At 33.0% G+C, this 57,671-nt stretch carries 60 protein-coding genes, 1 other RNA gene, 1 pseudogene and 1 riboswitch (1 of these 63 running past the window's edge); of the genes and pseudogenes, 8 read left to right on the top strand and 54 right to left on the bottom strand.

From position 1 onward, the window contains the following. From T335_RS0115725 to T335_RS0115680, 10 genes are all read right to left on the bottom strand, one after another. Positions 1 to 174 carry the start of a hypothetical protein gene (locus T335_RS0115725; protein WP_026478384.1) on the bottom strand. 369 nt of this gene lie to the left of the window's left edge, so 174 of the gene's 543 nt are visible here — the first part of the coding sequence; the start codon lies at positions 172 to 174; its stop codon lies off the left edge, out of view. After that, the gene (locus T335_RS0115720) at positions 174 to 608 is read right to left on the bottom strand and encodes a hypothetical protein (RefSeq protein WP_026478383.1); all 435 of its coding nucleotides are present in this window, start codon (positions 606 to 608) and stop codon (positions 174 to 176) included. The genes T335_RS0115725 and T335_RS0115720 overlap by 1 nt, the downstream gene beginning before the upstream one ends. 71 nt (positions 609 to 679) lie before the next feature. Further along, positions 680 to 1,099, bottom strand: coding sequence for a DUF4320 family protein (locus T335_RS0115715; RefSeq protein WP_026478382.1), 420 nt, complete (start codon positions 1,097 to 1,099; stop codon positions 680 to 682). A 54-nt stretch (positions 1,100 to 1,153) separates the two neighbouring features. Continuing rightward, on the bottom strand, positions 1,154 to 1,282 hold the full coding sequence (locus tag T335_RS22865) for a hypothetical protein (RefSeq protein ID WP_278246905.1): 129 nt from the start codon (positions 1,280 to 1,282) through the stop codon (positions 1,154 to 1,156). A gap of 36 nt (positions 1,283 to 1,318) precedes the next feature. Beyond that, a complete protein-coding gene (locus T335_RS0115705; protein WP_026478381.1) occupies positions 1,319 to 2,209 on the bottom strand; it encodes a hypothetical protein in 891 nt (296 codons plus the stop codon). Between the two features lie 13 nt (positions 2,210 to 2,222). Beyond that, positions 2,223 to 3,182: a type II secretion system F family protein gene (locus T335_RS0115700; RefSeq protein ID WP_026478380.1), complete on the bottom strand. Its 960-nt coding sequence runs from the start codon at positions 3,180 to 3,182 to the stop codon at positions 2,223 to 2,225. Continuing rightward, entirely contained in the window at positions 3,183 to 4,613 is a 1,431-nt protein-coding gene (locus T335_RS0115695) for a CpaF family protein (RefSeq protein WP_026478379.1), read from the bottom strand. Further along, complete coding sequence (locus T335_RS0115690) at positions 4,606 to 5,448, bottom strand: AAA family ATPase (RefSeq protein WP_026478378.1); 843 nt, start codon at positions 5,446 to 5,448, stop codon at positions 4,606 to 4,608. Before T335_RS0115690 ends, T335_RS0115695 begins: the two co-directional genes overlap by 8 nt. Next, positions 5,448 to 6,359 (bottom strand): Flp pilus assembly protein CpaB, encoded by a 912-nt coding sequence (gene cpaB / locus T335_RS0115685; RefSeq protein ID WP_026478377.1) that lies wholly within the window; start codon positions 6,357 to 6,359, stop codon positions 5,448 to 5,450. Before cpaB ends, T335_RS0115690 begins: the two co-directional genes overlap by 1 nt. A gap of 246 nt (positions 6,360 to 6,605) precedes the next feature. Next, the gene (locus T335_RS0115680; RefSeq protein WP_026478376.1) at positions 6,606 to 6,896 is read right to left on the bottom strand and encodes a hypothetical protein; all 291 of its coding nucleotides are present in this window, start codon (positions 6,894 to 6,896) and stop codon (positions 6,606 to 6,608) included. A 578-nt stretch (positions 6,897 to 7,474) separates the two neighbouring features. Here T335_RS0115680 and T335_RS0115675 point away from each other — a divergent pair. After that, a complete protein-coding gene (locus T335_RS0115675) occupies positions 7,475 to 8,440 on the top strand; it encodes a calcium/sodium antiporter (protein ID WP_026478375.1) in 966 nt (321 codons plus the stop codon). Between the two features lie 165 nt (positions 8,441 to 8,605). Here the strand turns inward: T335_RS0115675 and T335_RS0115670 are convergent, their stop codons facing one another. From T335_RS0115670 to T335_RS0115620, 9 genes are all read right to left on the bottom strand, one after another. Continuing rightward, positions 8,606 to 9,181, bottom strand: a complete 576-nt coding sequence (locus tag T335_RS0115670) for a GNAT family N-acetyltransferase (RefSeq protein ID WP_026478374.1) — start codon at positions 9,179 to 9,181, stop codon at positions 8,606 to 8,608. 114 nt (positions 9,182 to 9,295) lie between these two features. Continuing rightward, positions 9,296 to 9,835 carry an AAA family ATPase gene (locus T335_RS0115665; RefSeq protein WP_026478373.1) on the bottom strand — a complete coding sequence of 180 codons (540 nt, stop codon included), beginning with the start codon at positions 9,833 to 9,835 and terminating at the stop codon, positions 9,296 to 9,298. A gap of 301 nt (positions 9,836 to 10,136) precedes the next feature. Next, positions 10,137 to 10,385 (bottom strand): hypothetical protein, encoded by a 249-nt coding sequence (locus T335_RS0115655; protein ID WP_026478372.1) that lies wholly within the window; start codon positions 10,383 to 10,385, stop codon positions 10,137 to 10,139. A gap of 154 nt (positions 10,386 to 10,539) precedes the next feature. Beyond that, a complete protein-coding gene (locus T335_RS0115650; protein ID WP_026478371.1) occupies positions 10,540 to 11,814 on the bottom strand; it encodes a DUF401 family protein in 1,275 nt (424 codons plus the stop codon). Positions 11,815 to 11,891: 77 nt separating this feature from the next. After that, entirely contained in the window at positions 11,892 to 12,437 is a 546-nt protein-coding gene (gene lepB, locus T335_RS21010; protein WP_026478370.1) for a signal peptidase I, read from the bottom strand. Positions 12,438 to 12,872: 435 nt separating this feature from the next. Further along, positions 12,873 to 13,622 carry a DUF6904 family protein gene (locus T335_RS0115635; protein ID WP_026478369.1) on the bottom strand — a complete coding sequence of 250 codons (750 nt, stop codon included), beginning with the start codon at positions 13,620 to 13,622 and terminating at the stop codon, positions 12,873 to 12,875. A gap of 148 nt (positions 13,623 to 13,770) precedes the next feature. Then, positions 13,771 to 14,265 (bottom strand): GNAT family N-acetyltransferase, encoded by a 495-nt coding sequence (locus tag T335_RS0115630; RefSeq protein WP_026478368.1) that lies wholly within the window; start codon positions 14,263 to 14,265, stop codon positions 13,771 to 13,773. A 193-nt stretch (positions 14,266 to 14,458) separates the two neighbouring features. Then, a complete protein-coding gene (locus T335_RS0115625; protein ID WP_026478367.1) occupies positions 14,459 to 15,028 on the bottom strand; it encodes a bifunctional transcriptional activator/DNA repair enzyme AdaA in 570 nt (189 codons plus the stop codon). A gap of 14 nt (positions 15,029 to 15,042) precedes the next feature. Continuing rightward, positions 15,043 to 15,696, bottom strand: a complete 654-nt coding sequence (locus T335_RS0115620) for a (Fe-S)-binding protein (protein WP_026478366.1) — start codon at positions 15,694 to 15,696, stop codon at positions 15,043 to 15,045. A 181-nt stretch (positions 15,697 to 15,877) separates the two neighbouring features. Between T335_RS0115620 and T335_RS0115615 the strand changes: the two genes are divergently transcribed. Next, complete coding sequence (locus tag T335_RS0115615) at positions 15,878 to 16,399, top strand: DUF6512 family protein (protein ID WP_026478365.1); 522 nt, start codon at positions 15,878 to 15,880, stop codon at positions 16,397 to 16,399. A 10-nt stretch (positions 16,400 to 16,409) separates the two neighbouring features. Here the strand turns inward: T335_RS0115615 and T335_RS0115610 are convergent, their stop codons facing one another. The 4 genes from T335_RS0115610 to T335_RS0115595 form a co-directional block, all read right to left on the bottom strand. After that, positions 16,410 to 17,570, bottom strand: a complete 1,161-nt coding sequence (locus T335_RS0115610; protein ID WP_026478364.1) for an ArsA family ATPase — start codon at positions 17,568 to 17,570, stop codon at positions 16,410 to 16,412. 15 nt (positions 17,571 to 17,585) lie between these two features. Further along, positions 17,586 to 17,828: a hypothetical protein gene (locus T335_RS0115605; RefSeq protein ID WP_026478363.1), complete on the bottom strand. Its 243-nt coding sequence runs from the start codon at positions 17,826 to 17,828 to the stop codon at positions 17,586 to 17,588. A gap of 14 nt (positions 17,829 to 17,842) precedes the next feature. Next, entirely contained in the window at positions 17,843 to 19,009 is a 1,167-nt protein-coding gene (locus tag T335_RS0115600; protein ID WP_026478362.1) for an ArsA family ATPase, read from the bottom strand. Positions 19,010 to 19,093: 84 nt separating this feature from the next. Then, on the bottom strand, positions 19,094 to 19,594 hold the full coding sequence (locus tag T335_RS0115595) for a MarR family transcriptional regulator (protein ID WP_026478361.1): 501 nt from the start codon (positions 19,592 to 19,594) through the stop codon (positions 19,094 to 19,096). Between the two features lie 313 nt (positions 19,595 to 19,907). On the opposite strand from T335_RS0115595, the gene T335_RS0115590 reads away from it, so the two are divergent. Beyond that, complete coding sequence (locus tag T335_RS0115590) at positions 19,908 to 20,189, top strand: hypothetical protein (protein ID WP_026478360.1); 282 nt, start codon at positions 19,908 to 19,910, stop codon at positions 20,187 to 20,189. Between the two features lie 34 nt (positions 20,190 to 20,223). Here T335_RS0115590 and T335_RS21005 read toward each other — a convergent pair whose 3' ends face one another. The 16 genes from T335_RS21005 to rnr form a co-directional block, all read right to left on the bottom strand. Continuing rightward, positions 20,224 to 21,060, bottom strand: coding sequence for a M55 family metallopeptidase (locus tag T335_RS21005; RefSeq protein ID WP_051569351.1), 837 nt, complete (start codon positions 21,058 to 21,060; stop codon positions 20,224 to 20,226). 13 nt (positions 21,061 to 21,073) lie between these two features. Further along, on the bottom strand, positions 21,074 to 21,424 hold the full coding sequence (locus T335_RS0115580; protein WP_026478359.1) for a nuclear transport factor 2 family protein: 351 nt from the start codon (positions 21,422 to 21,424) through the stop codon (positions 21,074 to 21,076). A 206-nt stretch (positions 21,425 to 21,630) separates the two neighbouring features. Beyond that, positions 21,631 to 22,152 carry a hypothetical protein gene (locus T335_RS0115575; protein WP_026478358.1) on the bottom strand — a complete coding sequence of 174 codons (522 nt, stop codon included), beginning with the start codon at positions 22,150 to 22,152 and terminating at the stop codon, positions 21,631 to 21,633. Between the two features lie 221 nt (positions 22,153 to 22,373). Beyond that, positions 22,374 to 23,087, bottom strand: a complete 714-nt coding sequence (gene deoD / locus T335_RS0115570; protein WP_207640684.1) for a purine-nucleoside phosphorylase — start codon at positions 23,085 to 23,087, stop codon at positions 22,374 to 22,376. 317 nt (positions 23,088 to 23,404) lie between these two features. Then, the gene (locus T335_RS0115565; RefSeq protein WP_026478356.1) at positions 23,405 to 23,842 is read right to left on the bottom strand and encodes a hypothetical protein; all 438 of its coding nucleotides are present in this window, start codon (positions 23,840 to 23,842) and stop codon (positions 23,405 to 23,407) included. Further along, positions 23,829 to 24,044, bottom strand: a complete 216-nt coding sequence (locus T335_RS0115560; protein ID WP_026478355.1) for a helix-turn-helix transcriptional regulator — start codon at positions 24,042 to 24,044, stop codon at positions 23,829 to 23,831. The genes T335_RS0115565 and T335_RS0115560 overlap by 14 nt, the downstream gene beginning before the upstream one ends. Positions 24,045 to 24,317: 273 nt before the next feature. Continuing rightward, entirely contained in the window at positions 24,318 to 25,640 is a 1,323-nt protein-coding gene (locus tag T335_RS0115555) for a helix-turn-helix domain-containing protein (protein WP_026478354.1), read from the bottom strand. A gap of 751 nt (positions 25,641 to 26,391) precedes the next feature. After that, a complete protein-coding gene (locus T335_RS0115550; RefSeq protein ID WP_026478353.1) occupies positions 26,392 to 27,408 on the bottom strand; it encodes a phosphotransferase in 1,017 nt (338 codons plus the stop codon). A 50-nt stretch (positions 27,409 to 27,458) separates the two neighbouring features. After that, positions 27,459 to 27,710 (bottom strand): zinc ribbon domain-containing protein, encoded by a 252-nt coding sequence (locus T335_RS0115545; protein WP_242837314.1) that lies wholly within the window; start codon positions 27,708 to 27,710, stop codon positions 27,459 to 27,461. 72 nt (positions 27,711 to 27,782) lie between these two features. Continuing rightward, a complete protein-coding gene (locus T335_RS0115540; protein WP_026478351.1) occupies positions 27,783 to 28,697 on the bottom strand; it encodes a helix-turn-helix transcriptional regulator in 915 nt (304 codons plus the stop codon). Between the two features lie 244 nt (positions 28,698 to 28,941). Then, a complete protein-coding gene (locus tag T335_RS0115535) occupies positions 28,942 to 29,244 on the bottom strand; it encodes a transcriptional regulator (RefSeq protein WP_026478350.1) in 303 nt (100 codons plus the stop codon). Positions 29,245 to 29,251: 7 nt separating this feature from the next. Next, positions 29,252 to 29,896, bottom strand: a complete 645-nt coding sequence (locus T335_RS0115530; RefSeq protein ID WP_026478349.1) for a hypothetical protein — start codon at positions 29,894 to 29,896, stop codon at positions 29,252 to 29,254. A 222-nt stretch (positions 29,897 to 30,118) separates the two neighbouring features. Continuing rightward, positions 30,119 to 30,469, bottom strand: a transfer-messenger RNA (tmRNA) gene (ssrA, locus tag T335_RS22065). A gap of 64 nt (positions 30,470 to 30,533) precedes the next feature. Beyond that, positions 30,534 to 31,001, bottom strand: coding sequence for an SsrA-binding protein SmpB (gene smpB, locus T335_RS0115525; RefSeq protein ID WP_026478348.1), 468 nt, complete (start codon positions 30,999 to 31,001; stop codon positions 30,534 to 30,536). A gap of 77 nt (positions 31,002 to 31,078) precedes the next feature. Continuing rightward, entirely contained in the window at positions 31,079 to 31,756 is a 678-nt protein-coding gene (locus T335_RS0115520) for a TrkA C-terminal domain-containing protein (RefSeq protein WP_026478347.1), read from the bottom strand. 117 nt (positions 31,757 to 31,873) lie between these two features. Continuing rightward, entirely contained in the window at positions 31,874 to 34,006 is a 2,133-nt protein-coding gene (gene rnr, locus T335_RS0115515) for a ribonuclease R (protein WP_026478346.1), read from the bottom strand. A gap of 376 nt (positions 34,007 to 34,382) precedes the next feature. Then, positions 34,383 to 34,565: riboswitch (cobalamin riboswitch) on the top strand. Positions 34,566 to 34,730: 165 nt separating this feature from the next. On the opposite strand from rnr, the gene T335_RS0115510 reads away from it, so the two are divergent. The 4 genes from T335_RS0115510 to T335_RS0115495 are packed head-to-tail and all read left to right on the top strand — an operon-like array spanning position 34,731 to position 37,415. Beyond that, positions 34,731 to 35,375, top strand: a complete 645-nt coding sequence (locus T335_RS0115510) for a CbiM family transporter (RefSeq protein ID WP_084281415.1) — start codon at positions 34,731 to 34,733, stop codon at positions 35,373 to 35,375. Between the two features lie 44 nt (positions 35,376 to 35,419). Further along, entirely contained in the window at positions 35,420 to 36,169 is a 750-nt protein-coding gene (gene cbiQ / locus T335_RS0115505) for a cobalt ECF transporter T component CbiQ (RefSeq protein ID WP_026478344.1), read from the top strand. Between the two features lies 1 nt (position 36,170). Beyond that, positions 36,171 to 36,980: an energy-coupling factor ABC transporter ATP-binding protein gene (locus T335_RS0115500; RefSeq protein WP_026478343.1), complete on the top strand. Its 810-nt coding sequence runs from the start codon at positions 36,171 to 36,173 to the stop codon at positions 36,978 to 36,980. A gap of 12 nt (positions 36,981 to 36,992) precedes the next feature. Beyond that, entirely contained in the window at positions 36,993 to 37,415 is a 423-nt protein-coding gene (locus T335_RS0115495) for a hypothetical protein (RefSeq protein WP_026478342.1), read from the top strand. Here T335_RS0115495 and T335_RS0115490 read toward each other — a convergent pair. The 11 genes from T335_RS0115490 to T335_RS0115440 form a co-directional block, all read right to left on the bottom strand. Beyond that, positions 37,405 to 37,719, bottom strand: coding sequence for a DUF1294 domain-containing protein (locus tag T335_RS0115490; protein WP_026478341.1), 315 nt, complete (start codon positions 37,717 to 37,719; stop codon positions 37,405 to 37,407). The genes T335_RS0115495 and T335_RS0115490 overlap by 11 nt on opposite strands. Before the next feature lie 66 nt (positions 37,720 to 37,785). Beyond that, positions 37,786 to 39,819 carry a sodium-translocating pyrophosphatase gene (locus tag T335_RS0115485; protein ID WP_026478340.1) on the bottom strand — a complete coding sequence of 678 codons (2,034 nt, stop codon included), beginning with the start codon at positions 39,817 to 39,819 and terminating at the stop codon, positions 37,786 to 37,788. A gap of 38 nt (positions 39,820 to 39,857) precedes the next feature. Further along, complete coding sequence (gene secG, locus T335_RS0115480) at positions 39,858 to 40,085, bottom strand: preprotein translocase subunit SecG (protein ID WP_026478339.1); 228 nt, start codon at positions 40,083 to 40,085, stop codon at positions 39,858 to 39,860. Between the two features lie 214 nt (positions 40,086 to 40,299). Further along, the gene (eno, locus tag T335_RS0115475) at positions 40,300 to 41,589 is read right to left on the bottom strand and encodes a phosphopyruvate hydratase (RefSeq protein ID WP_026478338.1); all 1,290 of its coding nucleotides are present in this window, start codon (positions 41,587 to 41,589) and stop codon (positions 40,300 to 40,302) included. Positions 41,590 to 41,642: 53 nt separating this feature from the next. Then, positions 41,643 to 43,178, bottom strand: a complete 1,536-nt coding sequence (gpmI, locus tag T335_RS0115470) for a 2,3-bisphosphoglycerate-independent phosphoglycerate mutase (protein ID WP_026478337.1) — start codon at positions 43,176 to 43,178, stop codon at positions 41,643 to 41,645. 20 nt (positions 43,179 to 43,198) lie between these two features. Further along, entirely contained in the window at positions 43,199 to 43,945 is a 747-nt protein-coding gene (tpiA, locus tag T335_RS0115465; protein ID WP_026478336.1) for a triose-phosphate isomerase, read from the bottom strand. Between the two features lie 12 nt (positions 43,946 to 43,957). Next, complete coding sequence (locus tag T335_RS0115460) at positions 43,958 to 45,145, bottom strand: phosphoglycerate kinase (protein ID WP_026478335.1); 1,188 nt, start codon at positions 45,143 to 45,145, stop codon at positions 43,958 to 43,960. 163 nt (positions 45,146 to 45,308) lie between these two features. Further along, the gene (gene gap / locus T335_RS0115455) at positions 45,309 to 46,319 is read right to left on the bottom strand and encodes a type I glyceraldehyde-3-phosphate dehydrogenase (protein ID WP_026478334.1); all 1,011 of its coding nucleotides are present in this window, start codon (positions 46,317 to 46,319) and stop codon (positions 45,309 to 45,311) included. 105 nt (positions 46,320 to 46,424) lie between these two features. Then, positions 46,425 to 47,447, bottom strand: a complete 1,023-nt coding sequence (locus T335_RS0115450; RefSeq protein ID WP_026478333.1) for a sugar-binding transcriptional regulator — start codon at positions 47,445 to 47,447, stop codon at positions 46,425 to 46,427. Positions 47,448 to 47,827: 380 nt separating this feature from the next. Beyond that, complete coding sequence (rpoN, locus tag T335_RS0115445; RefSeq protein WP_026478332.1) at positions 47,828 to 49,222, bottom strand: RNA polymerase factor sigma-54; 1,395 nt, start codon at positions 49,220 to 49,222, stop codon at positions 47,828 to 47,830. A 185-nt stretch (positions 49,223 to 49,407) separates the two neighbouring features. After that, entirely contained in the window at positions 49,408 to 49,680 is a 273-nt protein-coding gene (locus tag T335_RS0115440; RefSeq protein WP_026478331.1) for a glycine/sarcosine/betaine reductase component B subunit, read from the bottom strand. Between the two features lie 234 nt (positions 49,681 to 49,914). On the opposite strand from T335_RS0115440, the gene T335_RS0115435 reads away from it, so the two are divergent. After that, a complete protein-coding gene (locus tag T335_RS0115435) occupies positions 49,915 to 50,571 on the top strand; it encodes a TetR/AcrR family transcriptional regulator (protein WP_026478330.1) in 657 nt (218 codons plus the stop codon). Between the two features lie 526 nt (positions 50,572 to 51,097). Here T335_RS0115435 and T335_RS21000 read toward each other — a convergent pair. From T335_RS21000 to T335_RS0115415, 4 genes and pseudogenes are all read right to left on the bottom strand, one after another. Then, complete coding sequence (locus T335_RS21000) at positions 51,098 to 52,987, bottom strand: elongation factor G (RefSeq protein WP_051569350.1); 1,890 nt, start codon at positions 52,985 to 52,987, stop codon at positions 51,098 to 51,100. Then, positions 52,987 to 54,747, bottom strand: coding sequence for an ABC transporter ATP-binding protein (locus tag T335_RS0115425; protein ID WP_026478329.1), 1,761 nt, complete (start codon positions 54,745 to 54,747; stop codon positions 52,987 to 52,989). The genes T335_RS21000 and T335_RS0115425 overlap by 1 nt, the downstream gene beginning before the upstream one ends. Positions 54,748 to 54,750: 3 nt before the next feature. Next, the gene (locus T335_RS0115420) at positions 54,751 to 56,496 is read right to left on the bottom strand and encodes an ABC transporter ATP-binding protein (protein ID WP_026478328.1); all 1,746 of its coding nucleotides are present in this window, start codon (positions 56,494 to 56,496) and stop codon (positions 54,751 to 54,753) included. Between the two features lie 665 nt (positions 56,497 to 57,161). Further along, positions 57,162 to 57,671: pseudogene (locus T335_RS0115415) on the bottom strand (glycine/sarcosine/betaine reductase complex component C subunit alpha); the annotation flags it as partial.

Here is a 57,671-nt window from a genome sequence, read left to right as displayed (position 1 = left end):
TTCTAGTCTTGTCTGAAGATTAGCTTGAAAGGTTTGAATTCGATAAAATTCTATTGCTATTCCTATTACTGCAAATAAAATAAAAAACTTAACTAAACTAATTAAAGTTGATTCACCCTTTTCCTGTGTTAATCCTTTTTTTAACCTCTCCCCAAATCTATCTATTCTACCCATTACCAGCCACCCCCATAACCTTCACCATAGTATCCTTGATTTGTAGTAGTAGCCCTTATAGGAATTCTAAGATTGATCTTCCACATGTCTGAAAATTTAATTTGAAACTCATATTCAACATGTAGAGTAATTCTATCCCCTAATTTATTTACATAAGTTCCAAAATTGGGAGTAGCTACTGCACTAACCTCATTGGGTGATTTTTTCATTCGAATCAATTGCTCTTCAAAATAGTCCTTTCTAAGCATCCCTTCGGAACGTGCTTTCCTCATCGTTTCATTTACTGCTAATCGATACTGGGAATAATCTATAACAAAGATCGAAAGCTGGAAAATTAGTAAAGTAATAACTAATAGCTTAAACATAAATACTAGTAGTTCTAAATGAGACTCTCCATTTTCTTCTTGAATTTTCATTTTTATTTGCTGAAGCATCTATTCTACCTCCATTTACAATCATTTATTTAAGAGGGAGAATTTCTCCCCCCTCTTAAATCATTAAAACATTATAGCTCACTCGGTCTAAAAAATCTTTGTGAGTATGTGCTTTGTCTAACTAATAGCACAAACTCATAACTTAAGGCTGATTTATCTAGTTGCACTATACTAAACTTCATATCATGCTTTAATTCCATTCCTAGAGCTTCTCTTTTATTAACTTTAATATTAACCCCTGGATAAAAAACAGTATCCAGCTTAGATGTATCAATATTATATTCAGCCAGTAGGTCATAGTAAACATTCATCACCTCATAATTAAAACCACCATTTTTCTTAGCTATACCTGTGGTAACTGATGCAATTTGATTTAGATCTCTATAAGTGGTATAGATGTTCATAATAGAGGTTAATACAGGTAAAAACATCAAAAAAGCAATAATTATAAGAAGTCCACCTAAAGTAGATATCCCTTTTTCATTATTCATTTTCTTCCTTATTAATTTATCTAAATATTTATACATATGGGATACCAGTTATCTCTATATTCCTACTGCAGCTTTGAACATATCAAACAGCCCTGTTGCAATTGAAGTAATTTGATCCCTAAAAATAGCTAACACCGCTATTGTAACTACTACTGCAATACCTAATCCAAAAATTTTGTTCATTATAAATTCCTCCTTAATTTTTATAGTTTTTTTATATTAGAATTGTGATGCAAAATCTATTAAGAATGATAAACCTACTGCTACTGCATTCATTGCCATAATAGAATAGAGGGCTATTGCATTATTTCTCTCTAATCTTTCAGGTCTTTTCATCATTTCTTCCTTTATGTTGTCGAGATTAATCTGACGAACCTTTTCTTCTTGGATTGCATAAAGGGTATCTACATTATCTCTAGAAGTCTCTATACCTGTAATAACGGCCATTATATAGTTCTGTATCGCAGTTATCCCAATCGTATCTGAAAACTCTTGCAAAGCTACTTTTTCCGATACCCCCGCCTCCAATTTTGCATGAAGTATCTTTAGATCATAATATAATGGACCTTTACATACTTTTAGATAGTCTTCAATGGTATGTACAATATTTTTATGGGGAGAATATCTTAGGGTTCTTGCAAATCTTGGAAATTCTTTTAGTATATTTACATTTAGTTCTTTTAATTTTTTTTCAAGCTCTGCATCTGGCTGAAAATACATAAAAACAGAAAACATAATACAAACTGCAATGATAAAAACCCCTAAAGGAATACTTGCAATAAAACCTACCAAAGTCATTAATAAAGGATAAATAATCTTTTTTGCTTGATGCTGTTCTGGCGTATTTTGGTCTCCTACCCTTAACAAGTTTCTTTCTAATTTCCTTCTTTCGTAACTATTTAATTTAATATATCGATTTACAAAGGTGGCTAGTGGTTTAAATAATTCTTCTAATAAAGGTACCTTATTATCATCGATTAGATCTCTAGCCTTTTTATAACGATTTAAAATCCTATTTTTAGGAGTAAACACAAAATGGTCTTTTAACTTGAGTAATATTACAAAAATGGCTAGGGTAATTATTAATGAATGTAGATTACTTCTTACCATAACTCCCCTCCCTCTAATCAATTTCTATCTTGATTGGCTTATTATCCATGTATTGTTTATAGCTAACAATAATCAAACCAATAGCTATTATACCTAAGGAGATCTTACCTCTTACATCATAAACTAATAAGTTATAGTAATCTCTATAACCGAATCTTAGAAGCATCAAATTGATGGGCATAAAAACTATTGTTGCAATAAATTCTCGGTTATATTTTTTCCTAATAAGGTCAAATTTTGATTGTTCTTGTTGTACATCTCGCATATCTTCTGGTATTGATACCATTGTAAATTTTAGGTTCTGCCCCTGTTCTTCTGCTTGTATCGCTAGCTTTATAAACTCATTAAAATAATAGTTTTCTATTTTATCCCCTAAATTTTTCAATGCTGTAACTGTATCTTTATTTAATACTTGTACTTCATTAATACATGATGTAAAGTGACGATTTAATGGAGCTGGAATTTGCTCTAACTTTTTTTCGATGGCTATAATAATGTCAGTTTCATGTAAATATTGAGCAATTATAATTCCCATGACTGTCGGTAGCAGTTCATCTATTAACGCAAATTTTGATTTTGCTTTGTTATGAATAAAAACGAAGGGTAATAAGCTAGTGAGTCCACCTAATATAACCATTAATATTGGATTCCTTAGAAATAATCCTATAAAAACCCCAATGCTACTAAATAATAAACTGTAGGTGATAAATTGTGAAATAGACAAATCAACTTCCGAAAGCTCAATTGCCATTGTTACCCTCTTTAAAACACGCTCTTTTAGACCTGGCTTAGAGTTAAGAATTTCCCGTCTTCTTTGCTCTTTAAGAATATCACTATAGTTTTTTATTCGTTTATCTCTAACATCTACTTTTACAAATAATCCCACAATATCAAAATTAAAAATTAATTTGCTTATTGTTACTAATAGGATCAGCATTGATAAAGTAATCATTAGACGATAGAACAGTGGCATTTAATCAACTCCTTTAATCTGTTCTGGGGCTCTTTTATAAAATTTAACTGCTAACCTTTCATCGATGCCCTCTTCAATTAATCTTTCATACAAATTCTTACTAATCGGTGAATTAAACAGATGCTTACCAACGATCTTTTTTCTTACGTATTTCTTACCAGTTAGTGGATGAGTTTCTTCAACTTCAGTTGTACCAGTTACCTTAAACTTAAATATCTCACGGTACACTAACTTATTGTCTTCATATCCTTCAAGCTCCGAAATACTAATTATTTTCCTACTACCATCCTTTAACTTCTTTTGAAAAATACAAATAGGAAAAGCCATGATGATCATATCCAAAATCATATCCTGTGTAAGGGTTGTATTACCCATCATAAACATTTGGAGTACCCTGTTAGGTGCATCCTTTGGTCCGTTTGCATGGAAACTGTTATATACCTGATGACCTGTATTGGCTGCAGAAATAACTGTTTGAGCTTCAGCTCCTCTCATCTCGCCTAGCACCATTGTTTCAGGTGATTGTCTTAGAGAATGTTTTAGGAGATCTGATAGGGTTACAACACCTTCTTTTGTTTCCCACATAAGGACACTATTGATTGGATTCTTCTCTTCATCAAATTTTAATAGATTCAACTCAGCTGTATCTTCCATACTAATGATTCTTTTATCATTAGATAATCTAGACAAAATCGTTTGTAGCGTTGCAGTCTTACCACTATTAGTAGGACCGATTACCTCTACACTTAAATCTGCGTCTCCCAGCATATCAGTAAACTCAAACATTTCTTCTGTAGCAGACCCAAATTCTATTAATTTTGTTGAAGTAAAAACTTCATTTTTTTGCTTTCTTATTGTTAAATTAATTCCTGTTAGACAAATAGGCTCCATGATAGCAGCTACCCGTTGCCCATTTTTAAGCCTTGCATCGACAATTGGTTCTGAAGGAGAAATGTTTTTTCCTACCGTCCTAACGATTTTTTTAGCGATAGAAATCGCCTGTTTTAAAGAAGAGAATTTTTTATCAGTTCTATATTCCTTTCCCTTTATGACAATTCTAATATCATTTACACTATTGACCCTTATTTCTTCAATTTCCTCGTTATCAATATCTTCTGTAATAGGTCCAAAATCTAGAATATCATCAGTTATAATAGCAATGGTCTCTTGTAAGCCGTTTACTCCGTCCACTTTAATTCCTTTATCTTGAATAAATTTAGCAATATATGCCCTGATTTTGTTTCTAGAGTTTAAATCATTTAAAGTATTTTGAAATACATCAGGGTAAGTTGTCGTTAAATAATCCCTTACTTCATCTACAGCGTTTTCTAAAGCCCGAGCACTTGTTTCAGAGGTAATGGCAGCCTGTAATTGCCTTTGTACATTAGCTTCATACTTATCTTTTTGTATATTAGGTCGATTACTACTCATTAGTTTTCACCTCTTTTACTACTTTCTTATTACCTATAAGTTTTCCGATTTTAAATAAACTTTTACTCTCACTTCTGGCTTTGTCCCCATTGCTAGTAAGTAAACCATACAACTTTTGAATTCCTTGAATGATTTTTCTATCCTTAAAACTTCCGCCAGTTTCAAATACTGTTTTCCCTTCATTCATATCTTTGACTATTTGCTTATAAAAAGGGATGGTAACACTAACAGGTAACCCACACATTTCTTCAACTTCTTGACCTGACAATAAACCCATATCCTTATTTATTACAACAATAAGGTTATTTAATGGAATATTAACCTCTTTTAAAAATTTAATATAACTTTTAAGGGCTACTATCGTATTGTAATCATTGTCAATTACGACTACAATTTTGTCAGCGTATTTCCACGATTCATAACTAGTTAATTCTAAATAGGATGTTGGTAAATCTAATAAAAGTATATTAAATTTTGATTTAGCTATCTCTAATAATTTTATTATCTGATGATCAGTTACCTCAAAAAGATCATCTACATCATTATTTACGTTTAATCCGGTACAAAATAGATCTTTGTCTTTCTCATTGTTATGAAAATTAGTTATTACGTCACTCTCCCTTTCAGTATAGAGGGCTTCCTTTAAACTCTTTTCCCTTGGTAACCTTATATTTAGAGCAGCTGCAGTCGAAGGAGCTTGCCTATTAAAATCAATCACTCCAGTCAACAATCCTTTAGTAGAAGCCCATTTAGCTAAGTGAGAAGTAATAAAGGTTTTTCCTATACCGCCTTTAGGTGACCAAATAGCATATACTTTTTTATCAATCGTACCCATTAGTTAATGCCAAACCCCCTTCTATTAGTGTTAGAGTTGGTATTACCATTGGACTCAGTATTAGAATTGTTATTGTTATTTAGCTGATTGTTTGATTCCTGCTGTGTCTTTGCTTCTGTACTAGCCTCGTTAGTAACAGTTTGGGAGTTTTCTTCTACAGTTTCTGGATTGGTTGTTATTAAATTCTCTTCTTGAATCCCACTACTATCAACAATTTTACTTTCTTGGTTGTTGGAATTTAGAATTCTTGGTCTTAATGATAAATGAATTACTCCATCATTCATATATTTTACTAACAATGATTGCTGTCTTTCAGTTGCTTTTACTGTTACAACAGCTGGAACAACATTATCATTAGAAGCTGAGCCTTCAACCTCTGTTAAATTATTTCCTCGGTTATTGGTAATGTTGATAATTTCTAGATTTTCAAGTTCGGGTAACATCAGAACTCTACTATCAGCACCACTATTCTCTGGTTTAATATAAATGATAGCCCTCACGAAATCTCCTTGTTCTGCGATCCCTGCCACTGCTCTAGTTAAGTTGGTATCAAAAGATATGGCATCATACTCTGGATTTTCATATAAGAATGCATTAATAGGAACTTTATCATCCTGAAAATAGGCATGAAGAGCATTAACTCCTTTAGGAAGTGCTGTGGTGGTATATTTTCCTACTATTTCGCTCATATCAAGTACAACATCCCTTGATAAACCATAACTACCTACCTCAACTAACTCCAGATCACTTGATCTTACTTCTTGGTTTTCACCTAAATTATTTTTTACCCTTACTACAATGGTTGTCTCTCTTGTCTGTTGATTATCTTTTGGGACTATATAGAATCCAAAGGTAATAGCAACGATTAGACAGATAACAATTATTAAAAAATCTTTAAACCTCTTCTTCAATAGATTAACTCCTTTCATATAATTATTTAATATAATTATTTAATATCACCTTAATATAGCTATTAAATTTTCTAATGATATTTATCATTTCCTTAAAAAAGCTCTGTTTGATCCTTTCATATCCTCTTTATGGTTTACCCTCTTTTAACAAATATTGCTAAAGCTATAGTATTATTAAATCAATCACCTGTTTTTTTTGTCAACATTATTTTGACAAAAAAATAAATAAAATACCCTACACCATCATTAATATCTTATAATCTTACCCTCAATTTTTTCTGCATTGGTTAAAATAAGGTTTAAGTACTGTATTATCTCTTCCTTTGTTTTTATGTATGCTGTCTTCTTTTCGTTAACGTCTCCTATTATAAAATGGGTAGTTACAGGAGATTCTTCATCTTTTATAATACAATTAAGTGTTATTCTACAACCTTGAAAAATATCATCATTGTTGTTATATTCCCCACTAGTAATTATGTTTTCCTTAATTTGCTTTCCTCTAATAATCGGCATAATATCAATAATATTCAAATCCACCCTATTGCCTCCCTATTCTAATTTAAATTTATCTTTAAAGATTATCTTACTTTGCTTACTGAAAGTATTGTTTAAAAAATACTTATTATTACCATGTATCTTTCCGTCTGCCAAGTTTTAGTCTAATTGTATTTTAACAATCAACCCAAATCTTAGACAATGGTATATTTAAAATAATTGGAGAAATTTAAAATATAATCTAGATCTAATAATCGAAAATGTTGCCTATAGTAAATTCATAGCTCAACTCCATTTTCTTGTATGTTCTTACTAATTACCAAATATTAGTTTTCGTTATATGCTTATACCGTTTATTCTGCATTGTATTATATTTTGTTTTGCTTTGCAGTATATTACTGTTGTAATTATTATTAGACTGTGGTATATTTATCCTATAATAATTAAAGGGGAGTAGCTTGGAAGTTATTTGGTCAACAATCGGCAATATGCCTGGCCTATAACCCCATTGGGAAGCAAGACCTTTAATATCAATCTATAATTTTTAAATTATAGATTGATATTAAAGGTCTTTTTCTTTTTCTCTCCTTTTTAAAAAAATAGTATAGGGGGACTATTAAATGGAAAACTTTATGACATTTTTCTTATTTATTATTGGAATCTTCATGGTGATGAAAGGTGGAGATTGGTTTGTAGAATCAGCTGTTTGGGTGGGGAAAATTACTGGTATTCCCAATGTAATAATTGGGGCAACGATTGTCAGTACTGCTACTACCTTACCTGAATTATTAGTTTCGATTGAAGCAAGCCGACAACAATTTTACGATGTTGCAATTGGAAATGCCATTGGTTCGATTATTTGTAACTTAGGATTAATATTAGGAATTATGGCTATTATATCTCCTCCGCAAAAAATTAAAAAAGACTTCTTTAAGAAAACTATTTTTATGATTTTTTCTCTTATCCTATTACTCTTCTTTTTTACAGATCTCAGTATCTCAAAGATAGAAGGTGCAATACTATTAATGGGGTATATCATCTATATCCTGTTAATTGTTAGGGAAACTTTTAAAGAATATAAAAAAGATGTTCCTCCTTCTTCAAACAAGGGAATTACATCTAAAAAATTTATCACTAGAAATCTATCTCGTTTTGTAATTGGAGCAATTTTCATCATCATAGGTGCTAGACTATTGGTAGATCATGGTGTTGGTATTGCAAATCTATTAGGTGTGCCTCAACGAATTATCAGCTTAACATTATTAGCAGTTGGAACTTCTTTACCCGAACTTGTCACGGGAATTACAGCTATAATAAAAAAAGAATATGGCCTATCCATAGGAAATATACTAGGTGCTAACACCTTAAATGCGCTTTTAGTAATTGGCTTATCCAGTCAAGTTAGTTTTGGTAGTATATTTACACTTCCTCAGACCTTATTCTTTGACTTACCTGTTGCTTTATTGTTATCCACTATTCTTTTTGCTGGAGGTGTTTTCTTTAAAAAGATTAATCGTACAATAGGTATTATATTACTTCTTATTTATGGATGTTACATATTTACGATGACTACATTTTTAATTTAATAGATAGGTGTATTAATTTACAATTTTATTTTAATCGAGGAAATTGCATAATTGATATTAGAATTATATTAATTCAAAATAATAAAAACTTCGTATTATGCAATCTCCTCAATCAACAAACTTTCACACTTCATCGGGGATTTATTTAGAAATCCATTTTTTCAATTAATAGGGCTTTTTATATAGTGCATTAAACTCTTTTGCAAATAATCCATAATGTATTTCATCCCAATAGCGGCCTTGATGAAATGTAGTACCACGAATCACTCCTTCTTTTACACAGCCTAACTTTTGTAGCATTGTTTCTGAGGCAACATTACCCTCAATAACAAAGGATTGGTATTTATTTAATCTCCTTTCATTGAAGGCATAGTTAAGAAGAATTTTCATTGCAGCTGTTCCATACCCCTTTCCTCTATGATCACGACTAATTTGCATGCCAATTCCAAAAGTACCGTTTCGCTCATCGATACCTACTAACCCCAAAGAACCAACCTTTAATCCCTCTAATGTCTCTATCGTAAAATTATGCCGCCCTTCTTTTTTACTATTTTCAATAAAATTACCCCATACTTCCTTTGCTCCCTCCTCTGTTAATGGTAACTCAATTAAGCTATCTAAAAGAAACCGGGCAGGACTATCAAAATAATTTACATAGAATTCGTCCCAATCTTCATGGGTTGAAGGCCTTAACCTTACTAATTCATTCTGCCAGTAATAAGTATCATAGTTGATTTTCATCTATTAATTCCTCCTAATAATTTGTCTTTATTGCATATAAATAACTGTATTAATACCCATTACTATTCGTTTGCTATTCATGATTACCTCCTTGTTGTTTCCCTGGGTCAGAATTTATTCCATCAATGACTCTACCTTTAGAATCTTTTCTGATAACGCTATATCTTCTTCAATTTTTAAAACTTGACAGTTTAATTTCTCTAACCATTCATAATGAAGTTTTCTACTTCTTATGTCTATATCCCCAGAGTCATATTTTGATGCCCAATCCATAAATGTCAAATGGTCTTGATACAACTTACCGTCCTTATCAATTTCAGATCCATATCGATTTCTTTCTCTTTCTAATAACCTCTCCATCCGTATTTCCTTTGGAATACATAAAAAAACAACTAAATCAAAATATGGAATAAAGCCATCACCCCAACCACATAATGAACCCGAAAGAACCCATTTTTCTACATTTTTTAAACAGCTTTCCATTCTTTTAATTCTCTCATCTACATCAGTCTTTTCTTGAAAAGGAGGGTCTGTCTTTACCCAGAAGAAATCATCGGTATCATAGTGTTTATAACCTAATTTATTACTAAGCGCTTTAGCCAGTGTGGTAGTTCCCGAACCTGATGCTCCTAAAATATGTATTCTATTAATCACATAATACCCCCTTCAAACTTTTCTTCTATTCTGTCAACATCCTTAACTTTTACTAAATATATTCTCGTTATCTTACTTATAACCTGCTAGAATTTAACATTTTTTCATCCTATCCAATACAGTATTCTTTTAGAAAACATATTCCGCCTATCAAACTTCTGACTATTGAAGTTCCAACCTTAACAAAGCCTACTGTTTCCGTGTCTATCAATTTCCCTCCTATTTAAATAAGGTAGTGTCAAGTTTGACACTACCTTAACTTACGACATTTCCTTCTAGATTTTCTCCTAATGGTGCTCCTTCAAAAAAATCTTCTCTGTTTCCATTTTTGGGGATATGCCCTTAAGGAGTCATAATCATATGCCCAGTTCTTCATGGTTAAGGAAATTGGTACAAATTCTTCATTATACTTTTCTTCTAGATAGGCCAACATTCTTTCTTTGATCCCTTCTGGGGTATAACTCATTTTCTTGTTCTTCAAACATCCACTTAAACCTATCACAATAAGTATCGTTAAACCTATTAATATAGCTCTTTTGGTAAATATCATTCCTTCAACACCCTTCGACTTGACTTATTAATAGATATATATTCCCTTAAACAGGTTATTTCCTGTCAGAATATAACATTTCATTCTTAGCCGCAGAAAACCCACCGTATTCACAGTGGGTTTTTGTTGACAAATCTTTATTAGAGATTTATAGCTAAAATCTTAAAAATGTCATGATTTCCTTTGTATATAAAATGTTTACCATATAAATAACCACCATAGATAGAAATGTTAATGGAATGAGATACATATAGTTACGATATAGCTTTTTTAAGCCTACCCCAAAATACTCTAGGGTTAGCACTTGGCATAGGTGCAGGGGAGAAATATAGTAAAACAAAAATGAAGTAGTAAAGATAAACATTCCGTAAAGAAGGCTCATTTCATAGGTTGGCGCCAGGGGTAAAATAATAGGAAAGAGGATTGCAATCCCTGGTTGGGGTGATGCTAAGGAGAGACAAATAATCCCGCTGGCAATAAAAATTAAAAGTTCTAAAGGCATGCCACGATCTAATAAACTACCTACAAAAACATAAATTTCATCCAGATCTGTAACGATGTTTCGATAGAACATAATCCCTAGTATAGCAATCACTAAAGGCAATTTAATTCCTTTATAGATTGTTTTTAATGGATTCTCTCCGATGTCATATTTTCTATCCTTTTTCTTATCTAAGGTGTTAATAGCTATGGTAACTCCGATACCCATTAGAAGAGAAATATAAAAGGGTATAGGCAAAATTAAAGCTCCAACTAAGCTAATTAAAATAGGCAGCGCATAGAGGCCAAATTCCATTAATGCCCCAATATATGCTCCCTTGTCAATCTCTTTTATCTCAGGTTCTTTATAGTTTCTAACAAAGAAAAAATACCCTAATACATACATGATAATACTTACAGGTAGGTGCATTTTAATAAGGTCCCATTGACCAAATCCACCTAACTCTGTTGCTAAAATCATAGCTGGTGATAGGGGAAAAATTAGATAAAGACCATGACGGAAAAGAAGGTTAATAGCAGCTTTATCGTCCTTTGTAATAGATAAGCGATCCCCTAATCTTCCCACTACTGGACAAGACATTAAAGCCCCACCATAAACAATTAAAGTCCCCATTATTGATGGAGCTAATAAAATCGTAAATTTTGCACTTCTTAATACAGTCTCTAAAGCTGTAATCATTCTATCTAATATTAAATATTTATCCATTAAATGAGCTAGAATTGAGATTAAAGCTACTGTTAGAGCCAACGTAATTGTAGATTCATTTAACATAGTGCCCAAAAATACCCTAGAAATATACTGAATACTTCTACCATTTAAGAGGGCTAAGAGGGCAGCTGCAATTAACATAGAATAACCCATATTTACTTTCTTATTTACTAAAAACAAAATAACTGTCAGTGAAAGTGCTAAAGAAAATACTACCATTAGATCATCCCTTTTATGTAATTTTACTTCCTATATATTTATATCATATTAGGATAATAAATTAAATAGCATCCTTCCTAGTCCCTCGAATTTTGTTTGATTCTTATAGCAACCTGAATCATTTTATCCTTTGAAACAGGTCCAAAATCTCTTGAATCAAAACTTGTTATTCTATTGTCACCTATTAGAAAATACTCATCACTCTTAAGTATCCAAGTCCCATTCTTTACTTCTAAAAGGCCCTGATCTATAAATTCCTTTGCCCAATCCTCATAATAAGCATATGAATCTTCTAACTCTTCATTATTGATATAAATATCGATCCCTTTTATCGTAATTTCTTCTCCAGGTAAAGCAATAACACGCTTAACATAATGGTTATGATCATCAATTTTTATCGAGACAATATCACCTCTTTTTATTTTCTTATACTTTGTACTAATATATAGAATCTCATCACCTTCGTTTAGGGTTGGAGCCATAGAATCACCATAGATGGTTTTTCTCATTAGACCGATATCCATCATAATTGATGCCCCTTGGAAAAAAAGAATAACCACTACAATTGTTAAAATTAGCCCATACTCTAGCTTTGTAAATCTTTTTTCATTTAAAACATTCATAAAATCCTCCTTTAGTAAAATCTAATAAAAGCCAAGGTTGCTCCAATTATAAAGGCACCTCCTCCATATACTAAAGATGCCTTAATCAAATCAATTATTGAATAATCCCTCATTATTTCATTTCATCCCCTTTTTTCTCTTCTATAATAACTTAATTATAATATTACTAAACTACTAAGAACTGAATATATATAAGTTTATTTTCTTCTTGGCGTCTTTGGCTAAAAAAAATAAGTAATAAATGATATAAACATCCCATTTGGTAATTATAATAGAGTTAAGTATTCGATTCTCGATTACAAATTCCTCCATTAATTATACACATTACCATCCTAAATGATATCTAATGATTTAACAATTAAGTAAATTAAAAACGTGCTATACTCTTTAATAGCACGTTTTAGTTAAAATATATTTACGCTAATTAGTTTTTACTTACCACTCAAAATCTTCAGGGTATTCCATATTAATCTGGATATGCTCTACAGGGCAATCATGTTCTCTAGCCACATTTTTAAGGTCATCTACCATAGCTTCATATTCTTTTCCCTGTTCAGCTATTCTTCTAGCCATAATCGAGATATTTTTTAATCTTATTTCTTTCTCCATATGTATGAATTTTAAATTTAGAAAGTCTATATAATGGGGCAAATAACCTTTAAATTCGTGTTGTTTTGAAGTTATGTATCCCAACATTCGCTTATAAGTTACTTCGGGAATTGTATCTTTAATACAATTATTGATGACCGATTGGAATAATCTAACTTGGGCAATAGAATCATCCCAAATGTTTTTTCTATCAGTTAAAATATCAAAATAATCTTTTGTATTCCTTTTAGCATGAAGTATGATAAAGTCGTTTAATACAATGAGTATAAACAAAATTTCAGGCCAAAATACCCTAATCTTAAGATATAGATTTTTATCTGGAGCAATAAACCCCTTTACCTTCAATATTTCAGAGTTAATTCCATTTTCTACAAATTCATATTCATAGTCTCCTTGTATAGCATGGCGAATATCATAACATAACCCTAGTATTCTTATCCTTGAAAGATTGTAATAGGGGTATTGTTCTTCATCTCCAATAATCGTATGAAGGGCTTCATACAATTTCTCAAAATCAAGTAAATCTCCAAGTATCTCTACGCCTAAATTATTGGGTGTATTCTTAACCTTTAACATATAACGCCTCCATAAAAACAAAATAAACTGGTTCGTTAATCCTATCTAAAAATAGTATTGGTAAATTAACGATTTTTAATTAATTTTTATGGAGTAATCCCTATATATCCTTCTGCCCCCTATATATCCCCTTCTCTAGTATTAAGTTCTATAATACTTTTCGATAATAAAACTTATTGTCTTCATCCATATCCTTTGATTTAACAAATCCAACACTTCTCCAAAAGATCTCATTACCATCATTTGTAGGGGTTAATTCAATAAATTTTCCCCCTTCATGGGCTATTAACTTTTCTGCCTTTAAATAAACACTTTTTCCAATACCAACGCCCCTATAGACTGAGCTTATATAGTACTCCATTAATAAGCACTTTCCACCTTCATCTAAGTAGGTGACATACATTAAGAAACCAACTATAACTTCTTCAACACATACAAATAATATTCTTAATGGGTTATTTTCTCTAGTTCTTAATTTTTCAATTGCATCTCTGTATTCAGGAGAATAAAAGTAATCTAAATCAAATTCGTCCCCTAAAGTTGCATTAATTGATAATTCATCAATGTATGTATTAAATATACTCCAAAATAGCTCTACATCCGTTTTATCCTTCACAATTGTTAATATAAAATTATTTTTCATAGCCCCTCCATTAATTCAATTTATTAATATTAAAATAGTCCAAACTGAAATCAATTAGCATACCATATAATTACATATAGTTACATTTCGTTATATCAATTACATATTCCTCTAAAATTTAATTAATTTTCCCACAAAAAAACTCATCGTATCTAAACAATGAGTTTCCAATATTATCTGCAACCAGATTTGGCTAAAACTTTCTATTACTTCTTTGATATTCTTTTGGAGTACACCCCTTTAATTCTTTAAAACACTTATAAAAATTAGATAGACTTTTAAAGCCTGTCATATAGGCCACCTCAAGAATATTTTTATTATGTTGCATTAAGATTTCTAAAGATTTCTCTACCCTTATTTCTTTCACAACCTGAATTATTGTTTTGCCAGTATTCATTTTGAATAGCTTTCCTAAGTGATTTCCACTAACTCCAAGTTGTCGAGAAATTGCTTCAAGTCTAATTTCATTTGTATATTCTTTATTTAAAATATCAATTGCTTTCTTTATTAGATCAAGCTCAAGCTGGAATATAATTTGATCTGGTTGACACCTTTTACAAGGCCTAAACCCCGCCTTTAATGCTTCTTTAGAAGTATTAAAAAACAAAACATTATCACGCAAAGGTGTTTTTGCTCTACAAGAGGGCCGACAGAATATTCCTGTAGTTTTAACCCCATAAAAAAACTTACCATCATAAGCTTTTTTAGATTCCTTAACAGCTTCCCACTTTTCCTGATTTGAAAGTCTAACAAAGCTATTCATAATCTAGCTCCTTTTTAATGAGCATTAATGAATTCTTCTAATTCATTATGCCACTCATTAGGTTCAAAGGTACCAATACTTGTTTCTTCATTAAATAATAAATCCATGATATGGCGTGGTGTTTTATTACCGATATGCATTGACTTGATACAAGATACACAATAAACAACCACTTCATCACAGGGCATCTCATCAGCCCTCTTTTTCATTTGGGCTTTAACCGCCTCAACTGGTAAAATACCATAAAAGCTATCACCACAGCATTTTGCTTTATCTTTTGTATTTTTAGGTTCTATTACCTTTATGTTCATTTTTTCTAAAAGGACTCTAATAGATGTATATACCCTCTCTTCAGTACGGGTTGGGCAAGCATCATGCAGGGTCATTTCCATTCCCTTATAGTTAGGAAAGGGAATGGTACTACTTTTGGCAAGAATTTCCCACAAAGATATAGTTGAAATTCCTTCATAAAGACTTCTATATCTTTTATCACAGCCAGAACAAGTATTAATAATTTGAGTACCTTCTTGAAGTTTTGGCTCATGTTGACAACAAATTAAATGTTCCTCTATTTCTCCTAATTCCTGGTTTAAAAAAGCTAGCATTCTTTCAGCAAGCTTTGGCTTGTAAATCATGATAGCACACCCTGGTGCATAAACTTGTCTCATATGATCCCCTCCACATTCATTTTATCACATCTCTATTTTAAAGAAAATTGATGATTAAATCTTCCTGTATTTCACTGACTAATTCTGCTGTTCTTTAATGGAGGTGCAAAATTATTAATTTGTAATAAATTATTTCTTACAGGAAAATATAATATAAAAACTTAGAAAGTGAAGTGATCACATGTTAGACAATCTATTTAAATGGGAAGTAGCTGGGGTTGTTGTCATTTTTATATTAAGCTTTTTGTTACATGAAGCCTATGACCTCTCTGGCAACAACCCTATTGTAGCCCTTTTTGCCCCAATTAATGAAAGTATCTGGGAACATATGAAAATGGCAGCCTTTGCAGTTTTTTTCTTTAGTATTATTGAGTATCTTTTCATTAGACATTCAATCAATAATTTTTTTCTTGCAAAAGGTCTTCTAATTTTTATCATTCCTATTATGGTTGCATTGCTTAATATAGCATATATGGCCGTCTTAGGAAAACATATGGTACTAATTGATATTACGGGTTTATTTATTTGGATTACTTTAGGTCAATTAATGAGCTATAAATTATTAAGCAATAACCACCATTTTACCCATTTAAACAATATATTTTTAGTAGGTGCATCCCTTATGCTGATGGTATATATCATTTTTACCTATATACCACCTAATTTAGGTATTTTTAAAGAACATAGTAACGAAACTTTATAGATGATCTTTTTTAAGCAAAATATATATTTAGTTTTCCATCATGGTATTTTGCTTGGGTAATTTCTTTAGACTGAAGCTTTGTTGGTAATATGAAGCTTCTTCTTTCATTTTTAATAGATAGTGTGATTTCATCACCTTTTTGAGACAACTTTAATTGACTCTTATCTACAAAAGGCATTTTTATTGATAGACTATAACCTTCTGTTGACTTTTCAATAGTAAAAATTTTATCCTGAAATAAGACTTTTTCTGGACTGCTGTTTCCATACAGTTTGTTTCCAACCTTTTTCAATATTTCTACCTTTCTTAATTCATCTCTCATTAATTCTAATTTAAAAATTGGAATTCCTTTAAAACTATTCTCTAGGTCTTCTATACTTTCTTTTTGAATTTTAGCCCAGCCTTCAAAATATCCCTTTAATGAATCCTTAGAGAAAATTTTATTAATGATAATTCCGTCAACATTATAATCGAATAAATGGAAATAGGAAAAACTCCTTTTAGCTTCTTTCATCACTATTTTCTCTGTTGTCGTTACGATCCGAATACTCACTATTTCCTGATCTAGCATAAGCTGGTGGAGCTCATGAATTTTCTCGTAGATCCTTTCAATATCATTAAAGGCTTCATCATTTGGCATTGGAATTTTCATGGTAGCTTCAATTAGTGGCCTTGTAAACTTAGCTCCCTTCTTCTTAATGGGATAAATTTTTTCCATCCACCACTTAAATAAGTCTGGAAACTTTAATAAGGACATTGTTTCTCCTGTAGGGGCACAATCTACAATTAAGACATCATATTGTCCTTCATCATAGATTTCTTTAATTTTAATTAGTGCCAAGAGTTCTTCAAAGCCTGGAAAGACTAATAATTCTTCACTTTCAATGGTTTTTTCTGACTTTACAGTCATAAGCTTTTCAATATATTTTTTTAAGTTACCCCAAGCCTTTTCGTTTTCTACTATAGAATCAATTTCCATTGCATAAAGATTAGTGTCTATTTTTAAAGGGTTATTTGAAAGCTTTTTATCAAAAGAATCCCCTAAGCTGTGGGCTTGATCTGTACTAATCACCAACACCCGCTTCCCTTCACTGGCAATTTTACAAGCAGTTGAAGCCGCAATACTTGTCTTTCCTACTCCACCTTTTCCTGTATATAATATAATTCTCATATGATCCCCTCCCATCTAATTTGAAAAATCTATATCAACTTTCTTTACTTTCTTTTTAATATCCTTTTCTGATTTCTTTTCAGTTTCTTGCATCCCATCCTCCATCAACATTTCTAAAGCGATATCCTTTACTAACGTGAAAGCCTCTTTTTCTAACCCCTCTAATCGCTCCTTAAGCTCTACAGGTAGTATATCTTTCAAGGCTTCATACTTATATTTTTCTGCCTTTATCATCTTTTTAATAAACGCTTTATTCATGGGAAACCCCTCCCTTACTCAAAGTAGATCTTTAAAATACCATCATTTAATTTAGCAGAGGCTATAGCATATTTCTTTATAACACTTGGTATGGGAATATTTCTCTTAAAATTGCCTATTTTTACAATGATTTCTGTCTCCGATTCAAAAAGATCAAAATCTTTTTTATCTACGAAGGGGAGATATACATCTAACCGATATCCTTTTTCTGTCTTCTCGAAGATTTCATTAATAGTTGATTTTAATACTTTATAGATGTTTTCGTCCTGTAAAGAGTCCCTTGCAACCCGTTCTAACCCCTGCATACCGTTTATATCGGTTTCGTACCATTTAATTTTATAGATAGGTATGTTAGAGAAGACTGCATTGAGCTCTTCAAGGTAATTTTTTTGGATTACCTTCCATTGGTCAAAGAAGCTATTTTCTAACTCCTCTGGAATAATTCGATTAATGTATAGGGCATCTACATTAAAATTGTATAAATTTAAATACATATAGCTTCTTTTACTTTCTTCTACCACCATTTTTTCAGGGATCGTAACCAACCTGATGCTACAAACCTCTCTATTTTTTAAAAGTTCTTGCAGCTGCCCCAGCTTTATATAAAGTCTTTCGATATCATTCATAGCCTCTTCATTAGGCATTTCTAGTTTTAGGGTTAGTTTGGTAACTGGTCTTAACACCTTTAAAGCCACTCGACCAAGGGGAAATAACTTTTCCATATACCATGAAAAAAGTTCTGGAAACTTTAATAAAGAAAGGGTTTCACCTGTAGGAGCACAATCTACTATAATTAGATCGAAAATATTCTGTTCGTACAATTCTTTAATTCTTAATAGTGAAAAGAGCTCTTCTATTCCTGGAAAAACAACAATATCGTCCATCACTTCTGCATCAGTTTCACTACCATAGGGAAGCATCTTCTTAAAAGATTCTGCAATATTGCCATAGTGCCTACTCATTTCAAAATTTGAGTCAATTTCTAATGCCCATAAATTTTGATAAATCTCTACTGGTTCTTCCTTTATTTCCTTCATAAATAAATCACTTAAGTTGTGGGCCGCATCGGTACTCACAATTAAAGTCCTTTTACCTTCCTTTGATGCTTTGACAGCGTGGGCTGCTGCCACGCTAGTTTTCCCTACTCCACCTTTTCCTGTAAAAACAATTATTCTTCCCATGATATCCCTCCTATATTTCTTTATAAGAATAGTTCTTTTGTCGAAGTATTATTTCTAAAAAATAGCTTAGTCCTGTCATCTAAGCTACTCTATTAAAATTCTTTTTACCCTCTTAGTTGTTTTTTCGTCTTCTTTTGCCGGGTGTCTACCTTCTTTTAGAACATTTAAGACTTTATAATATATATTGAAGGCTGCAATTTTTTCTTCATCAGTTAAAACTCGATAGACTTCTTTAATATAATGGCCAATAATCTCTTTTTCATGATCTATAAATTCTTTAGCCTTTTTGGTTAAGACAATATTTACCACCCGCCTGTCGGCTTCATCTCTTTTTCTTTCCACCATCTGTTTTTTCTCTAGCCTTCCAACAACTCCAGTTGTTGTGTTTAAAGGGGCGTTGATATAATCTGAGATTTCTGTCATGTTGGCATTTTCTCTTCTATAAAGGAAAAACATTACTAACACTTCATTTTTCGAGTAATCTAAAAATGCACTACTCCATTGATCGGGGAAAAATAAGAACTTGATTTCATCGATATAATCAAAGATCATTGCTTCAAAATTTAATCCTTCATAAGAATTCATTTTAAATCTCCCTCAAAATAGTTCTTTTGTCGAAGTATATTTTCATTCTATACTAGAAGTAATTTTCTGTCAATATTATTTTGAAAATTTTTTACACCCTTCCCTCAATAATCCTCTCTCCTTGTCCTAATAATAGTCTTTGTAATCAATTCTTCAATCTCTGTTTCTTCTCTTTAATTAGCTTTTAATTGTTTTAATTCCTAACAATTCTTTCTTCAATAACACTAATCTTTAATCGACAAGTGCTTATTGACATGCTAAAATATAATGAATACCATTTCCATGTAGCAGATTACAAAAGGAGTTGAATTAATTGTTTGAAACTAACCTAAAACCCTTTCTAGAAGGGACGTGTACAATACAGCTTCACAGCGATACATCCCACGCCCCTATTTTTGGCTGTAGATTAAAAATAGAAGACGAAAAGTTACTAATTAGTCCTCAAGTTTTATTTGATGAGTTAGAAGATGAGTTACTTCTAATTAATTTGGAAATTTTAGAATCTAACGATCTTGAAAGCATAACACTTCATCATAAGAATCATCCAGTACTACGTTCAATTTTCATATTAAAAGAGAAAACTACTTCTCTTTAATTGCAAAATAGGTTAGCATCTATTCCAAACCCTTCTATGGCAATTGATCAACTAACCTAAATATGATTAATGCCTGTAACTTAAAGATGGTTTCTGCATCACCTGTATATTCAATCGTACGAGATTGAGGACGTTTTACTCCTGGGATTAACTCTGCTGTTTCTGCCATGTTAGAATCTTTAAAGTCAATTTCCATAGTTATTGGTTCTTTTAACTTTAAAGGCTTTATTATATCTTTTTTCATTAATCCCTTCTTGACACCCTCATAGATTTTCTCCCTTGCCTTTGTAGGATGAATTGAAAGGGCAGAAAATCTTGATGTTCCTTCTTTTACAACTATTGTCTCTATGTTTGGAATAAAGCTAGTCATTTCTTCTGCATAGGCTTTATCACCAATTGCTGCCACAACTGGAATATCATAATGACCAGCAATTACAGCATTTAAAACCCCTTCAGTATTCATAGTTTCCCCATTCATTCTGATATTATATATCTTCCTTCCGTTATAGGTATGATCAATAACTCCATTTTTGGTAACTCCCGCCCCAGCATGACCAAACATAATAACAGCATCAAAGCCTAGCTCGATCATTTGCATTTGAAGACTAGATCTCATAGCCCCACTGATTAACTTAGCTTCTGGGTGGAGATCTTCCAGTATAATATTCTCCATATCAGCATGTCCATCACAAACAATAACCTCTTCTGCTCCACAATCTAAACATGCTTTAATGGCTGCATTAACATCCTCAGCCAATCTTTTTCTAGCAATATTAAAATCTGGATTACTTCGTAATGTTTGAAGTTGACTCACAACCCCCTCCATACCTTCTATATCAACGGAAATATATACCTTCTTAATCGCTCCCATTTTATATCCCCCTTTATAATTTCCCCTTAGTAAACCTTACCATACTAATCAAACCATTTTCACCAACATCATAAATAGCGATGGCTTCAAATGTATCTTGTTGATTCTCATTCCATATAATTTCCTCATGATCGATTACTGTTCTATGTAGAACCATTCTGTTTTTTAAACGGCAGTGAAGATACTTATTTTCGAATCGTTTAGCATATCTAGGTTTCATTTCCTCCTTACCTCTAAAGAGAATGGTATCGGTATCTAAGTCAATTGCGACTATATCTTCATCATACCATTTCATGAAATCCTCTAAGTCACGGGCATTATAAGCATCCAGTTGCCCTTGGGCTGCTTTTTCAAATATGGTCATATGATTTGCTCCCTTCGTAAAATGATTAAAATTATAAAATCTAAAGCTTAGAAAATTATATTATATATTTCACGATTTAATTAAAAATTCCTGCAATTTATCTGATATTTATTTTGGGTTCCGAAGAATTATTATAATGCTATAAAGAAAACCATATCAAGTTTTCTTATCTTGATATGGCTCTAATTATGGTTTTGCATGTTTCGTTAATTTCTACTTGTAAACCCATTAAATTCGAAGACTGCCTTCTTTCTTAACCCTAAATAATTATAGTCAATAATTAGCTCACTAAAATTATCTTGGTAATTTTCACTTTTCTTTATTGCCTTTAATACTAAAGTAAACTTTTGATCATCCACCTTAAAGTTTTTTGCTTCTACATAATTAATGCCTTTCACCCTAACTAATTCTTCATAGGATTCTCCATATACCATTCCTGTATGACCTAAAGTATCTATTAATGCGTTAATCATAAGATGTTCATCCTTTTCACTAAATAATGTACCATCTTGCTTGCGAAAGCTAATGTCTCTTATTGTAGGTTTAAAAACACCAGACCACACCATTTCATATCCAAAATAGTAATTCTCATTAATAGCAAAAGCTTCTTCAATTAGGGCTGTACTTGATACCATTCTAAATTCCCCATTTGAAAATATTGCAAAATAAAACAAAAATAATATAACAGCAATACAGATACTAGAGATTTTAAATTTGTAATGTTTCATGATATAGCCCTCCTTTATAATCACAAACTATCATTACCCCACATTCCACTATCGTAGTATATGTTACACATTGGATAAGTTGCTCTAGGAATCTATTACTTGCTTTCTAATAAGAATTAGGTCATTACACTGGTTTTTAGAAAAAATAAAAGAGGTAGGCCTAAGCTCAACCTCTTTTATTCTCTATTTGTTTTTATAATCCCATTTATTAATGTGGCCCTTTATTCTGCCATTTCCAATGCAATCTTCATCATATTAGTAAAGGCATTTTGTCTTTCTTCTGAAGATGTTACTTCTTTTGTTGCTAAGTTATCGGATACTGTAAGTAAGCAGGCTGCATTCTTACCTAGCACCTTTGCATTATGGAATAGAGCAAATGCTTCCATTTCTACTGCTACACAACCATGCTTTTCATAAATTTCCTTATACTCGTCAAAATTTTCTCTATAAAATACATCAGATGAATGAATTCTTTCTATATGCATAGGAATTCCTAACTCTTTTGCATGCTTTACAAGGCTTTCATTCAATGCTTTAGTCCCTTCTATAACTTCGCTTTCATAACCACCTTGTACTTTAGCATAACTAGATTCACTCCATACATCCTTCGCCAAAATTACATCGTACAGCTTTACATCAGGAGTATAGCCTCCACAAGATCCTATTCTGATAATATTTTCTACATCATAAAACTTATAAAGCTCATAAGAATAGATTCCTATGCTAGGCATACCCATACCGCTTGCCATAACAGAAATCCTTCTTCCTTTATAAGTTCCAGTATATCCTAAAACATTTCGAACACTGTTAAACTGTTTTACATCTTCTAAAAATGTATCTGCTATAAATTTAGCCCGCAGAGGGTCCCCAGGCATTAAAACAGTTTTTGCAATATCTTCCTTATTTTTTGATTCAATATGTGCTGTTGGTATCATCTTTATTTCCTCCTTTATTTAGTACCAATCCTGTAATCAAATTTGATAAAAACCAGAATTTGGTTATAGTGTTTGTATACTTGTTGTAACTAGAATTGTATCTAATTTTAGCAATTTTTTCAAGGTTTATGTATTGAATAATTAAAATTGTTTTTTTTGTTCTTTACAATAATCAAAACCTGCTATCCTTCTCTTTTATAAGCCCTATAGCAGGTCTGTTAATCTTTTCTCTTATCTTGTATTAAATTAGTACTTTATCGAAACAGAAAGGGCAATGGAAATTTTACCATATGATAGATTGATCTATATAACATTTTCTACATTTCTTTATGATACTTGTTAAGGTAGTAAACCATAGAAAATATTACAAATAGATAGGTTGCTACCAGTAATAAAATAGCATAGGTTTTTATCCCCATTAGTGCAAAGACCAAAAGGATTCCTCCAAATAATACTAACATTAAATCATATGCCTTTGCCTTCGCTTTATAACTGATTACTAAATTCCGCTCATCCTTTTCTTCGATTTCAATTTTTTTGGCAGTATGGGGGTCTTTGTTCAATAGATGTTTCTTAATTCCACCACCAAGACTTCCTCCAAACAGTCCTGCACCTACTCCAATACAAACATAGGGTAGCGTAAGCATAATTCCGTGGGAAGCAGTTCTAAAAATTGCTAGCATAAGACCAACCAGCATCATTACAAAGCCTAACATTGCCAATAGAAAGTATCCTCTAACACTATTTTTCTTCATTACTTTCCTCCTCCTCATAAATAAATATTTCTTCAATCATCATCCCAAAATATCTGGCAATTTTGAAGGCTAGAATTATAGAAGGATTATATCTTCCATTTTCTAATGACCCTATCGTTTGTCTTGATACTTCTAAAGCAGTTGCCAGTTCTTCCTGCTTTATGCCCCGTTGCTTTCTTATTTCTTCTAAGCGATTTTTCACTTCTATCTTCCTTTCGTTATGGAAAGTGCACTTTACATTTTTATCATAACACGCCGAAAAGTTAATGTCAAGTTTACTTTCCATTTATTTGTTTATAATATAAAAAAAAACACCTCCTTCATTGAAAGAGATGGCTGTAGCTTTCTCCGACAAGTACGCACCTATACTAGGGCTAACGCAAAAAACCACACGATGTGCGGTTTTCATATATTTCGTTATTATATTGGTGGGGACGAGGTGTGATAAGTGTAATCCACACTTATATCATTATCTTTATAAGTTACAAAAGCATTTATCTCTATTTTCCCATATCCATAACAACATATTTCTATTAGTCATTGCAAGATTTTTGAACTTGTCATATTGACTTGCCCAAGCAATAAATATCATTTGAATTGAATAAATCACATAGGGGATGGCCTTTTTTTCCTCTTCTGTTAAGATGCATATCTTGTCGTAGCCTTTAATTATTCCGATTAATATATCTATCCATTTATCGAATCCCTTTTCAATCTTTTCACTTCCACATAAAATGCCAGTAGCACAATAGCATGGATCAAATATCCTTATATTTTTTTCACTTAGCTCGAAGTCAATAAAACCAGTTACTTCATTATTGCTATATATTATATTGGATGGATTAGGGTCCCGATGAATTACTTGCTGGGGTAATTTATGATAAAGCTTCCCCAATTCAAAGATACATTCTTCATAAAAATCATCTGGTAGCGGCACGCCCCACTGTTCCATATATTTCTTAGTCTCGGGTAAAGCCCACTCCACAACCCTTTGGTAGAGATTTTTTTCATTTACTTCATTAATATCCCCTTCTAGCTCAAGTACTTTATGGAGTTTTCCTATAGCTTCACCATAGGTATTTCCAATCTTTATTCTATCACTATGGTATATATCTTCATGGTTCAATTGTTCTCCCACAATACTATTTAATAGGACATAATACCGATCATCTACTAATAAAAAATCATCGCCCTCTTTTGTTTTAATAGGATATGATGCAATAAATCCTTGTTTTCTAAGAGCTCTAGCAACTGATATATGTGTACGCAATCCAGATATATTACTTCCTGTTTTAAAAATGTATTTTTTTCCGATCCCCCATGTATTGTTGGATTGTACACCACCCCCCACACCGTAGTTGATTATAGACTCCTCTTTAAATTCTATCTCCCAGTTGCATAAAATTTGTCTAATTTGTGTTTCAGTATACATGATATTAGCCTCCTCCTTTAAACTGATCAGCTTTGGTTTGCTAACAGTAGTTATTTTTAAATATTTTTGTGGAGAACAGCCATACTCTCGTTTAAAGGCTTTGTAAAACCCAGCATAAGTACCAAATCCATACTGTAGAGCAATATCTCCTATGTTTTTTCCTCTCTGGGCTTCATAAACGATATGTTTCAACCGTCTTTTAGTGATATAGGCAAAGACAGGCATCCCCACGTAGCTTTTAAATACATCATAAAAGTGATAAATGGAAAATCCCGAAAGCCTTGCTAATTCGTCTGCACTTATATCAGTTTTTAGATTCTCTTCAATATAATCTATATTTTTTTGTAAAATTTCTATTATTTCCATTGCCATTCCCCCATAGATTCCCTATGATCTATTCTTCCAAAATAATTATTTGATTCACTAGCTAGAGTATATTTCCAATAGATTTAATACCCTTTTTTTAAATAGCTCCTAGTAAATCCTCTATTTATAAATCCATTTTTTTCATAATACCGTTGTGGAATTAAGTCTCTTTTCCAATCCTCCTTATTAACATAAAAGAATAGGGTATTTCGTTTCCAAATTTATGCTAGAATTGAAATAGTTCATTACAATTGTTTGTATCTGCCTTGACTAACTTCATGATGTCCTCCCCTAAACCTCTATTATTTAGCACTATTAGATACTTCGCTAATAGTATACTACATAGACTAGCAAAAAACATTTCCTGTATTGGGAAATGTATAAAAAATGCAACTCTCTCACAACACAAAAAAAATAAGCTCTTGCGAGTGACAAAGCCTGTTATTTTAAATTACGTAAATCCATTAGGAAGCAATATTTGGTTGAACTCATGCCATAAAGGGACTATCAAAGCTCACTTTGCTCAAACAGGTGATAATCCTATTATTACATCTTTTCATTCTTTTCTTTTTAACCTGACTAATCATTTACTTAAGTTTTAAAAATCGGCTTTTTTCTATTTGTCTAAAAAACTAACCCCTTGGTCTTTTCTTATCACTCATTTCAAGATGAGCCATTTGGAACCGTCCCCATAACTTTAAGATACGCATATGATACTATCTTAAAATACTTTTAAACTTCATTAACTAAACTAAGCTTCTAACCTATCTAAAATTTCTTTTATTGTTTTCACTTCTTCTTTAATCCAAGTTTTAGCATAAGTACTATCCACTGGAGCAAGATAACATCCTGACATTGCACATAACCTATTTAATATAGTATAAAGCTTAATTGCTCTTTCATCTAAGGGGAGTTTATATTCTTGTACAAAAGCATTTCTTTCTTCTTCACTTATATTTAAAAATGGTGGATAAAGTAAATGGGCAACATCAGACATAACATCCCACCACATAAAATCAGCAAGAGCCGAAACCCCTTTAACTGTAAACCCTTTTTCGTCCTTATCCATATAAATACTCCAAGGAAATGGGCTTACATGTACCAAAGAACTCTGTCTTTGTTTTAAATATGAAAGATTTTTATCCCACACAGAACATATTCTCTCATAAAGATCAGTAGTTATCATATTATTTTCAAGTAAATACAGATTACTACCACTATATATTTCAGCATGTCTATAAAACTCTGCTGGATGAACTGGATATTTCTTTTTACTAGGGTCTCCATCCCAAACCCCAGACCAATCATTCTCAATGCTATGAATTCGAGAATATGCTTGTCCTAGAGACTTATATATTTGTTTACGCTCATCTTTTGAAGCCAAGTTATAGGCATCACCTAACCTCCCCCCCTTTTGGTATTCTGAAAGGACAAATAAAAACCCATACTCCTCTTGATTTGTTGAGTAGGATATTATGTTAGGTTGGGGTATTCCAGTTGATTTAATTAATTCAGTAGCTTTTACTTGGCTTAAGATTGTTGAAGCCTCTGTCCAGTCTGGATTGACTCCTGCTTTTAATAAGAGACTTCTTCCATCAGTTAGATGTATACGTTGGGATTGCATGACCCAAGAATGGGGTTCATCAATCTGTTTAATCTGGCAGTTTACCCCAGCATCTAATAAAATTTGCTTAATCATGGCATTCTTTATTTTTATTGTTTGTTGTCTCAGGATCATACCTTCTTCAATTAGATTCCTTGTAAACATAGTTATTCCCCCTAGATCTCCTTTAATTTAGATAATATATATTTCCCTATCTATCTCCATCTCTTAAGAATTCTAAGGTTTTGTATTAATCGTTTTCTAGCTTCATCTTCTGTAAATCCTTCTTTTACTTCATATGGTATACATGATTCAACCATTTCATCAAAGGTTTCATTAAATTTATTAAATTCACCATTAGGGTAACAATACTTACAATAATCAATATTAACTGACCCGTCTTTATTTTTCCCATATAACCCTTCATTTTTCATTGACATACCGCAGCTTTGACAAATATTCATCATTAACCACTCTCCTTAATAGATTAATAGCCTTTTACTTATTCATTGTAAAACACATATTATGACAGCTATATGTCATAGTTTGTTTTTTTCAATTGATAAATTAAGTCTATTAACAAATTCTTCTCTAAGCCATGATGGTTCAATGATTTTTACATAAGGAGCTAATCCCAATAAAAATGAATAGAGCCACTCGTCAACAGTGAAATTTAAATGGACAATAATCTTATCACCTACAACGCTACAGTCTTCATAATCAATATAGTCGGGAAGCTTAACCTGCATACTTTTATCTATTTCTAGCTTTATCTTTGTTGTTTGCCTCCCAGAATCTAAATTATTTTCCCAAGGGAAAGGTTTAGGAGTTTCTTTAATTTTAAATTTCTTCTCTAACAATTTGCAGGATATTATTCTACTCAATTTAAACATTCTAAAATTTTCTCGAAGTTCACAATATCCATAAATATACCAAGTTGATCCCATCATTACTAATGTATATGGACATATGATTCTATGAGATTCTCGAAAGCTTGCGTCTATATATTTTATATGGATTTTTTGATAACTATCTCTAGCTTTAGTTATTATATCTAAATTTTCTTTAAACCTTTTACGATTAATAAGAGGACTTAATTTAACTACGATCTTATGGCTTTTTAAATCTGATGGGAGAAGCATTGAGAACTTGTTATATACTGACTTTATCTCTGTATAAGGCACTGCTTTTTGTAAACTCTCTAAAAGATTATTAAGAACCTTTGCTTCATCTGTTTTTAGGAAATTTTTATCTAATTTATAATCATTAAGTAATTGATATCCACCTTTTTTCCCAACTTCAGAATAGATAGGGATACCAGCCATACTCAAGGTATCTATGTCTCTTTGGATTGTCCTAACTGATACCTGAAAATATTCAGACAACTCCCTTGCCGTTATTCTTTCATTATTTATAATCATCATTAGAATGCTAAGCAATCTATCTATTTTCATCGTGAAACCTCCAGAGCCTTATAGTGAAATTTTGATCTTTATTAATTTCTTAATATTCAATACAAGCACCTAGAATCCTTTATATATTTTTCACCAATAAAGGCTTTGTAGATTTAAATTAGATATTTTTAAAAACCCTTTTAAAGGGAAAAAGCCGCATAAAATGCGACTTATACACTATTGTTCTTTTAAGTGGTGAAGGTGTAGGGTAGTGATAAAATCTGCAATTTATTTGATATTCCACTTATGTATTAATATCTCTATACTTCTTTACTAGATTTTCTAATGAAGTTACATACTCAATAAATTTGCTTTCACCCATTTTTGTTAGCTTATATATCGTTTGGGGCTTATTATTTAAGAATACTTTATTTATTTCTATATATCCTGATTCCTTCATTTTTGATAAATGTACACTTAGATTACCATCAGTTGCCCCCGTAACTTCCTTTAATTCCTTAAAACTTTTTTCACCAGTTATTAGACAAGATACTATCGCAATTCTAAGCTTTGATTGAAATATATCAGGTATTGAATTTATATCCAATCTATAATCACCTCGCTTGCTGAGACTTTAAGAAGAAGCCTGTGTAAAAAAATGTAAAGGGTAGTGCTACAATATAGAGAAGCTGGATCACTAAATCGTTTAATACTGGTACATTAAAATATGCATAAAGTACACTAATCCCAATATAAGTAAAAGCTAAATATTTAAATTGACTATACCCTGTAAACCATGATGTTATCATAAGACCCATTGCCAAACTAAAAAACATAATTGAAAAACTATTTGCTCGAACAGTAATCATTTCTACAGTCATATCGCTAGTATGGGTAATAATATTTAATTTAGAAGGTATTACGTTCAAAGCTAAGATTAACACCCAGACCTTCATTAATTGTTTCTCTAAACCTATAAGGGGTATTTTTTTAGAAACTTTTCTATAAACTAAAGCTGCAACCAATGCAATTATAGTAATAGGAGGCATAAAATTTAGTATTGGGTAATTAGTTAATATATCCCCCACTTTTTCATTATTCGTTGTCATAAGAACCATTATTATACCATTCAGTATAAAAAGTATGCCCCAATAAATAAATATCTTACTAAAAGATATAAAAGATTTTTTAGTCCTATTAATTATACTTTTTATCAATTCAATACTTTCAACTGCTTCATTTAATAATTTTTCATCCATAAAAGTAACCTCCTGTTTTTTATTTTTCAAAGTACTTTATAAAACAAAGTATATCGATTAATTTTAATTTTGTCAATCTATTTTTTGAAATTTTTCTAACTCTGGATAGACCAGTACTAGTAGCTTTTCCCTTAAATTATTCCTAGTATTGATTGTACCTTCCAGTACTACAAATGCAAAAAAACCGCATAAATGCGGCTTTCATAGTATCATGGATTTAATTGGTGGAGGCGAGGGGAATCGAACCCCTGTCCGAAGGCCCTTCACCTTCAGCTTCTCCGAGCGCAGTTGTTATTTTAGATCTCGTCTCCTCTAGCGTCTAACAACAAACTTTAGATTCGACCAGTCTCAATTGTGCCACTTAAGGTCGAGACAACCCTCAAGTCGTTCCCTGCATGGTTGGCGCTTCTATCCTAACGGCAGGAGGTCAGGTAGAAACGAGCTGCAACTAGGCAGCTAATGCGTAATTATCGTTTGCGTTTATATTTCGTGCCCAGTTTTTTTACGTGTCACCAAGCTAAACACGGCTCGCTACTCAAGGATCTAAACCCCCGTCGAAACCAGTACGCCCCCATTTATATGGGTAAATCTGATTTAACTTAGTTTAGAAAAATACTAGTTAGTTCTATAGTTAGTTCTATACTTTTTGTCTAGCCCTTAATTCTTTATCAATTCTTCTTTGAGATTCCTTCTTGGCAATATCTTGGCGTTTATCATAAAGCTTTTTACCAATGGCAACTCCAAGTTCAACCTTTATTAGACCCTGCTTTAAATAAACATTTAAAGGTATTAGCGTATAGCCTTTTTGTTGAATATAACCAATTAGCTTTAAAATCTCCTTTTTATGAAGTAAAAGCTTTCTAGGTCTAAGGGGATCTACGTTATGAATGTTTCCCTTTTCATAAGGACTTATATGAACATTATACAGGAAAACTTCACTATTTTCAACACGAGCATGACCATCACGAATGTTAAGTTTACCCAAACGGATGGACTTTACTTCTGTCCCCCGTAGTTCAATCCCACATTCATAGGTTTCTTCAATAAAGTAATCATGTCTGGCTTTTTTATTTGTTGCTAAAACTTTTCTTGCTTCCTTAACCATAGCCTTCACCCTCTTGACTTTTATTATGAGTGACTCTTTCTAATCTATCACACTTGAATCAAAAAGTCAAATGTTATTTAATGTTTTTTCTGAGCCATTATAAATTCCTTAATCTTCTCCACTTGCCCATAGACAATTACCTTATCTCCCTCTCTAAAAAGAAGATTATTTCTCGGGAAATGTACTATATGTGAGCCCCGATCAACGTTCAACACTTGAATATAATTCTCCTTAAGTCCCGACTTTTCTAAAGATACACCTATTAAATCATGATTTTCTTCAATAATAAACTCAGCTACACCGTACTCTTCATTTAGTTTTAACACTTCTTCTACTGTTTTATACTTAGTATTTTTTTTCATTTGTTTAACCAACTGCTCTTCGATAATATTCTCTAACCTAGTTAAGATATGCTTATTTCTAGTAAGAAACAATAGTACAATCAATGCTCCACAGATAAAAATAGAAAAATACAAAAATGATCTATAATTTCTAAAGGCACTGATGATAATACTAATTAATGTAGCCTGCCCTACATAGCTTACCAGCATTAATATTTGTGCAATTTTTCTTCTGGTTGGATGCTGAGTAATCAACTCCGATTCCCTCGTAGTAAAGCCAGTATGGGTAATCATTGAAATCACTTGAAACCTTGCTTTTTCTATATCTAGCCCCGTAACCTTTAAAGCTACAGATAACACTTCTACCATTAGAGCCAAAAACATTAGTATTATCAATCCATATGCAATAGGCATTACTACTCCCCCCTTTATAAGAAATTATAAACATAACTAGCTATTATAATTAATTTAAAAAAACAAATTTAAAAAATTTAAAAAAGAGAAGAGGGAATTCACCCTCTCCCCGCCATACTACTCTTCATCTGATTCAACTAAAGTAAAATCAATTTCTCCTTGTAGGACATCCACCTTAGCAACCTTTACTTTCACAGTATCTCCTATTCTAAAAACTCTTCTTTTACGTTCTCCAGTTAAACTATGTTGCTCACTATCATATCGATAGTAGTCATCTTCTAAGGAGCTTACTCTCACTAGACCTTCTACAGTATTTTCTAATTCTACAAACATACCGATAGAAATTACACCCGAGATCACGCCTTCGTAGACCTCTCCAATACGCTCAGACATGTACTCAGCCTTCTTCATGTCTACGGTTTCCCTTTCAGCCTCTTCAGCATTTCGCTCTCGTATAGAGGATTGCTCTCCTATATATCCAACTAACCCATCCACTTTTTTCAGCCACTTACTTTCAGGACCTTCATTGATAAAAGCTTTAATAATTCTGTGGATAGCCAAGTCTGGATATCTTCTAATTGGGGAAGTAAAGTGACTATAATACTCTGCAGCTAACCCAAAGTGACCTAGGTTTTCTGAAGTATACCTAGCCTTTTTTAAAGAACGAAGCATTAATGTGTTAATTAGAGCCTCTTCTTTTTTACCTTCAATTTTCTTTAATAATTCTTGCAATACTTTGGGATGAACTTCCCCTGCATTTAGGCCCTTTAAGTGATAACCAAAATTATGAATAAACTTATTAAACTCTTCAATTCTCTCTACACTTGGATCTTCATGTACTCGATAAACAAAGGGGACATTTAACCAATAGTAGCTTTCCGCAACAGTTTCATTACAAACCAACATAAACTCTTCTATTATTCTATTGGCAATACGGCGTTCATAGCGTTTTATATCAACTGGCTTTCCATCTTCATCTAATATTACCTTTGCCTCCGGGAAATCAAAATCAATAGCACCACGTTCTTCCCGCCTCTTTCTTAAAATGCGACAAAGTTCTTCCATCGTTTTAAAGTCTTCTACTAGCTCTTTGTATTTTTCTTTAAGGGCTTGGTCATCCTTTTCAAGAATATCAGAAACATCACCATAAACCATTCTTTCTTTGGTCTTAATAACACTTTCATAGACTTCATGACTTACGACCCTGCCTTTTTTATCTATTTCCATAAATACAGAAAGAGCAAGACGATTAACTTGAGGATTTAAACTACATACTCCATTAGATAACTTTCTAGGAAGCATAGGAATAACCCTATCGACTAAGTATACACTTGTCCCTCTACTTAGGGCTTCACGATCAAGTTCTGTGCCTTCTCGTACATAATGGGTAACATCAGCAATATGTACACCTAAACGATAATTTCCATTTGCCAATGTTTCTATTGATACTGCATCGTCTAGATCTTTAGCATCGGCACCATCTATGGTAACCATTTTTAAATCCCTTAAATCTTTACGTTTTGCAATTTCCTCTTCTGGCACTTCATCGGGGATTCCATCAACCTCTGCTTCCACCTCTAGTGGAAACTCAGGGTCAAGATTAAATTTACGCATGATAGCTACAATATTTGTTGCACTATCATTCTTATGTCCTAAAACCTCTACAATAGAGCCTTCTGGATTTCTTCTTGCTTCTGGCCAACGGGTTATTTTACAAACCACCTTATGCCCATCCTTAACCTTTTTACTCTCACTTTTAGGAATGTATATATCAGCATTTATTCTTGGATCATCGGGAACAACAAATCCAAAATTTCTACTATCTTCATAGGTACCTACAACTTCAATATTGGCCCTCTCCAAAATTCTGATGACTTCCCCTTCTGCTTTTTTAGTTCTAGTATTAACATTATTAATCCTAGCGATAATTCTGTCGTTATGCATGGCACCATTCATCAGGTTTGCAGGAATAAATACATCCTCCATATCTTGAATATCAGAAATGACAAAACCAAACCCTTTTGCATTTCCTTGCAATCTTCCAACAACTAGGCCCATTCTTTCAGGTACCCCATAACGCTTCTTACGGGTTTTAATAATTAACCCTTCTTGTTCCATTTCTTCTAATAACTTCGAAAAGCTACTTCTTTCTTGTTTGCTTAATTCTAGAGCATTAGCCAACTCTTCTTCCAACATTGGGTTATAGGCAAGCTCCCTCATAAATTCAACGATTCTTTCTTTAGATGACATGTGATCCCTCCTACTTTGTATTCATTGAAGGTTATTGTATCTTATTATCTTATTTTAACCTTTTTTTGATAATTATACTTAAGCACTTTATTTTCTAGCTAAGTGTAAGTCAAGCAATTATTTTTTTGAGGAAAATTGCAAGCAGTTTTAATTATTTGAGGACATTGCACAATACCATAAATCAGAATTTATATTCCTTTTATGCAAAGGTGAAAGCTGAGTCCTGCATCGAACACTAAACAACGTAGTTTTTATTTTGCATAAATATAAATTTAGTTTTAATTATGTAGTTTCCTCATGTAACAACTTAATTTGTTTCAATAAATCTTATTGGATTATATTGCTATTATACCACTCTTATGGTAAATTAAAAATAAACTTAATATTTTAAATAAGTTTTCATTCGAAATTCGAGATGAAAAGGGAAGTTGGTGCAAATCCAACGCGGTCCCGCCACTGTGATGGGGAGCCTACAACGTATACCACTGGATAATATCTGGGAAGGTGTTGTTTGGTTATGAACCTAAGCCAGGATACCTACTTATTTGCATCTTACAAAATCTACGGTGTATGGATTATAAGATATTAATTATGTATGAGGTTTTTACGCTATTCTTGCGTTTTTGTAATACCATCATATGAATTATAATCTTACACTTGTAGTGTAGGATTTTTTTATTTTGAGGACATACCTATGCTCTTTTTTATAACACAAAAATAGTTTATGTTTTTTCCTCAACCAATATTTATGAAAGGTGGTTTTATAATGCATTTATCAGACGGTGTTGTTAGTATGCCTATTGTGGTTGCTTCCTCGGCTGTTGCAGGAGGAATGCTACTACACTCGACTAGAAGGATTAAAGAAGTAGAAATCCCTAAGATCAGTCTATTATCAGGAAGTTTTTTTGTACTTTCATTAATCAGCCTTCCTGTAGGCCCTACTTCCATTCATCCCCTTTTGGCTGGATTGTTAGGAATTATGCTTGGAGGAAAAGCAATTGTTGCCATATTTATAGGTCTATTACTACAAGCAACCCTTTTTCAACATGGAGGTATCTCAACAATTGGGGTTAATACCCTTTTATTAGCACTTCCTGCTTTAGTTTCATATTATTTATTTTCTTATCTTAAAGTAAAGTCTTATTTTTTAAAGGGTTTGGTTGCAGGTATGATGGGAGTAATTGGCTGTGTTCTTCTTTTAATTACCGTATTGTACCTTAGTAGTCATCACTATAGTGGTGGTTTTTTCTCTGTCATTCGATTAATTTTGGTCGGTTATATTCCACTAGTCTTCATTGAAGGATTAGTTACAGGTTTTGCAGTGGCCTTTATCAGTAAGTCACGCCCTAAAGCAATCGCTAGTTTATAGTTTATGTTTCATAAAAAGTAATCATCATAGAGGAGTGCCATCAGTTGGATATTAAAAGATTTAATTATAATAAACTAGAAAACCTAGGCCTTCTTAATTCATGGGGGCATCGTTGGGAAACAAGAATCAAAATTATAACAGCTTTTCTCTTTGTCATTATGGTTGTAACTCTTAAATCATTAACATTATTAAGTATAACCTTTGCTATAACCTTAGGAGCTGCCTTAACAATGAAGCTTCCTTTTAAATTTTTATTAATCAGATTAGGTCTCTTTCTGCCTATCTTTTTAATAATGGCTATTCCGATAGTTTTAGGAGGTAGTTCTAATTCCATTAATGAATCTCTACATTTTATGTTGATTGTTATTTTCAAAGGACTCATTTCTATTCTAGTTATGATTATGATGATTACAACCCAAAGAATACAGGATTTATTTATCGGCTTATCCCATATGAAGTTACCGCCAGTATTAGTTAGCATATTTTTTCTGGCTTATCGTTATGTCTTTTTATTTATTCAAGACATAACTAACCTAAGAAGAGCTATCAATTCTAGGCTCTATCAAAGAAAATTTAATAAAGAGAACCTTAAGGTTTATGGTGAAATAGTAGGTGGCCTATTGGTAAAATCCTTAGATCGATCTGAAAATGTTTATCGAGCTATGGCTTCTAGAGGATTCAACGGCACACTTCCCACTGCAAAGCCTCGTAATATTTACAAGATTGATCTTATAAAAGGATTTGCTGTAGTCACTTATATTGTTATCATTAAAATAATAGAAGGATGGTTTTAACATGAAGGCAATTGAAATATGCAATTTGAACTATATGTATCAAGATGGAACGGTAGCCCTTCATAATATCAGTTTATCTATTGATATCCATAAAAAAATCGCTTTACTAGGCTCCAATGGCAGTGGAAAAACTACATTATTATATCATTTAAACGGACTAAATCTACCACAAGAAGGTACTGTAAAAGTCTTTGGAAATCTGATCTCTGATGATAATCTAAAAGTGATTAGAAAAAGCGTTGGTATTGTCTTTGATAACCCTGATAATCAATTATTTGCTACAACAGTTTATGAAGACTTAGCCTTTGGTCCAAGAAATTTAGGTTATAATGAATCTATCGTAAAAGATAAGGTAACTACTGTTTTACAAGAGGTGGGGATGGAAACATATAAAGAACGTCCACCTTTTAATTTAAGTTTAGGTCAAAAGAAAAAAATAGCCATTGCTGGCGTATTAATTATGGAACCTGAGATTTTAGTATTAGACGAGCCCTTCTCGGGACTTGACCCTGCTTCTTCTAAGCAATTAGAGGGTATTTTAAGATTATATCACGATAAAGGAGCAACCATTATTATAAGTACCCATGATGTTGATTTTGCCTATAGTTGGGCCGATGAAGTCATTATCCTGCATCATGGTCAACTTCTAGCTAAAGGCTCTATTGACCTCTTAAAAGATAAGAAATTAATGGAGGATGGGTTATTAGAGGTTCCAACCATACCTACTATTTTTGAAAGTTCTAATTATAGCCCTAAAACTAGCAAAGAAGCTAATGAAATTATTCTAAACTTAATTAATAAAATTAAGTAAAGGAGGCAAAATATGAAAAATAACACAAAAAGAACTAATACAGTAATAATGATTGTTATGATGATTTTCATCTTAAGCACTACCTTTAGCTTTGCCCATAAAATGACAGTAACCGAAATAGAAGATGGCAAAATACAGGTTCTTTACGGAGATGGTAGTTTTCCCACCTTTGGAGAAGTAGTTTTATACACAGAAGATTATATAGAGGTATACCGAGGTAATATTAATGAAGAGGGGATTTTTATCATCCCCCAAGAAGTTAATGCTTATCTACTGGTTGCCAATGATGGCATGGGGCACCAAGCCCGTTGGAAAATTGGTGACAATACTTCTAATGAAGGTACCAATGTAATTAAAGTAATTGTAATTGCTATGATTTTTGTCTCTGTTGCTGGTCTTTATCAAATTAAGCTAAAAAAGAAAGCTAATTTATAATTCGATATAAAATAATTAGATGAAAAAGCTGATTAGCTAGATACAGGATTGGTATTCCCACATAGAATTTCTTTTTGCTTATTTTATGATGAAAACTTACCATTCCAAGTAAAATTCCTATTGCTCCACCGAAAAAGGCCAAAGCCATAAAGGTTAATTCCGAAATTCGATCTTGTCCTTTCTTGGCTCGGTACTTATCAAAACCCATAAGTAAGAACCCCCCTATGGATACCAGTAATACAGCAATACTGTAGAATACCATTAATGGAGACATTTCTCTTATTACTGCAAATAAAATTTCCATACGATCTCCCCTTTTTAGAAAAAGCCCTTAATCAATTGATTAAGGGCTTTACTATAGTTGTTACTTCTATTCGAAGAATCTCATTAGCATTCCACCATAGGTGAAGAATAATGGTGCAAATACTACAGATACAATCGTCATTAACTTAATTAAGATATTGATAGATGGTCCAGAAGTATCTTTAAATGGATCCCCTACAGTGTCACCAACAACTGCTGCCTTATGGGGTTCACTTCCTTTACCTCCATGGTTTCCTTCTTCAATATATTTCTTAGCATTATCCCATGCTCCACCAGCGTTTGCCATCATAATAGCCATCAATACTCCAGCTACTAAAGCTCCTGCTAATAGTCCCCCAACTGCATCTGCTCCTAATAATATCCCTGTAGCGATTGGAGCGATAACAGCTAATAGACCTGGAATAATCATTTCTCTAAGGGCTGCAGCAGTACTAATATCTACACAAGTAGCGTACTCTGGTGTCCCTTTTCCTTCCATGATTCCTGGGATTTCTCTAAACTGTCTTCTTACTTCTTCAATCATTTCAAAAGCTGCTTTACCAACTGCCTCCATTGTTAATGCAGAGAACAGGAATGGTAACATACCTCCTATTAACATCCCTGCAATTACAGCAGGTCTTGTAATATCAATAGCAGATAATTCTACTGCTTCTGTATAGGTAGCAAATAATGCAAGGGCTGTTAATGCTGCAGACCCAATTGCAAACCCTTTACCCATAGCAGCTGTTGTATTACCAACTGCGTCTAATTTATCTGTAATCTTTCTAACCTCTTTTGGAAGTTCACACATTTCAGCAATACCACCAGCATTATCTGCAATTGGACCATAAGCATCTACTGCTACAGTCATACCAGCTGTTGCTAACATACCAACTGCTGCTAAGGCAATACCGTATAAGCCTGCTACTCCATAAGAAATTAAAATACCAACTGCGATTAAAAGAATTGGCCAAGCTGTTGACATCATCCCAACTGCTAGTCCACTAATAATTGTTGTTGCTGGACCTGTTTCAGATTGCTTTGCAATCTTCTTAACTGAAGCAAAGCTTCCAGAAGTATAAACTTCTGTTAATTGACCAATTAAAATACCAACAACTAAACCTGTTACAACTGCATAAAAGCCACTTAAGTTTCCTAAGAAGTAGTTACTTAAGAAGAAAGTTGCAACAACAGTAATTAATCCAGCTACATATGTACCAGTTTTAAGGGATTTTTGAGGATCCTTCTTTTCATCCCCTTTTACAAAGTACGTACCAATAATTGAAGCAATAATACCTACAGCTGCTAACATTAATGGGAAGACTGCTCCATCCATACCATAAGCAAGTAAACCTAAAGTAATGGCAGAAATAATTGACCCTACATAAGACTCAAATAAGTCGGCTCCCATCCCTGCTACGTCTCCAACATTATCTCCAACGTTATCAGCAATAACCGCTGGGTTTCTTGGATCATCTTCAGGAATCCCCGCTTCAACCTTACCAACTAAATCGGCTCCAACGTCTGCAGCCTTAGTGTAGATTCCACCACCAACACGTCCAAATAATGCAATTGAAGAGGCCCCAAGAGCAAAACCTGTAATTACTCTAGCTGCTTCTACCGAAGCATCAAATGTACTAGCTGCTTCTATAGTATTAGAAAGAATAAGGAATAATCCCCCTACCCCTAAAAGACCTAAACCAACTACTGACATACCCATAACTGCTCCACCTGAGAAGGCAACGCTTAGGGCTTTGTTCATTCCACCTTCTTTTGCTCCATTAGCTGTTCTAACGTTAGCTTTAGTAGCAACTTGCATACCAAAGAAACCTGCTAACCCAGAGAAAAGTGCACCGATTACAAATGCAATGGCAGTTGGTAAATCAATACCAAAGGAAAGTACAAAAAATAAAATAACTACAAAAATTGCTAAAGTCTTATACTCTCTAGTTAAAAAAGCCATGGCGCCTTCATGAATATATGAAGAAATTTCCTTCATTCTATCCGTTCCGACGTCCACCTTGTTAATTTTGGCTGTAAGCATATATGCAAAAACTAGTGCAATTAAACCTACAACCGGCGCTAATACGATCAGATTCATTTACGCTAACCCCTCTCCTGTAACTATTCAGTTTTATTTTATTGAATTGCAACTAATGCAATTGCAACAATAATAAATAAAGCTGCTCCGATAGAAGTAACTCTACTTAGCATTCCTTCATATCCCTTACCTTGTTTACCCCAAATTTGCTCTGCTCCACCAGAAATTGAACCTGAAAGACCTGGATTTTTACCTGATTGTAACAAAATACTTCCAATTAAAACTAAGCAAGTAATTACTTGAATGATCATTAAAAATACTCTCATGTTTCCACCTCCTATATGTGAGATTAACATACATATTTTAACACAGGAAATCTATAAAATCAACCAAATTTATTTGTTAGGTAGGAGTTTATGCCATAACATTCTGAATCTTGTTAACTGCAATACGAAAAAAATGTATAAATAACAATAATAAGGGTAAAGCTACCCCTATTATTGTCATAAGCTTAAGTTTTTATACTGTAACAATTTTTACTTACTTAACGTTATAAAACACTTTATTTCCTCTGTATTTTGCTAAGTCTCCTAAATTATCTTCTATTCTTAATAATTGATTATACTTAGCAACACGATCTGTACGGGCAGGTGCACCGGTCTTAATTTGTCCTGCATTTACTGCAACCGCAATATCAGCAATTGTTGCATCTTCAGTTTCTCCAGAACGGTGGGAGATTACTGCAGTATATCCTGCTCTCTTTGCCATTTCAATTGCATCTAATGTTTCAGTAATTGTACCAATTTGGTTTACTTTAATTAGAATTGAATTAGCTGTTCCAGTCTCAATTCCCTTTTCTAATCTTGTTGTATTTGTTACGAATAGATCATCTCCAACGATTTGGATTCTCTTACCTAATCTATCTGTCATCAACTTCCAACCAGCCCAGTCATCTTCACTTAATCCATCTTCAATTGAGATGATAGGATACTTGTTTACTAATTCTTCATAGAAGTCGACCATTTCTTCTGCTGTTTTAGTGATGCCTTCACCAGCTAAATGATAAGTTTTCTTCTCTTCGTCATAAATTTCAGTTGCAGCTACGTCTAGCGCTAATTTTATTTCTTCTCCCGGCTTATAACCAGCTTTTTCAATTGCTTCAATAATAACTTGTAGGGCCTCTTCATTTGATGCTAAGTTTGGGGCAAATCCACCTTCATCACCTACAGCTGTAGCTAATCCCTTTGCCTTTAATACTGATTTTAAGCTATGGTAAATTTCAACACCCATTCTTAATCCTTCAGTAAAGGACTCAGCCCCAACTGGCATAATCATGAATTCTTGAATATCTACATTATTATCTGCATGGGCTCCACCATTTAAGATGTTCATCATTGGAACTGGTAATTCTTTTGCGTTTACTCCACCAAGATATTGGAATAAAGGTAATCCTAACTCTTCTGCCGCAGCCTTTGCTACTGCCATAGATACCCCAAGAATCGCATTGGCTCCTAATTTGCTTTTGTTTTCAGTTCCATCTAATTCTAACATTGTTTCATCAATACCAATTTGATCTGTTGCATCATAACCTACGATTTCTGGTGCAATAATATCATTTACGTTTTTAACTGCATTAAGTACACCTTTACCTAAGTATCTACCTTTTTCTCCATCTCTAAGTTCTACAGCTTCGAAGGCACCAGTTGATGCTCCTGATGGAACAATTGCTCTTCCCATTACACCACTCTCTAAATGCACCTCTACCTCTACAGTTGGATTCCCTCTAGAATCTAAAATTTCTCTAGCATAAATTTCACTTATAATTGTCATTTTTTTCTCTCCTCTCAAGCTACTGTTTGGTTATGATAACCTATCTATTATTTTTATTTTTTTAGGATTAGACTCTCACCATTCATTTCAGCCGGCTTGTCTTTTCCTAATAGTTCTAATATAGTTGGTGCGATATCACAAAGCTTTCCTTCTTCTACCAATTGATATTCGCCTTCTGCTACTAAAATTAAAGGGACTGGATTTGTTGTATGGGCTGTAACAGGACCACCGGTTACTTCATCAATTAGATATTCTGCATTACCATGATCTGATGTAACGATGGCTTTACCACCTTTTTCTAGTATTTTGTCAATCACTTCTGCTAAACACAAGTCTACTGTTTCTAATGCCTTTACTACAGCATCAAATACACCTGTATGCCCCACCATATCTGGATTAGCATAGTTCAGTACGATAAAGTCGTATTTCTCAGCATCTAATGCTTCCAATAGCTCATTCGTTACTTCTCTAGCACTCATTTCAGGCTTAAGATCATAAGTAGCTACCTTAGGAGACTGAATAAGTTTTCGATCCTCATTAGGATAGGGTGCTTCTATTCCTCCATTAAAGAAGTAAGTTACATGGGCATATTTCTCAGTTTCTGCTATCCTAAATTGCGTTAAATCTAACTTGCTTAAGTATTCTCCTAACGTGTTATCTAACGTCTGCGGCAAATAGGCAACCTTTACCCCTTCAATTGATCCATCATATAGGGTCATCGACACGTAATGAAGATTTAATTGGCCTTTTTCCCTAACAAAACCTTGGAATTCGTTATCCATAAAGGCTCTAGTCATTTGACGGGCTCTATCGGGTCTAAAGTTAAAGAAAATGATTGAATCATCATGATTAACATTGTGGATTACCCCGTTATTAGTAATAACCACTGGTTTGACAAATTCATCTACTTCTCCAGCTTCATAGGAAGCCTTAATTGCTGAAATAGCATCCGTCATAATTGGTCCACTACCTGAAACGATGGCATCATAAGCTTGTTTTGTTCTATCCCATCTTAAATCACGGTCCATAGCATAGTATCTACCACTTACTGTAGCTATCCTACCTACGCCTATTTCCTTAATTGCTTCTTCAAGATCTTCTATATATTGTACAGCACTTTGGGGAGGGGTGTCCCTTCCATCTAAGAAGCAATGTATTAAGACATCAGTTAGACCTTCTGCCTTAGCTAATTTTAGTAGAGCATAAAGATGTTTACTATGACTATGGACTCCACCATCTGAAACTAGTCCCATCAGATGTAGTTGAGTATTTTTCTCTTTAGCATTCTTAATTGCACTAATAAAAGTTTCATTCTTGAAGAAGTCACCTATTTCGATTTCTCTGGTAATTCTTGTAAGTTCTTGATATACAATTCTTCCTGCTCCGATATTTAAATGTCCCACTTCAGAGTTTCCCATTTGACCTTCTGGCAAACCAACTGCCATACCACTTGCTTGAACCTCTGTAGAAGGATATTTATTTAATAATTGACGAATATTTGGTAGTTTGGCTGCTGCTATGGCATTACCTACAGTTTTGTCATTTAAACCAAACCCATCTAGAATAATTAGTGCAACAGGTTTTTTCATTTCAATCTTCCTTTCTGAGGTTAGAAGTGAACAATTCCTAGAAAGGCTTCTGCCTCTAAACTTGCTCCTCCTACGAGGGCACCATCAATATCTGCTTCATTCATAATTTCAGAAGCATTAGATGCCTTTACGCTACCTCCATATTGAATTCTAATCATTTCAGAAATTGTATCGTTATATAGAGATTGAATTACTTCTCTAATATATGCAATCACAGTATTGGCATCCCCTGAAGATGCTGTTTTCCCTGTACCAATAGCCCAGATTGGCTCATAAGCTATCACTATCTGTTCCATTGATTCTTCCTTAATTCCTTGTAAAGCCTTTTCAGTTTGTCTTTTGACAACCTCAAAGGTTTTGTTAGCTTCTCTTTCTTCAAGGGTTTCACCTACACAAACAATTGGCTTAAGTCCCTTTTCTAAAGCTTTTTTAACCTTTAAATTAACTGTCTCATCGCTTTCATGGAAATATTGTCGTCGTTCAGAGTGTCCAATAATAACATACTCTACACCTATATTTAATAGCATATCTGGGGAAATTTCACCAGTATAGGCGCCTCCATCCTCCCAGTGGATGTTTTGTGCACCTAGTTTTATTTTAGTTCCTTCTATTGCCTTTCTTACTTCTGAAAGGGCAGTGAAGGGAACACATATCACCACTTCAACATCTGTTTCATTTACATGAGTTTTTAATTCATTAACTAGTTGGAGGGCTTCATTGTTGGTTTTGTTCATTTTCCAGTTGCCTGCTATAATTGGTATACGCATATTCCCATCCTCCTATTTTTCTTCCAGTACGTCGATTCCTGGTAGTATTTTACCTTCTAAGAACTCTAACGATGCTCCACCGCCGGTAGAAATATGGCTCATAGCATCAGCAAAACCTAATTGTTCTACTGCTGCTGCACTATCTCCGCCACCAATGATAGTAGTTCCTTGACTTTCAGTTAAGGCTTTAGCAATTGCTTTTGTTCCAACTGCAAAGGCTGGCATTTCAAATACCCCCATTGGTCCATTCCAAATAACGGTTTTTGCATTCTTAATTTTATCTGCATATAGAGCGACTGTCTTTTCACCTATATCTACCCCTAACCATTCAGCAGGGATTTCTTCATTTGTAACTGTTTTATATTCTGCATCTGGGGCAAAATGGCTAGCTACAACAGAGTCTATTGGAAGCAGTAATTCAACATTCTTTTCCTTTGCTTTCTCAACAAGATTAAGAGCTAAGCTCATTTTATCTTCTTCTAAAAGAGATTTTCCAATTTCGTAACCTTGAGCCTTTAGGAAGGTATAGGCCATTCCACCACCAATTAATAGAACATCTACCTTCTCTAAAAGATTTTCAATTACTCCAATTTTATCGGATACCTTTGCACCACCTAAAATTGCAACAAAAGGTCTTTCAGGATTTTCTAGCGCTTTCCCCATAAAATTTAACTCTGTTTCAATTAAGAAACCCATTCCAGATGGCAAAAACTCCGCTACCCCTGCAGTTGAACTGTGGGCTCTATGGGCTGTTCCAAAGGCATCATTTATAAATATATCACCAAGGGAAGCTAAATCCTTTGAAAAAGTCTTTTCGTTCTTTTCTTCTTCTTTTCTATATCTAACATTTTGAAGTAACATGACTTCTCCTGCAGTAAGCTTTTCTGCTAATTCAACAGTTTTACTTCCTACAACAGCATCATCATCTGAAAAAGTAACCTCTTTATTTAATAGTTGAGAAATTCTTTCTGCAACTGGAGCTAATGTATACTTAGGGTTTGCCTCACCTTTGGGTCGCCCAAAATGGGACATTAAGATTACGGCAGCCCCTTCTTCTAATAGGTATGTAATGGTTGGTAGAGCACCCTTAATTCTTCTATCATCAGTAATATTACCTTCTTTATCCATTGGTACATTAAAATCACATCTAACTAGTACTTTTTTGCCCTTAACATCAAAATCTTTAACAGACTTTTTCATCTTAATACGCCCTCCTTAATGTTTAAATTACCACTAATTATTACACTTAAACGTTTAAAGTTACATACTAATAGCCCATTTAAGGTTAATTGTGATACTCCACATTATATATTACCACATCTTACTAAGATTTAAAATGAAATAAGTTACTTCTTAGTTTAATTTAAATCCCTTGGTCTACGATGTAGGATACTATGTCAACAACTCTTACTGAATAACCCCATTCGTTATCATACCATGCGATTACCTTTAATAGGTTATCTCCTAATACAGTTGTAGAAAGTCCATCTATAATAGATGAATGAGGGTCTTGTTGGTAATCACTTGAAACCAGTGGTTCATCGGAGAACATTAATATGCCTTTTAGATCTCCTTCAGAAGCATCTTTAAGTACTTTGTTCACTTCTTCTGCAGATGTATTTTTTTCTAATTCAACAACTAAGTCTACTACCGATACAGTTGGTGTTGGTACCCTCATTGCCATACCACTTAATTTTCCTTTAAGTTGGGGCAATACTAAAGCAACTGCCTCTGCTGCTCCTGTAGTTGTTGGGATAATTGACTGGGCCGCTGCCCTTGCTCTTCTTAAATCATCATGGGGTAAATCTAATATCCTTTGGTCATTGGTATAGGCATGGATTGTTGTCATTAGACCTTTCTTAATCCCATAGTTTTCATCAATAACTTTAGCAAAAGGTGCTAAACAGTTAGTTGTACAAGATGCATTGGAGATAACATGGTGTTTAGTAGGGTCATAATCCTTTTCATTAACCCCCATTACAATCGTAATATCTTCTTTTTTTGCAGGGGCTGTTATAACAACCTTCTTTGCTCCAGCATTAATGTGCTTCATTACCTTGTCTTTGCTTCTGAAAATTCCTGTAGCTTCTATTACAACCTCTACTCCAAGTTCTTTCCAAGGCAAGTTTTCAGGGTCTTTTTCAGCAAAAATTTTGATTTCTTTTCCATTTACGATAATTGCATTTTCTCCTACTTTAACTTCCCCTGGGAACCTACCATATAAGCTATCGTACTTTAATAAATGTGCTAAGGTTTCTGGACTAGTTAAATCGTTAATTGCAACTATTTCCCAGTTCCTCTCTTCTTCAAAAGCTACCTTAAAAGCATTTCTACCGATCCTTCCAAACCCATTAATCGCTACTTTTACACTCATTAAAATCCCCTCCTAGTTTTTTTATACATTCTTAATAGTTTTTACCTTTTTTCCATAAATTATAATGCCAGTGTCTACTAGATTGATCTTTATGTTTTTACTTTATTACTTCTGCTGTAATATCTCCATTGTTGCCCCTTCATCTGTAACCAATATTAAATCCTTTTTAATCTTACTGATGGCCATAATGGCTTCGGCTTTATTTGGTCCTCCTGCAACGCCTATGGTGTTGGGGACATCTTTAAAACCTTCTAAATTGATTCCTACTGTTTTCATTTCATGAACTATTTCACCTTCTCGGTTAAAATAATACCCAAAGGCCTCTGCCACTGCCTTCCGTTCTTTCAATAATCTTTTTGTCTCAAGTGAAAGTTCTCTTCTTTCAGCCATTTTATCTGCTCTACCAATGCCAAATAAAAGAATATTCGCTTGCTTAATTAGTGCATTTATTTTCTTTATTTCAGGGTCATGCAATATACTCTCTAAAGCCTCTTGGCTTAAAGTATCAGAAGCGTGAAATAAATGATAGTTGCCCTTTAACTTGGAAGCCATCTTTGCAGCAATGGTGTTGGCTTGACTTTCCATAGTCTTTCCTAAGCCCCCTCTTGCCGGTACAATGGTTATTCCCCTATTTTTAGTTTGTTGTAGCATTTCATCTGCTACTGCCGCCATTGTATGTCCGCCTGTAACTCCAATAATGCTATTTTCTACCAATAAACCCTCTAGTATTCTAGAAGTCGCCTTAGATAAATCACTAATTACATATTCATCATTTTCTATGTTCCCTGGAACTATGTAAACTTTTTCAATCTGTAACTTTTTCTTTAACTGCTCTTGTAGGGCTCCTATCCCTTTTAGGTGATAGATCATTTCTTTTAACTGATCTACTAGAAGTTCTCCATCTTTTGTAATCATCATACCTGCTGCATTAACTTCGATTAGATCCTGTGCCTTTAAAAAGTCGATCTCACTTCTTACGATCCTTTCTCCAATAGAAAGTCTATTGGCTAAAGCCCTTCTTCCAATAGGTTGTAACAACAATATATTACGTAGAATATCGTAACGCTTTTCTAGTGTGGCAAAAGCTTCTGGAATAATTCTTTTCTGTATATTAATAATCTCCTTCATCTTTTACCTTCCTTCCCTCATACTCAATGCTTACTGTTTATTGGGACTAATTTTGTCCCTGGTATTCATATTGTGTCCCTGTTATTACAAAAAAAATACAGGTAATATATGATAATTATATAATACTTAGTTTTAATTGGCAATTATTTTTTCTACTTTTGTCGTTTTTTCTTTTAATACATCATATATGTGATATTTTTTTCTAATATAACGTCTCCTTTTATTAAGGTTTATTATAACTTGCCTTTTGAAAGAAAAAGAGACCTATAACCAGAAGTATTAATCCTTCATACTTTCAACTCATAGGCCTCTTTATCTTCAATTTAATATGGTCAAACTAAATAGATTTATAACTATAACGTCTTACTATGAGGCTTCAGTTAGAATCGCTTCCTTTTCGATGATGCTGGGATCAATAAGTCCTCACGATATTTAGCAACAGTTCTTCTTGAAATATTTAAGCCCTTCTTTGATAGTAGTTCTGTAATTTTATTATCACTTAGGGGTTTCTTAGGATCTTCTCCTTCGATAATCTCCTTTAAAAAGCTTTTTACACTTTCCGCTGAAACACCTTCTCCATTTTCTCCTTCTATTCCACTGGAGAAAAAGTATTTTAGTTCAAAGGTTCCTAATGGCGTTTCTACATACTTACCATTGGTAGCTCTACTTACAGTTGACTCATGAACGTCAATTCTATCTGCTACTTCCTTTAAGGTCATAGGTTTTAAGTGTTTTTTACCGTATTCAAAGAAATCCCTTTGCTTATCTATAATCATTTCTACCACTCTAAAGATTGTCTGTCTTCTCTGCTCTATACTTTTAATTAGCCAACTTGCTGAATTCAACTTATCATTAATATATTTAACTGTTTCTGAATTTTCATCACTGGTAGAAAGCATCCTTCGATAATCTTCCCGAATCATCAATCTAGGACCGTTATAATCATTTATAATTACCACGTACTCAGCCCCTACTTTTTTAATCACAACATCAGGAACAATATAGTTATGATTAACTAAAGAAAATTTACGACCTGGTTTTGGTTCGAGGGTTCTGATAAAATCACAAATCTTTTGAACTTCCTCTACAGCAATATTCATATTTTTTGCCACCAATGGATATTTGTTGTCAGCAATATCTTCAAGAAATTCATTTACAATACGATATACCCTTCTGTCGTCAACCCCTAGATGACTTAACTGAATCAAAAGACATTCCTTTAAACTCCTTGCTGCAATCCCCGATGGTTCAAAGGTTTGTATTACCTTTAATATATCTTCGACAGTAGCCATCTCTATATTAAATTCTTTAGCTATCTCCTCTATAGGCATATTTAGATAACCATTTTCATCTAAACTATAGATTATAAATTCACCGATATCATAATAATTTTTCCCCAACAGCGTTAAATGGTATTGGGTCATTAGGTGATCTTGTAGGGTTGTTTTATGGGAAAGGATATTTTCATAGCTGAAATCGTTTTCTCCAGAATAAGGGCCTTTACTATAGTGATCTCCCCTGCTATAGTCTTCACTATATTCCTTCCAGTCTACTTCTTGGGTAGGTTTTTCTTTTTTGGCTTCTTGTATGCTTTTCTCATAGTCAGACTCAAAAGCTTCATTAACTTCTAAAAAAGGATTAACCTCAATTTCCTTCTGAATAAATTGGTCAAGTTCAATAGCGTTCAATTGCAATATTTTAATTGCCTGTTGAAGCTGGGGTGTCATTACTAACTTTTGAGATTGTTCTAATTGTAAATTATAACCCATTCTCATATTTAACCATCCTCACCTTTTAGACTATAGTCCTATTATATCATTTTTTAGTTCATTAATAAAGACTTAGCCTTTTTATCTGCAAAGTTGGCATAAGTTTTGCTATAGAAAGAATCCCTTAACATTTGCTAAGGGATTTCTTTATTATCAGTAATTATTTATTTTTTAACAAGCACTTTCTTTTGCTACAAACCTGCTTCTGCTAGGATATTAATTGCTTCAGTCATTTTAGCTTCGTTAACCATCAATGTTTGAACTTTTTGTGATCGCTTTGTAATTGCTTCTAACTCATATGTTTCTACTTCTTCTGGCTGTAGTTCTGCTACTGCTTTTCCTATATACTCTGCCAATCTCATTCCGGCCCATCTTAAAGCAAAACCAAACATGACTTCCTTTACATTAAAATTCCCAAATTCTAGTTTTATTTCTACACTCCCTTCCTTAATAATCTTCTTCAATTCAACATTGTTATTTTTATAACAATAACCTTCTATATTATACCTTATAAAACAGTTATTATAAATTTGATTATTATATAATCGTGATTATTTTTATCTTTATCTAAAAAAACCTATGTTTAAATTTGATGAAACCCAAATTAATGGCTATATTTTGCTAATTATGTTATAATTACTATTGTTGAAACTTAAAGATTAAACTTAGATAACTTAGATGAGATAGGTGACTAGGATATGGATAAGAAAGAGATTCAAAAACGACGAATGATGAGTTACTTTATTGAGGCTACCAATCAGATCATTGAAGATGAGGGAATTGAAGCTGTTACTATAAGAAAAGTAGCAGACATTGCTGGTTATAACAGTGCTACATTATATAATTATTTTTCCGACTTAGAGCATTTAGTTTTTTATGCATCATTAAAATACTTAAAAGAATATGCCTTAGATCTACCTAATTACGTAAAAGGAGCTAATGGCCCGCTTGAAAAATATCTTGCTATCTGGAGATGTTTTTGTTTTTATTCTTTTAGTAATCCACGAATCTATCAAACTATATTCTTTAATAAATATAGCGACTCTTTAAGCGATGCCCTAGAAGAATATTACACCATATTCCCTGAAGAGCTTGGTGAGCAAGCAGAAGATATGCTTCCCATGTTATTAAAGAGAAATATTTATGAGCGTAATATTGCAGCACTACGCTCATGTGTTAAGGATAAGTTTATTAATGAAGATGCTATAGAAGACATCAATGAAATGATACTACTTATCTACCAAGGTATGTTTTCTAGAATTATTAATATGCAAATAGAATACCCAATTGAAGAGGCAGTTGAAAAAACCCTTAAGTACATCACTAAGACGATCATAGGTTATAGTAGACTATAATTTTTATGTATTAGAACAAAGTCTTTCTTCAGTAGATTTTATAGGATGGCTTTAGCTGAAGAAACTAAGCGACTTACACAATTTAATACAATTAAATTGGTGATCTGCTTATGTTGAAACTCATTACGTAAAGTTCTCTTATTTTAATAATAATTACAGTCGAACTTTTCTACGAAAACTAATCTTTTTTAAAGTGGGTTTTAGGCACACTAAACTAAGCCCACTTTAAATCTTTTTTTCAATGAGCTCATTCTCTAGTAATATATTCACTTTTTCTTTAAACTGCTTTTTGGATTATATATCCTTGGCTTCCAGCTCTGTTATTGATTTTCTTTTACATCTGTTTTTCTTCCTGGCAAATTTTTTATCGTAATTCTTATACAAAACACAAGTTAGAAAAAGCAGAAATAATCTAGTGAAATATTACAGAATCCTATTATCATACTTCTTCTAGATTCTTTTCTGCTTCTTCAATCATTTGAACCCAATTTAATTTGATAAACTATATTACGCCATTACGCCTAGTCTATCTGAAACATTCTTTATACATATAAAACTCAGCTGTATAGACTCCTTTTCCACCAGTTATACCTGCTAACTTTGTACTAAAATTAATAGACGTAGCCACTGGTACTGTTCCTTCAAAGACTATATATCCATTTAAAGTCTCTGGTGGATCAAATACCGCCTTGATATTAATTAATGTAGAAAATATTTGCTTACTAGATTCGACAGGAACAATTAAATTAAACTTCAGTATTGGTTCTAAAAGTATAGTACCTGCTGCTTTTATTGCTTCTTGAATAGCAGCATATGTAAGATGTCTGAAATCTGAAGGTAAAGTTGCTATTGGAGTTGATTTACCAGCAACAATGGTAACTCTAACATCATTTACTCTATATCCCATCAGACCCTTTTCCAGCGCAGGATAAATTGTATCCTTCACCTCATTTTGATACTTCCTAAAGATATAGTCTGTAGAAACCTTTGATTCAAACTGGATGCCTTTCCCCCTCTCGATAGGCTCAACACTAAGACCAAGATCTGTATATCCATCTTTTGCTACAAAACTTTCTGCATAGTTCATGGGGGTTTCTTGATATAGTACACTTGGTTCATCGAAGATTACATCTAAATGAAACCTATCTTGTAGAATACTTGTAATTACCTCCATTTGAATCATACCCATCAGTTGTATATTAATTTCCTTCTTATCATCATGCCACTTTACATAAAGTAACGGCTCTTCCTCTTCCAGTACCTTTAAGGCATTAATTAATTGAGGGTTTTGATGTTTTTCTTTTGCTTCAATTTTTACTGTTAGAAGGGGAGCCACAGTTGTTTCTAGTTTAGTTATTCCCTCTGGATTTCCTAGTATATCTCCAATTTTAGCATTTACTCCACATAAAACCCCTATTTCTCCTGCCCTTAATGACTCACATCTAACCATTTTTGTTCCTTTAAGTTTAAAAATACGGATTACTTTTTCTTCGTTGTGATTTCTGTTATTCAGAACCTTATCATATTCTGTGACTGTACCATTAAATACTCTTATAAAGGTAAGTCTACCATGAATAATATCATGTTCTATTTTATATATGACAGCTGAAAATGGTGAATCTGGATTTCCAGTGCCCTCCCCCAAATATCGTCCTATAGTATTCATTAAGAATTCTACACCGATGGAATTTATAGCCGAACCATACAAGAGAGGAAATATCCTTCGATTTTTACACAGATCACTTATTTTTTCATCTAATATAGTTGGGTTTGGTTCGTTATTATTTACAAGTTGATTAAATAATGCTTCATCATACAAGGCTAACTGTTCATGAAATCGCTTTATATTATCTCTACTACTATAGCTTATTGTGTCGTCATCCATGAATCTAATGAAATCAACTGTAGAAGCATTCTTCATCCCTTCGTTAGTGACCATTTGCATATCTAATATATCACTAGTTAATTTATTTGATATTTCCTCCAAAACTTTCCCTATATTAACACCTAGTCGATCAATTTTATTTATGAATATAATTGTGGGGATCTTCATTTTTTCCAATGTATCCCAAATTATTTTAGTTTGAGCCTGAACTCCTTCAACGGCTGAAACTACAAGAACCGCACCATCTAAAACCCTCATAGATCGTTCTACTTCCGCATAAAAGTCTGCATGACCAGGTGTGTCTATAATATTAATAACAGAGCTTTTCCATTCAAAAGTAACAGAGGCTAGTCTTACTGAAATACCTCGCTTACGTTCTATTTCTAGTGAATCTGTCTGCGTCATCCCTTTATCTACTCTTCCAATGCGCTTAATGCAACCTCCTAGATATAAAAGGTTTTCTGCAATGGTTGTTTTGCCAGCGTCAACATGAGCAAATATGCCTATGTTTTTAATTGGTAAGTTCCCCATTAGATAGCCTCCTGTTCAATTTCCTTATGTTGCATGTTAGAGTATAAGCTAAAGTAAGCTGCTTTTTTACTCATAAGTTCTTTATGGGTTCCTTCTTCTATTAGCTGACCACTTTTTAATACATATATTTTATTCGCATCTTCAACAGCATCTAGTCTATGGGAAATAATAATTACAGTTCTTCCCTTAAATAATCTTTGTAATCCCTCTTTCACTAGTATTTCCGATTCACGATCTAGTGCAGAAGTAGCTTCATCTAATAAGATTACAGGTGGATTTTTCAGAAATGCTCTGGCGATTTCAATTCTTTGACATTGTCCTCCTGAAAGGTTAATACCTCCTTCCCCTAGGTAAGTATTGTATTGATTAGGCGTTTCTAAGATGAAGTTATGGGCATTAGTTGCTTGAGCTGCGGCAATGATTTCCTCTTCTGTAGCATCTAATCTTCCGTATCGAATATTTTCATAGATTGTAGTATTAAAAATATATGGTGTTTGAGGTACGTAACCTACATGTCTACGAATATCATCTAGTTTACATTGCCTTATATTATTTCCTAAGACTGTAATCTCTCCTTCATAATCTTGATATAGTCCTAAAAGAATTTTAAAGATTGTAGATTTTCCACTACCACTTTCACCAACTATTGCAGATACATCTCCATAATTAAAATTTACATTGAGATGTTCTAGTGCCTTTTTTTCTTGACCATCGTATTTGTAAGTGATATTTTTAAAACTTACTCCAGCTTCTTGTATACTAAATCCTTCAGCAGTTGCATCAGTATCACTCTCTTTGTTTTCATCAATTAATTGAAATACCCTATTTGCACCAACAAGAGCCCTTTTGAAATTTGTTAAGTAGCTTCCTAGATTGATAAATAATGATGTTACGCCCCGTTGCAGTACAATAATTGCCATCACCGTTCCTATATCCGTCATTTGGTAGTTGATCATTACAACGCCGGCTCCTAAGATCCCTATGAAGTTTAGCACTGATAGCAAAAAGTTAGTAGCCATCCTTTTACCCTCTAAATCATTCATAGATATTGTGTTTTCCACAACCTGATCATAACTTTTTTGATAACGGGAGAAAATAATATTTTCCATACCGAAAATTTTAATTGTTCGTAGTCCTGACAGCATATCTGTGAACCACTCTGTCGATGAAGCTTGATTCTCTTGAATATTTTTGCTTAATAAATAGGATTCTTTTCCAAACATATTATTTAATCCAATAGATATGAATCCCAGTAGTACCATTATGGGAATAAACCTAACGTCGATAATGATAATAGCAACTAATGAACCTATGCCAAGTATCATGTGGGTCACTACATCATAAGTATACTCCCTATAGAAATCTGACAAGCGATCTAGGTCGCTGGTCAAGCGGGACATGATGTTACCACTATGGTTTTTGTCAAAGTACGAGTTAGGAAATTTCATTATACTTGATACTAATTTTAGATGTATATCTATAATTGGAAAATATAACTTACCTTCATAGTGGTAACCTGTTATTGGTTGTACAATACAGTAAATTAGAAAAATTACTGCCATAATAGTAAACCCTCTAATCAGCATTTCTTGACTATTATAAGCAATTGAGTTGAATATGTACTTATTAGCGAAGGCAAATCCAATTTGATAAATTGGATCAACGGCTGCACATATTACTATTGAAATGATATATTTCCATTTTCTATGACCCATTAAATTTAAAATTCTTCCTAAGTCCTTAAAAAAACTAGTTTTCATAAATTAAATCACCTCACTAGCTACAAATTGTTTGTTATAAAGTTTATGATATACCCCATTTTGTTGAAGGAGTTCCTTATGGCTACCCCTTTCTATTATACATCCTTTCGATACAATAAGGATCAGATCTACTTTATTAAGGACTGAATAGCGATGAGTTGATATTATTAGAGTTTTGTTCTCAGTTAATTTTAGAATATCATCCATTACCTCGGCCTCTGTTTGCAAATCTAAGGAAGCCGTGGGCTCATCCATTAATATAATCGGTGCATCTTTTAAAACAGCTCTGGCTATAGAAACCCTCTGTCTCTGTCCACCTGATAAATTCTTGCCTTGTTCACTCATAATAGTATCGTAATTATTTGGCAGATCTACTATAAAATCATGACATTTAGTAATTTCAGCAGCACGTCTGATTTCTGATTCATTAACATTAATCTTTCCAAACCCAATGTTCTGACTAATGGTAATGGGAAACAGAAATGTCTCCTGTGAAACATAGGATAATTTGCTTCTTATTTCTTCTATACTCATATCTCTATAGGGTCTATTGTTTATAAGAATATCCCCTTCAATAACGTCATAGAACCCACAAATAAGGTTTAGAATTGTACTCTTTCCTTCACCACTAAGTCCTACAATAGCCACTTTGCTACCCATTGGGATATTAAAGCTTACATCATCTAAAACTGGATTAACTCCATCATAACTAAAAGATACATTCTTAAATTCAAGATGAGCTTCTTCAGTTTTATCTACTATGTATTTCTTTTGCAGATAGCCTTCTGTTTCAACATCCAAGAGCTCTCTAACACGTTTAAATGCAACAAAAAACTTTCTTACACCTCCAAATAACTGTGTTAATGTATTGATGGGGTCTGCCACAAATAAAATTAGTTGACTATATGCAATTAGTTGCCCTATTGTCATCCTTCCATTTATAACTGCTAGACCACCAAATAATAAACATAGTATCTTTGGCGATTCATACAACACGAAATAAAAGGGGAGCTGAACCGCATCAAACTTTTCACTGGTTAAAACAGATTTCAATACCCTATCAAAAGCTTTTTTACAATTGCTTAGTATATAATCCGAAAGATTATAAGTTTTAATCGTTGTGATACCGTCAATACACTCTTTAATTACACCATTAGCTTCACCTAGGTTTTGATAATAGGCTTCAGAGTATTTAGCGCTTTTTTCGTCAAATTTATTAATCAGAAAAATTGCTATAGGGCTAAGAGAGTAACAAATTAGAAATAATTTCCAATCAATAATGATCATATAAACAGATGCTGCTATAAACATTAGTGGTTGAAATAGTAATTCTGGCACTCCTCTTTCAAGAAATCTTGAAATAAAATCCATCTCATAGTTACTTCTAGAAATTATATCTCCAACACTTAATTTATCAATTTCTTTAATATTACTATGGGATAGTCTTTTAAATACCCCATACCTTAATTCTCGTACTACCATAGACCCAAAACGCCCTGTAGCGTACTTAGTTCCGTACACCATGATTAGAGCAGCACAAGTAAGAACTAGCAAAACACCTAGATATGTAAGCAAACCACTCAATTCACTTCTCGTGGCATTATCTAGTAGCTTTTCTGTGTAATAGGTTCTTAGTAGGTTAAATGAAATCAGCGATAAGTTTAGTATAGCTGCAAGTATAAACCAAAATTTATATGGTTTTATAAATCTGTATAAATCTTTTAAAACTATTTTATTACTTTCTTTCATTTGTAAATCCCCCTAAAGATTATCTTTTATTTTGAATACAAAACTAATATTTTTTTAAGATTTGTATTCGTCTCTGCTGATTTTACATTTTATAATATACACATTGTAGAATGTAAAACTAGCCTCCCTATGTTATACCTCCCCTAATCTCAATGGTTGAAATATTCCAACTATTTTTTATTTGAATTGTCATAGGATTGATGGATACTCTATTAAATACGTTTTCTTTATTTAGTATTAATTAGAGCCAAATCTCCTATAACAAAACTGAATCTCTCAGTTGATTTCAAATTAAAAATTAATGCTTTTTTTGATCTAATTCACTATTCCTTTCCATACAAATCGTACCATATATTCTAAATTTTATCAATGTAACTTAGATTTACTATAAATCTCTAATTAGTAAACGTATTTATAAATTTTTTTGCCACAGTTAATCATCATAACTCCAAAGATAATACATCTTCGTATGGTTACATTAATTAAAATGAATAAACAGCAATTTACAAAAAAATTAAATCTTCTGTGTTTGCAGTTAGAAACGAAACTAAGAGTATACTCTTTAATATGACTGTGGTATCATTACAAGTTTATAATTGCAAAACTTAGTAAAAATAAATAGATCCCTCAAGATATCGTCAAGGGATCTATTATTACGTATTTATTTAACAAGCACTTTCTTTTGCAACAAACCCTGCTTCTGCTAGGATATTAATTGCTTCAGCCATTTTAGCTTCGTTAACCATTACAATAGGTCCTGTACAACCCATTCCACTTTCTGCATAGACGCCTTTTTTCCAAAGGGCCTTAACAGCATCTTCTAAATCCATAATGTCTATTCCAGCAATAGAGCCTGTTACTACCTCCGCTGAAGGTGCTGTTACTTCTTCTTCATCAGCGGCAGCGGCTTTTTTGTTATCCTTTGTAAGGGATTTTAATATGTCATCAAGCTTAGCTTTTTTCGCTGCTGCAAACTCTCTTTTTGCAACTTCTTTTACATTACCCCTTACAAGGTCAGCTGCATATTGGATGGCATTAGCCACAACTGGTGTACCAGAAGCTCTAGAAAGAATTAGGATTGTTCTATCGTATCCTTCTCCTAGCCCTGGGCCATATCCGTAACCTGTTGCTTCATAGTCTCCACCTGTTGTGAAGGCTGAGAACATCTTCATTAA

The organism is Alkaliphilus transvaalensis ATCC 700919, from assembly GCF_000621485.1.
GTDB lineage: Bacteria > Bacillota > Clostridia > Peptostreptococcales > Natronincolaceae > Alkaliphilus > Alkaliphilus transvaalensis.
This window is presented reverse-complemented; position numbering and strand designations above follow the sequence as displayed.

Coding starts and splice junctions, on each gene's coding strand:
- T335_RS0115720 (WP_026478383.1), bottom strand. CDS start 608: ATGCTTCAGCAAATAAAAATGAAAATTCAAGAAGAAAATGGAGAGTCT.
- T335_RS0115715 (WP_026478382.1), bottom strand. CDS start 1,099: ATGAATAATGAAAAAGGGATATCTACTTTAGGTGGACTTCTTATAATT.
- T335_RS22865 (WP_278246905.1), bottom strand. CDS start 1,282: ATGAACAAAATTTTTGGATTAGGTATTGCAGTAGTAGTTACAATAGCG.
- T335_RS0115705 (WP_026478381.1), bottom strand. CDS start 2,209: ATGGTAAGAAGTAATCTACATTCATTAATAATTACCCTAGCCATTTTT.
- T335_RS0115700 (WP_026478380.1), bottom strand. CDS start 3,182: ATGCCACTGTTCTATCGTCTAATGATTACTTTATCAATGCTGATCCTA.
- T335_RS0115695 (WP_026478379.1), bottom strand. CDS start 4,613: ATGAGTAGTAATCGACCTAATATACAAAAAGATAAGTATGAAGCTAAT.
- T335_RS0115690 (WP_026478378.1), bottom strand. CDS start 5,448: ATGGGTACGATTGATAAAAAAGTATATGCTATTTGGTCACCTAAAGGC.
- T335_RS0115675 (WP_026478375.1), top strand. CDS start 7,475: ATGGAAAACTTTATGACATTTTTCTTATTTATTATTGGAATCTTCATG.
- T335_RS0115670 (WP_026478374.1), bottom strand. CDS start 9,181: ATGAAAATCAACTATGATACTTATTACTGGCAGAATGAATTAGTAAGG.
- T335_RS0115655 (WP_026478372.1), bottom strand. CDS start 10,385: ATGATATTTACCAAAAGAGCTATATTAATAGGTTTAACGATACTTATT.
- T335_RS0115650 (WP_026478371.1), bottom strand. CDS start 11,814: ATGGTAGTATTTTCTTTAGCACTTTCACTGACAGTTATTTTGTTTTTA.
- lepB (WP_026478370.1), bottom strand. CDS start 12,437: ATGAATGTTTTAAATGAAAAAAGATTTACAAAGCTAGAGTATGGGCTA.
- T335_RS0115635 (WP_026478369.1), bottom strand. CDS start 13,622: ATGTTAAAGGTTAAGAATACACCCAATAATTTAGGCGTAGAGATACTT.
- T335_RS0115630 (WP_026478368.1), bottom strand. CDS start 14,265: ATGAAAAATAATTTTATATTAACAATTGTGAAGGATAAAACGGATGTA.
- T335_RS0115625 (WP_026478367.1), bottom strand. CDS start 15,028: ATGAATAGCTTTGTTAGACTTTCAAATCAGGAAAAGTGGGAAGCTGTT.
- T335_RS0115620 (WP_026478366.1), bottom strand. CDS start 15,696: ATGAGACAAGTTTATGCACCAGGGTGTGCTATCATGATTTACAAGCCA.
- T335_RS0115615 (WP_026478365.1), top strand. CDS start 15,878: ATGTTAGACAATCTATTTAAATGGGAAGTAGCTGGGGTTGTTGTCATT.
- T335_RS0115610 (WP_026478364.1), bottom strand. CDS start 17,570: ATGAGAATTATATTATATACAGGAAAAGGTGGAGTAGGAAAGACAAGT.
- T335_RS0115605 (WP_026478363.1), bottom strand. CDS start 17,828: ATGAATAAAGCGTTTATTAAAAAGATGATAAAGGCAGAAAAATATAAG.
- T335_RS0115600 (WP_026478362.1), bottom strand. CDS start 19,009: ATGGGAAGAATAATTGTTTTTACAGGAAAAGGTGGAGTAGGGAAAACT.
- T335_RS0115595 (WP_026478361.1), bottom strand. CDS start 19,594: ATGAATTCTTATGAAGGATTAAATTTTGAAGCAATGATCTTTGATTAT.
- T335_RS21005 (WP_051569351.1), bottom strand. CDS start 21,060: ATGGGAGCGATTAAGAAGGTATATATTTCCGTTGATATAGAAGGTATG.
- T335_RS0115580 (WP_026478359.1), bottom strand. CDS start 21,424: ATGACCATATTTGAAAAAGCAGCCCAAGGGCAACTGGATGCTTATAAT.
- T335_RS0115575 (WP_026478358.1), bottom strand. CDS start 22,152: ATGAAACATTACAAATTTAAAATCTCTAGTATCTGTATTGCTGTTATA.
- deoD (WP_207640684.1), bottom strand. CDS start 23,087: ATGATACCAACAGCACATATTGAATCAAAAAATAAGGAAGATATTGCA.
- T335_RS0115565 (WP_026478356.1), bottom strand. CDS start 23,842: ATGAAGAAAAATAGTGTTAGAGGATACTTTCTATTGGCAATGTTAGGC.
- T335_RS0115555 (WP_026478354.1), bottom strand. CDS start 25,640: ATGGAAATAATAGAAATTTTACAAAAAAATATAGATTATATTGAAGAG.
- T335_RS0115550 (WP_026478353.1), bottom strand. CDS start 27,408: ATGTTTACAAGGAATCTAATTGAAGAAGGTATGATCCTGAGACAACAA.
- T335_RS0115545 (WP_242837314.1), bottom strand. CDS start 27,710: ATGATGAATATTTGTCAAAGCTGCGGTATGTCAATGAAAAATGAAGGG.
- T335_RS0115540 (WP_026478351.1), bottom strand. CDS start 28,697: ATGAAAATAGATAGATTGCTTAGCATTCTAATGATGATTATAAATAAT.
- T335_RS0115530 (WP_026478349.1), bottom strand. CDS start 29,896: ATGGATGAAAAATTATTAAATGAAGCAGTTGAAAGTATTGAATTGATA.
- smpB (WP_026478348.1), bottom strand. CDS start 31,001: ATGGTTAAGGAAGCAAGAAAAGTTTTAGCAACAAATAAAAAAGCCAGA.
- T335_RS0115520 (WP_026478347.1), bottom strand. CDS start 31,756: ATGCCTATTGCATATGGATTGATAATACTAATGTTTTTGGCTCTAATG.
- rnr (WP_026478346.1), bottom strand. CDS start 34,006: ATGTCATCTAAAGAAAGAATCGTTGAATTTATGAGGGAGCTTGCCTAT.
- T335_RS0115510 (WP_084281415.1), top strand. CDS start 34,731: ATGTTTTTTCCTCAACCAATATTTATGAAAGGTGGTTTTATAATGCAT.
- T335_RS0115500 (WP_026478343.1), top strand. CDS start 36,171: ATGAAGGCAATTGAAATATGCAATTTGAACTATATGTATCAAGATGGA.
- T335_RS0115495 (WP_026478342.1), top strand. CDS start 36,993: ATGAAAAATAACACAAAAAGAACTAATACAGTAATAATGATTGTTATG.
- T335_RS0115490 (WP_026478341.1), bottom strand. CDS start 37,719: ATGGAAATTTTATTTGCAGTAATAAGAGAAATGTCTCCATTAATGGTA.
- T335_RS0115485 (WP_026478340.1), bottom strand. CDS start 39,819: ATGAATCTGATCGTATTAGCGCCGGTTGTAGGTTTAATTGCACTAGTT.
- secG (WP_026478339.1), bottom strand. CDS start 40,085: ATGAGAGTATTTTTAATGATCATTCAAGTAATTACTTGCTTAGTTTTA.
- eno (WP_026478338.1), bottom strand. CDS start 41,589: ATGACAATTATAAGTGAAATTTATGCTAGAGAAATTTTAGATTCTAGA.
- gpmI (WP_026478337.1), bottom strand. CDS start 43,178: ATGAAAAAACCTGTTGCACTAATTATTCTAGATGGGTTTGGTTTAAAT.
- tpiA (WP_026478336.1), bottom strand. CDS start 43,945: ATGCGTATACCAATTATAGCAGGCAACTGGAAAATGAACAAAACCAAC.
- T335_RS0115460 (WP_026478335.1), bottom strand. CDS start 45,145: ATGAAAAAGTCTGTTAAAGATTTTGATGTTAAGGGCAAAAAAGTACTA.
- gap (WP_026478334.1), bottom strand. CDS start 46,319: ATGAGTGTAAAAGTAGCGATTAATGGGTTTGGAAGGATCGGTAGAAAT.
- T335_RS0115450 (WP_026478333.1), bottom strand. CDS start 47,447: ATGAAGGAGATTATTAATATACAGAAAAGAATTATTCCAGAAGCTTTT.
- rpoN (WP_026478332.1), bottom strand. CDS start 49,222: ATGAGAATGGGTTATAATTTACAATTAGAACAATCTCAAAAGTTAGTA.
- T335_RS0115435 (WP_026478330.1), top strand. CDS start 49,915: ATGGATAAGAAAGAGATTCAAAAACGACGAATGATGAGTTACTTTATT.
- T335_RS21000 (WP_051569350.1), bottom strand. CDS start 52,987: ATGGGGAACTTACCAATTAAAAACATAGGCATATTTGCTCATGTTGAC.
- T335_RS0115425 (WP_026478329.1), bottom strand. CDS start 54,747: ATGAAAACTAGTTTTTTTAAGGACTTAGGAAGAATTTTAAATTTAATG.
- T335_RS0115420 (WP_026478328.1), bottom strand. CDS start 56,496: ATGAAAGAAAGTAATAAAATAGTTTTAAAAGATTTATACAGATTTATA.